The sequence below is a fragment of the Streptomyces sp. MUM 2J genome (genome assembly GCF_022414535.1).
Classification (GTDB): domain Bacteria; phylum Actinomycetota; class Actinomycetes; order Streptomycetales; family Streptomycetaceae; genus Streptomyces.
In genome coordinates, this window is the sequence record NZ_JADWYM010000042.1 from 1 (window position 1) to 56051 (window position 56051).

The 56051-nt window shown below is 73.5% G+C and carries 50 protein-coding genes and 2 pseudogenes; 27 read left to right on the forward strand and 25 right to left on the reverse strand.

What is annotated here, in order from left to right; translation table 11 throughout:
• The 4 genes from I3F54_RS26300 to I3F54_RS26315 form a co-directional block, all read right to left on the reverse strand.
• Positions 1-320, reverse strand: a 320-nt coding sequence (locus I3F54_RS26300) for a hypothetical protein (protein ID WP_240121397.1), incomplete at its 3' end; no start/stop codon positions are given.
• A gap of 291 nt (positions 321-611) precedes the next feature.
• A complete protein-coding gene (locus I3F54_RS26305; RefSeq protein ID WP_240121398.1) occupies positions 612-1721 on the reverse strand; it encodes a cell wall metabolism sensor histidine kinase WalK in 1110 nt (369 codons plus the stop codon).
• On the reverse strand, positions 1718-2458 hold the full coding sequence (locus I3F54_RS26310; RefSeq protein WP_240121399.1) for a response regulator transcription factor: 741 nt from the start codon (positions 2456-2458) through the stop codon (positions 1718-1720). Before I3F54_RS26310 ends, I3F54_RS26305 begins: the two co-directional genes overlap by 4 nt.
• 113 nt (positions 2459-2571) lie before the next feature.
• Positions 2572-3249: a spermidine synthase gene (locus I3F54_RS26315; RefSeq protein ID WP_240121400.1), complete on the reverse strand. Its 678-nt coding sequence runs from the start codon at positions 3247-3249 to the stop codon at positions 2572-2574.
• A gap of 230 nt (positions 3250-3479) precedes the next feature.
• Here I3F54_RS26315 and I3F54_RS26320 point away from each other — a divergent pair, with 230 nt between their 5' ends.
• Both I3F54_RS26320 and lon read left to right on the forward strand, forming a co-directional pair.
• On the forward strand, positions 3480-4436 hold the full coding sequence (locus tag I3F54_RS26320; RefSeq protein ID WP_240121401.1) for a rhomboid-like protein: 957 nt from the start codon (positions 3480-3482) through the stop codon (positions 4434-4436).
• A gap of 170 nt (positions 4437-4606) precedes the next feature.
• The gene (gene lon / locus I3F54_RS26325; RefSeq protein WP_240121402.1) at positions 4607-7021 is read left to right on the forward strand and encodes an endopeptidase La; all 2415 of its coding nucleotides are present in this window, start codon (positions 4607-4609) and stop codon (positions 7019-7021) included.
• A 355-nt stretch (positions 7022-7376) separates the two neighbouring features.
• Here the strand turns inward: lon and I3F54_RS26330 are convergent, their stop codons facing one another.
• On the reverse strand, positions 7377-9761 hold the full coding sequence (locus I3F54_RS26330) for a SpoIIE family protein phosphatase (RefSeq protein WP_240121403.1): 2385 nt from the start codon (positions 9759-9761) through the stop codon (positions 7377-7379).
• A 503-nt stretch (positions 9762-10264) separates the two neighbouring features.
• Between I3F54_RS26330 and I3F54_RS26335 the strand changes: the two genes are divergently transcribed.
• The gene (locus I3F54_RS26335; protein WP_240121404.1) at positions 10265-10759 is read left to right on the forward strand and encodes a MarR family transcriptional regulator; all 495 of its coding nucleotides are present in this window, start codon (positions 10265-10267) and stop codon (positions 10757-10759) included.
• A gap of 171 nt (positions 10760-10930) precedes the next feature.
• On the opposite strand, the gene I3F54_RS26340 is transcribed toward I3F54_RS26335, so the two are convergent.
• Positions 10931-11722 carry a protein phosphatase 2C domain-containing protein gene (locus I3F54_RS26340; protein ID WP_240121405.1) on the reverse strand — a complete coding sequence of 264 codons (792 nt, stop codon included), beginning with the start codon at positions 11720-11722 and terminating at the stop codon, positions 10931-10933.
• Positions 11723-12090: 368 nt separating this feature from the next.
• Here I3F54_RS26340 and I3F54_RS26345 point away from each other — a divergent pair, with 368 nt between their 5' ends.
• The 5 genes from I3F54_RS26345 to I3F54_RS26365 are packed head-to-tail and all read left to right on the forward strand — an operon-like array spanning position 12091 to position 17948.
• Positions 12091-15102 carry a nitrate- and nitrite sensing domain-containing protein gene (locus I3F54_RS26345; protein WP_240121406.1) on the forward strand — a complete coding sequence of 1004 codons (3012 nt, stop codon included), beginning with the start codon at positions 12091-12093 and terminating at the stop codon, positions 15100-15102.
• The gene (locus tag I3F54_RS26350; protein ID WP_240121407.1) at positions 15099-15608 is read left to right on the forward strand and encodes a roadblock/LC7 domain-containing protein; all 510 of its coding nucleotides are present in this window, start codon (positions 15099-15101) and stop codon (positions 15606-15608) included. Before I3F54_RS26345 ends, I3F54_RS26350 begins: the two co-directional genes overlap by 4 nt.
• Positions 15605-16054: a DUF742 domain-containing protein gene (locus I3F54_RS26355; RefSeq protein WP_240121408.1), complete on the forward strand. Its 450-nt coding sequence runs from the start codon at positions 15605-15607 to the stop codon at positions 16052-16054. Before I3F54_RS26350 ends, I3F54_RS26355 begins: the two co-directional genes overlap by 4 nt.
• Entirely contained in the window at positions 16035-16670 is a 636-nt protein-coding gene (locus tag I3F54_RS26360; RefSeq protein WP_240121409.1) for an ATP/GTP-binding protein, read from the forward strand. The genes I3F54_RS26355 and I3F54_RS26360 overlap by 20 nt, the downstream gene beginning before the upstream one ends.
• Before the next feature lie 21 nt (positions 16671-16691).
• Positions 16692-17948 carry a styrene monooxygenase/indole monooxygenase family protein gene (locus I3F54_RS26365; RefSeq protein WP_240121410.1) on the forward strand — a complete coding sequence of 419 codons (1257 nt, stop codon included), beginning with the start codon at positions 16692-16694 and terminating at the stop codon, positions 17946-17948.
• A 151-nt stretch (positions 17949-18099) separates the two neighbouring features.
• Here I3F54_RS26365 and I3F54_RS26370 read toward each other — a convergent pair whose 3' ends face one another.
• From I3F54_RS26370 to I3F54_RS26385, 4 genes are all read right to left on the reverse strand, one after another.
• Positions 18100-19218: a C40 family peptidase gene (locus I3F54_RS26370; RefSeq protein WP_240121411.1), complete on the reverse strand. Its 1119-nt coding sequence runs from the start codon at positions 19216-19218 to the stop codon at positions 18100-18102.
• Positions 19219-19320: 102 nt separating this feature from the next.
• Positions 19321-19635, reverse strand: a complete 315-nt coding sequence (locus tag I3F54_RS26375) for a hypothetical protein (protein WP_240121412.1) — start codon at positions 19633-19635, stop codon at positions 19321-19323.
• A gap of 285 nt (positions 19636-19920) precedes the next feature.
• The gene (locus I3F54_RS26380; protein ID WP_240121413.1) at positions 19921-20577 is read right to left on the reverse strand and encodes a TetR/AcrR family transcriptional regulator; all 657 of its coding nucleotides are present in this window, start codon (positions 20575-20577) and stop codon (positions 19921-19923) included.
• A gap of 377 nt (positions 20578-20954) precedes the next feature.
• On the reverse strand, positions 20955-21893 hold the full coding sequence (locus I3F54_RS26385) for a diiron oxygenase (RefSeq protein ID WP_240121414.1): 939 nt from the start codon (positions 21891-21893) through the stop codon (positions 20955-20957).
• A 303-nt stretch (positions 21894-22196) separates the two neighbouring features.
• Between I3F54_RS26385 and I3F54_RS26390 the strand changes: the two genes are divergently transcribed.
• The 3 genes from I3F54_RS26390 to I3F54_RS26400 are packed head-to-tail and all read left to right on the forward strand — an operon-like array spanning position 22197 to position 24454.
• The gene (locus tag I3F54_RS26390; protein ID WP_240121415.1) at positions 22197-23306 is read left to right on the forward strand and encodes a ferritin-like domain-containing protein; all 1110 of its coding nucleotides are present in this window, start codon (positions 22197-22199) and stop codon (positions 23304-23306) included.
• Positions 23307-23342: 36 nt separating this feature from the next.
• Positions 23343-24200, forward strand: a complete 858-nt coding sequence (locus tag I3F54_RS26395; protein ID WP_240121444.1) for a hypothetical protein — start codon at positions 23343-23345, stop codon at positions 24198-24200.
• The gene (locus tag I3F54_RS26400; protein ID WP_308373958.1) at positions 24197-24454 is read left to right on the forward strand and encodes a hypothetical protein; all 258 of its coding nucleotides are present in this window, start codon (positions 24197-24199) and stop codon (positions 24452-24454) included. Before I3F54_RS26395 ends, I3F54_RS26400 begins: the two co-directional genes overlap by 4 nt.
• A 66-nt stretch (positions 24455-24520) precedes the next feature.
• Here I3F54_RS26400 and I3F54_RS26405 read toward each other — a convergent pair whose 3' ends face one another.
• The 7 genes from I3F54_RS26405 to I3F54_RS26435 all read right to left on the reverse strand — a co-directional run bounded on the left by I3F54_RS26405 (position 24521) and on the right by I3F54_RS26435 (position 31607).
• Positions 24521-25003 carry a DUF3291 domain-containing protein gene (locus I3F54_RS26405; RefSeq protein WP_240121445.1) on the reverse strand — a complete coding sequence of 161 codons (483 nt, stop codon included), beginning with the start codon at positions 25001-25003 and terminating at the stop codon, positions 24521-24523.
• Between the two features lie 243 nt (positions 25004-25246).
• The gene (locus I3F54_RS26410) at positions 25247-26704 is read right to left on the reverse strand and encodes a penicillin-binding transpeptidase domain-containing protein (protein WP_240121416.1); all 1458 of its coding nucleotides are present in this window, start codon (positions 26702-26704) and stop codon (positions 25247-25249) included.
• Positions 26701-28068: an FtsW/RodA/SpoVE family cell cycle protein gene (locus I3F54_RS26415; RefSeq protein ID WP_240121417.1), complete on the reverse strand. Its 1368-nt coding sequence runs from the start codon at positions 28066-28068 to the stop codon at positions 26701-26703. Before I3F54_RS26415 ends, I3F54_RS26410 begins: the two co-directional genes overlap by 4 nt.
• 88 nt (positions 28069-28156) lie before the next feature.
• Positions 28157-28708, reverse strand: coding sequence for an SH3 domain-containing protein (locus I3F54_RS26420; protein ID WP_240121418.1), 552 nt, complete (start codon positions 28706-28708; stop codon positions 28157-28159).
• 283 nt (positions 28709-28991) lie between these two features.
• Positions 28992-30281 (reverse strand): HAMP domain-containing sensor histidine kinase, encoded by a 1290-nt coding sequence (locus I3F54_RS26425; protein WP_240121419.1) that lies wholly within the window; start codon positions 30279-30281, stop codon positions 28992-28994.
• Positions 30278-31012: a hypothetical protein gene (locus I3F54_RS26430; RefSeq protein ID WP_240121420.1), complete on the reverse strand. Its 735-nt coding sequence runs from the start codon at positions 31010-31012 to the stop codon at positions 30278-30280. The genes I3F54_RS26425 and I3F54_RS26430 overlap by 4 nt, the downstream gene beginning before the upstream one ends.
• Positions 31013-31100: 88 nt before the next feature.
• On the reverse strand, positions 31101-31607 hold the full coding sequence (locus I3F54_RS26435) for a protein phosphatase (protein WP_240121421.1): 507 nt from the start codon (positions 31605-31607) through the stop codon (positions 31101-31103).
• 170 nt (positions 31608-31777) lie between these two features.
• On the opposite strand from I3F54_RS26435, the gene I3F54_RS26440 reads away from it, so the two are divergent.
• Positions 31778-32581: a nuclease-related domain-containing protein gene (locus tag I3F54_RS26440; RefSeq protein WP_240121422.1), complete on the forward strand. Its 804-nt coding sequence runs from the start codon at positions 31778-31780 to the stop codon at positions 32579-32581.
• 78 nt (positions 32582-32659) lie between these two features.
• Here I3F54_RS26440 and ligD read toward each other — a convergent pair whose 3' ends face one another.
• Positions 32660-33541: a non-homologous end-joining DNA ligase gene (gene ligD / locus I3F54_RS26445; protein WP_240121423.1), complete on the reverse strand. Its 882-nt coding sequence runs from the start codon at positions 33539-33541 to the stop codon at positions 32660-32662.
• Positions 33542-33603: 62 nt separating this feature from the next.
• Between ligD and I3F54_RS26450 the strand changes: the two genes are divergently transcribed.
• Complete coding sequence (locus I3F54_RS26450; protein WP_240121424.1) at positions 33604-34677, forward strand: Ku protein; 1074 nt, start codon at positions 33604-33606, stop codon at positions 34675-34677.
• A gap of 269 nt (positions 34678-34946) precedes the next feature.
• Here the strand turns inward: I3F54_RS26450 and I3F54_RS26455 are convergent.
• Together I3F54_RS26455 and I3F54_RS26460 are read right to left on the reverse strand one after the other, a co-directional pair.
• Positions 34947-35759 (reverse strand): annotated as a pseudogene (locus I3F54_RS26455) (beta-ketoacyl synthase N-terminal-like domain-containing protein); the annotation flags it as partial.
• 330 nt (positions 35760-36089) lie between these two features.
• Entirely contained in the window at positions 36090-36716 is a 627-nt protein-coding gene (locus I3F54_RS26460) for a DUF5134 domain-containing protein (RefSeq protein ID WP_240121425.1), read from the reverse strand.
• Between the two features lie 324 nt (positions 36717-37040).
• Between I3F54_RS26460 and I3F54_RS26465 the strand changes: the two genes are divergently transcribed.
• From I3F54_RS26465 to I3F54_RS26495, 7 genes are all read left to right on the forward strand, one after another.
• Positions 37041-38348 (forward strand): ABC transporter substrate-binding protein, encoded by a 1308-nt coding sequence (locus tag I3F54_RS26465; RefSeq protein ID WP_240121426.1) that lies wholly within the window; start codon positions 37041-37043, stop codon positions 38346-38348.
• A 79-nt stretch (positions 38349-38427) separates the two neighbouring features.
• On the forward strand, positions 38428-39378 hold the full coding sequence (locus I3F54_RS26470) for a carbohydrate ABC transporter permease (protein WP_240121427.1): 951 nt from the start codon (positions 38428-38430) through the stop codon (positions 39376-39378).
• Entirely contained in the window at positions 39378-40211 is an 834-nt protein-coding gene (locus tag I3F54_RS26475; protein ID WP_240121428.1) for a carbohydrate ABC transporter permease, read from the forward strand. The genes I3F54_RS26470 and I3F54_RS26475 overlap by 1 nt, the downstream gene beginning before the upstream one ends.
• Positions 40212-40301: 90 nt before the next feature.
• A complete protein-coding gene (locus tag I3F54_RS26480) occupies positions 40302-41486 on the forward strand; it encodes an ABC transporter ATP-binding protein (RefSeq protein ID WP_240121429.1) in 1185 nt (394 codons plus the stop codon).
• Between the two features lie 322 nt (positions 41487-41808).
• The gene (locus I3F54_RS26485) at positions 41809-42627 is read left to right on the forward strand and encodes a hypothetical protein (protein ID WP_240121430.1); all 819 of its coding nucleotides are present in this window, start codon (positions 41809-41811) and stop codon (positions 42625-42627) included.
• A gap of 209 nt (positions 42628-42836) precedes the next feature.
• The gene (locus tag I3F54_RS26490) at positions 42837-43565 is read left to right on the forward strand and encodes a superoxide dismutase family protein (RefSeq protein ID WP_240121431.1); all 729 of its coding nucleotides are present in this window, start codon (positions 42837-42839) and stop codon (positions 43563-43565) included.
• Complete coding sequence (locus I3F54_RS26495; RefSeq protein WP_240121432.1) at positions 43544-44137, forward strand: copper resistance CopC family protein; 594 nt, start codon at positions 43544-43546, stop codon at positions 44135-44137. Before I3F54_RS26490 ends, I3F54_RS26495 begins: the two co-directional genes overlap by 22 nt.
• A 331-nt stretch (positions 44138-44468) precedes the next feature.
• Here the strand turns inward: I3F54_RS26495 and I3F54_RS26500 are convergent, their stop codons facing one another.
• From I3F54_RS26500 to I3F54_RS26510, 3 genes are all read right to left on the reverse strand, one after another.
• A complete protein-coding gene (locus I3F54_RS26500; RefSeq protein ID WP_240121433.1) occupies positions 44469-45770 on the reverse strand; it encodes an MFS transporter in 1302 nt (433 codons plus the stop codon).
• Between the two features lie 78 nt (positions 45771-45848).
• Entirely contained in the window at positions 45849-46799 is a 951-nt protein-coding gene (locus I3F54_RS26505; protein ID WP_240121434.1) for a M56 family metallopeptidase, read from the reverse strand.
• A 13-nt stretch (positions 46800-46812) separates the two neighbouring features.
• Positions 46813-47202 (reverse strand): BlaI/MecI/CopY family transcriptional regulator, encoded by a 390-nt coding sequence (locus I3F54_RS26510; RefSeq protein WP_240121435.1) that lies wholly within the window; start codon positions 47200-47202, stop codon positions 46813-46815.
• A 145-nt stretch (positions 47203-47347) separates the two neighbouring features.
• Between I3F54_RS26510 and I3F54_RS26515 the strand changes: the two genes are divergently transcribed.
• The 6 genes and pseudogenes from I3F54_RS26515 (at position 47348) to I3F54_RS26540 (ending at position 52734) form a co-directional block, all read left to right on the forward strand.
• Positions 47348-48010 (forward strand): DedA family protein, encoded by a 663-nt coding sequence (locus I3F54_RS26515; RefSeq protein ID WP_240121436.1) that lies wholly within the window; start codon positions 47348-47350, stop codon positions 48008-48010.
• A gap of 364 nt (positions 48011-48374) precedes the next feature.
• Positions 48375-49211, forward strand: a complete 837-nt coding sequence (locus I3F54_RS26520; protein ID WP_240121437.1) for an undecaprenyl-diphosphate phosphatase — start codon at positions 48375-48377, stop codon at positions 49209-49211.
• Positions 49212-49508: 297 nt separating this feature from the next.
• Positions 49509-50006 (forward strand): annotated as a pseudogene (locus tag I3F54_RS26525) (SWIM zinc finger domain-containing protein); the annotation flags it as partial.
• Positions 50007-50179: 173 nt separating this feature from the next.
• Positions 50180-50689, forward strand: coding sequence for an FAD-dependent monooxygenase (locus tag I3F54_RS26530; protein ID WP_240121438.1), 510 nt, complete (start codon positions 50180-50182; stop codon positions 50687-50689).
• The gene (locus I3F54_RS26535; protein ID WP_240121439.1) at positions 50686-50826 is read left to right on the forward strand and encodes a hypothetical protein; all 141 of its coding nucleotides are present in this window, start codon (positions 50686-50688) and stop codon (positions 50824-50826) included. The genes I3F54_RS26530 and I3F54_RS26535 overlap by 4 nt, the downstream gene beginning before the upstream one ends.
• Before the next feature lie 168 nt (positions 50827-50994).
• A complete protein-coding gene (locus I3F54_RS26540; RefSeq protein ID WP_240121440.1) occupies positions 50995-52734 on the forward strand; it encodes a methyltransferase in 1740 nt (579 codons plus the stop codon).
• A gap of 182 nt (positions 52735-52916) precedes the next feature.
• Here the strand turns inward: I3F54_RS26540 and I3F54_RS26545 are convergent, their stop codons facing one another.
• Together I3F54_RS26545 and I3F54_RS26550 are read right to left on the reverse strand one after the other, a co-directional pair.
• Positions 52917-53798, reverse strand: a complete 882-nt coding sequence (locus I3F54_RS26545) for a universal stress protein (protein WP_240121441.1) — start codon at positions 53796-53798, stop codon at positions 52917-52919.
• A 377-nt stretch (positions 53799-54175) separates the two neighbouring features.
• Entirely contained in the window at positions 54176-54376 is a 201-nt protein-coding gene (locus tag I3F54_RS26550; RefSeq protein ID WP_240121442.1) for a hypothetical protein, read from the reverse strand.
• 439 nt (positions 54377-54815) lie between these two features.
• Here I3F54_RS26550 and I3F54_RS26560 point away from each other — a divergent pair, with 439 nt between their 5' ends.
• A complete protein-coding gene (locus I3F54_RS26560; protein ID WP_240121443.1) occupies positions 54816-55886 on the forward strand; it encodes a hypothetical protein in 1071 nt (356 codons plus the stop codon).
• The last annotated feature ends 165 nt before the right edge of the window (positions 55887-56051 follow it).

Genomic DNA, 56051 nt, shown 5'->3' on the forward strand with positions numbered 1-56051 from the left:
GCGGGCTGCGGGGCCGCGGGGGCGGCCGGAGCGGCGGGCTGCGGGGCCTGCGGGGTCGTGGTGGCCCCTGCGGCCCCCGCGGCCGCAGTGCCCGCCGGAGCCGGGGTGGCAGCCGGAGCCGGGGTGGCAGCCGCCCCGGGCTTGTAATCGGCGAAGAAGTCCCACCAGGCACGGTCTACCGAGTTCGGGTCCTGGAGGTACTGCTGATAGATCTCGTCGACGAGCCACTCGTTCGCACCGAACGCGGCAGCGGGGTTCTTGCCCGCTGGGTCGGCGTCGGTCGTAGGGGCGCTCGAGTTACTGGGGGACTGTGGCGACACGGCGGCAACCGCCCTCTTCCGCTTCACAAGGTGATGGACAGCGGGAATAAAGGCTACGCCTCCCGGAGGGGGAAGGTCAGGTCGGGCCGGTTGATCGTCGCGTAAGTCACATCGGAGGGCGTGTTTCGACGGTGGAAATGGCGGGAAACAAGCGTGGTTCCGCTCTGATGGCGAGGGGCCGGGATACGGCGATGCAGACCCTGCGGGCAGCGCCTGCGGGCCTGTGCCTGATCACACGTGCCGACCGGCCCGGACGGCAGTGGATCTTGGGGCTCCGGTTCGGACTTTACGTCAACGTGACGCAGATGTCTCTCCCGGGAGTGTGACAAGAATCCGGCAACCCCGATCCGATTCGGCCACACGGATCCGGCCGCCGTGCAGATCGACCGCCCAGCGGGCGATCGCCAGCCCCAGTCCCGTGCCGCCGTCGCTGCCCGGACCGTGCGGGCGGGCGACCTCACCACGGTTGAACCGCTCGAACACCCGGTGCCACTGCGACTTCGGGATGCCGGGTCCCTCGTCCAGCACCTCCAGCTCCAGCGAGTCGGGGCCGGATCCGGACCTCGCCCGGACCGTGACCCGGCCGTGCGGCGGGCTGTGCTTGACGGCGTTGTCGACGAGGTTGGCCACGACCTGGTGGATCCGCTCGGGATCCGCGTGCGCGGACAGCTCCGGAGGGGTGACGTCCAGGTGCAGGTGGACGTCGGTGCGGGTGTGACGGCCGGACCCCGACGCCATCCCGGTGCGGGCCGAGGCGACCATCTGGGTCTCCTTGAGCACCCCCGACAGATACGGCCACACCTCGAAGCGCCGCTTCCGCAGCGGCACGACGCCGCTGTCGAGCCGCGACAGGTCCAGCAGGGTCTCCACCAGCCGGCCGAGCCGCTCCGTCTGCTTCAGCGCCGTGAGCATCGTCTCCGGGTCGGCCTCGGAGATCCCGTCGACGACGTTCTCCAGCACCGCGCGCAGCCCCGCGATCGGCGTGCGCAGCTCGTGCGAGACATTGGCCACCAGCTCCTTGCGCTGACGGTCCTGCGCCTCCAGCTCGTCGGCCATGGCATTGATCGTCTGCGCCAGGTCGCCCAGCTCGTCCCGGCGGTTCTCCCGCACCCGGCGCGTGTAGTCGCCGTGCGCGATCGACCGGGCCACGGCGTTCATCTCGTCCAGCGGGGACGTGAGCGAATGCGCCACGAACTGCGTGATCAACAGCGTCGCGATCATGGAGAAGACCATGATGAACCGCAGTTCGGTCTTGGTCTGCACGGCGATCATCGACAGCCCGGTGGTGATCAGCACCGAGACGACGACCAGGACGGCCAGCTTCGTCTTGATCGAGAACGGGCGCACACCGCCCCAGGGATCCCCGGTGCTCCTCCGCCCGGCCGGCTCCCCGACGCTCACGGGGCCGGGGTCTCCAGCGCGTAGCCGACGCCGTGCACGGTGCGGATCCGCTCGGCCCCGATCTTCCGGCGCAGCGCCTTGATGTGACTGTCGACGGTGCGGGTGCCGGAGGCGTCCGCCCAGTCCCACACCTCCGCGAGCAGCTGCTCGCGCGAGAGCACCGCGCGCGGGGTGTTCGCCAGGCACACCAGCAGGTCGAACTCGGTCGGGGTGAGGTGGACGTCCGCGGCCCGCACCCGCACCCGGCGCTGCGCGTGGTCGATCTCCAGCTCGCCCAGGCGCAGGATGCCCGAGCGCGGGGTGCTCGCGGCCAGCGTCGCCCGCTCCACGCGGCGCAGCAGCACGTGCACCCGCGCGGCCAGCTCCCGCATGGAGAACGGCTTGGTCATGTAGTCGTCCGCGCCGACCCCGAGCCCCACGAGCATGTCGGTCTCGTCGTCGCGCGCGGTGAGCATCAGCACCGGTACGGGCCGCTGTGCCTGGACCCGCCGGCAGACCTCCAGGCCGTCGAAGCCCGGCAGCATGACGTCCAGGATCAGCAGGTCCGGCTGCCAGGCCTCGGCGGTGTCGACGGCGGCCGGTCCGTCGCCCGCGGTCTGTACGACGAATCCCTCGGCGCGCAGGCGGGCCGCGATGGCGTCGACGATCGTCTGGTCGTCCTCGACGACGAGGACCCGGCGCTGCGCGCCCGGGGTCGCCGTCGGCGTGCCGCTGTGGGAGGTGTGTGTCTGCTCCATCGCCCGCCCCTGAAGTGTGCTTTCCGGAACCCGTGGGGTGATCCCTTGACTGCGATTGACGCTTGAATGATCGGCGTCAGGGCAGCAGCGTACGGGGAGTCACCGAGGCTTTGCTATCCAGGTCGGAGGCCGAGGTGCACGACGTCCGGAACGCCTCGGGCAACGGGGATCTCTTCCGTACGCACCTGTTGGAACCCGACATTCCTCAAGGTTTCGTCGAATGCGCGGGACGGTTGTGCCGACCACACCGCGAGCACCCCGCCGGGCCTCAACACCCGTGTGCAGCCTGCCAGTCCGGCCGGCGAGTAGAGTCCCGAGTTGCCCTCGGTCACGGTCCAGCCGGGGCCGTTGTCGATGTCCAGGCACAGCGCGTCGTACGTGTCGGACGTCCCGTGCACGTAGGTCAGGAGGTCGGCTTCCACGATCTCGGTGCGGGGGTCGGCGAGGGCGGTGCGGGTCACCTCGGCCAACGGGCCCGAGCGGTGCCAGTCGATGACCGCCGGTTCCCGTTCCACGACCGTGATGCGGTCCCAGCGGGAATTCGCGGCTGCACGCACGAGCGAGAACCCGACCCCCAGTCCGCCGATCAGGACCCGGGGGTCCGGGCGTCCCCCGAGGGCGTCCAGGGCCGCGTCGACGAGCCGCCGCTCGGAGTGGCCGTTGGAGGTGTCCATCAGGAAGCAGCCGTTGGCGATGATCTGCAGGAGTCCGCCGTGGCGGCGCAGTACCACCTCGCCGAAGGGGCCCTCGCGGCGGTCCAGGACTTCGGGGGTGCCGTACGTGATGGACATGCCGCCATCCTGGCATCCGGCTGACGGTTTGTAGCCGGAATTCCCCCGGGGGAGTGGCAGGACGGTCCCCCGGAGGAGTGGCCGGGCGGGAGCCGGATTGCCGCCGGGTGAACACGGGCCTGCCGCCCGGGCCTTGGGGGCGCCGGGAATCCGCGCTCACGTGGCGCCGATCACAGACAGCGGGCCGGGTGGGGCCGAAGGGTGGGGACGAACGGAAGGAGTGCCTCACCGTGGCACGCATCGCACCGGCCGACGCGCCGGTCCCCGGCGGGGACTCGGGCACCGCCCCGGACACGGACCCCGGGGCCCGCCCGCGCCCGGCCGCCGCCCCCGACCCGGGTACGTCCGGCAGAGCGCCCCTTCCCGACCCCGCGGGGCTGCTCGACGCGATCCCGGCCCAGCGCCGGCCCGTGCCGGCCCCGTCCGCTCCCTCGGCCGACGGGGCTGTCCCGGCCGCTGTCCCGGACGGCGTCCCGGCCGTCCCGGGGGAAGTGCCGGACCGCGCGTGGCCGCAGGCGCGGCGCAGGCACCTGCGGCGCCTGCTCCCCGGTCGCGCCGCGACCCCGTTCTCCCTCGGCTACGCCGCCGTGCTGGCCGTGACCTCACTCGTCGCCCGGTACGGCGACCCCGCCCTGGTACACGCTCTGCACCGGGCCTCCAGCACCGACGTGGCCCACCTGCTGCACGCGCCGGCGACGGTGCTGGCGGCGAGTGCGCTGTGGGTGGCCGACGGGATCCTGTCGCCGTACGCCGTCCTCTTCCTGCTCGTGCTCTCCACCCTGGAGCGCCGGATCGGCGCTCTGCGCACGGCGGGCGTCTTCCTGGCCGGCCACGTGCTGGCCACGCTCGCCACCGAGATACCGGTCGGCCTCGCGGTGCTCGCCGGGCATCTGCCGGGCAGTTCCCTGCACCGACTGGACTACGGCGTCAGCTTCGGCGTCGCGGCGACCGTCGGCGCCCTGGCGGGCCTGCTGGGACCATGGCTGAGCCGGTTGCTGCTCGCCCTGTTCGGCGGGGTGGCCGCGATGGGCCTGTGGACCCTCGCCGATCCCGTGACCGACTGGGGGCACCTGATCTCGCTGGTGATCGGCGTCGCCTGCCGGCCGCTCGTGCGGCGCTGGGCGAAGGCGCCGCTCACCGCCACGGCACCGGGCGGCGCGCCCGCGCCGGCCGGTCGCCGGCGGTAGCGCGCCACCCGCGCCACGGTCCTCCCGCGCCGCGGAGCGCGGGGGGCTGCCCGCGGTTGCCCGCGTCCCCCGGCGCAGTGATCGCTCAGGGCGAACGGGGATGCGGGAACATTCAAGGACCGCCATGCATTGAGTCGGCATAGCTCAACTTGAATGCCGAAGGGGAGATCATGGCTTCGACGTCCGCATCGCTCACCCTGCCTGTGCTGCCGCTCGACGACGAGGTCGTCCTGCCCGGCATGGTCGTGCCGCTGGACCTGAACGACTCCGAGGTGCGCGCGGCGGTGGAGGCCGCGCAGGCCGCCGCCGCGTCGCAGCCCGGGAAACCCCGGGTCCTGCTGGTGACCCGCATCGACGGGACGTACGCGGGCACCGGCGTGCTCGGCACCGTCGAGCAGGTCGGCCGGCTGGCCGACGGCGACCCGGGAGCGCTGATCCGCGGTCGCGGCCGGGTGCGGATCGGTGCCGGAACCACGGGCCCGGGCGCGGCGCTGTGGGTCGAGGGCACCCGTATCGACGAGACCGTGCCCGAGCCGCTGCCGGGACACGTCACCGAACTGGTCACGGAGTACAAGGCGCTCGCCACCAGCTGGCTGCGCAAGCGCGGCGCCTGGCAGGTCGTCGACCGCGTCCAGGCCATCGACGACGTCTCCGCGCTCGCCGACAACTCCGGCTACTCGCCGTTCCTGACCACGGAGCAGAAGGTGGCGCTGCTGGAGACGGCCGACCCGGTCGCCCGCCTGAAGCTCGCCACCCAGCAACTGCGCGACCACCTCGCCGAGCAGGACGTCGCCGAGACCATCGCCAAGGACGTCCAGGAGGGCGTCGACAAGCAGCAGCGCGAGTTCCTGCTGCGCCGCCAGCTGGAGGCCGTCCGCAAGGAGCTGCGTGAGCTCAACGGCGAGCAGGACGGCGAGGAGTCCGACGACTACCGCACCCGTGTCGAGGCCGCGGACCTGCCCGAGAAGGTCCGCGAGGCCGCCCTCAAGGAGGTCGACAAGCTGGAGCGCTCCTCCGACCAGTCGCCGGAGGGCTCCTGGATCCGCACCTGGCTCGACACCGTCCTCGACATGCCGTGGAACGAGCGCACCGAGGACGCCTACGACATCCAGGGTGCCAAGGCCGTCCTCGACGCCGAGCACGCGGGCCTGGACGACGTCAAGGAGCGCATCACCGAGTACCTGGCCGTCCGCAAGCGGCGAGGAGACCGCGGTCTCGGCGTCATCGGCGGCCGGCGCGGCGGTGCCGTACTCGCCCTGGTGGGTCCGCCCGGTGTCGGGAAGACCAGTCTGGGTGAAAGCGTCGCCCACGCCATGGGACGCAAGTTCGTCCGCGTCGCCCTCGGTGGCGTCCGGGACGAGGCCGAGATCCGCGGCCACCGCCGCACATACGTCGGCGCGCTGCCCGGCCGTGTCGTCCGGGCGGTCAAGGAAGCCGGGTCGATGAACCCGGTCGTGCTCCTCGACGAGATCGACAAGGTGGGCTCGGACTTCCGCGGCGACCCGGCCGCGGCCCTGCTCGAAGTGCTGGACCCGGCGCAGAACCACACCTTCCGCGACCACTACCTGGAGGTGGAACTCGACCTCAGCGACGTCGTCTTCCTCGCCACCGCCAACGTCCTGGAAGCCATCCCGGAGGCGCTCGCGGACCGCATGGACATCGTCCGCCTGGACGGCTACACCGAGGACGAGAAGGTCGTCATCGCCCGTGACCACCTGCTGCCGCGACAGCTGGAGCGGGCCGGTCTGGGCGAGGACGAGGTCGCGATCGACGAGGGCGCGCTGCGCCGGCTGGCCGGCGAGTACACGCGTGAGGCGGGCGTGCGCACCCTGGAACGCTCGATCGCGCGGCTGCTGCGCAAGGTCGCCGCCCAGCACGAACTAGGCGAACGGGAACTGCCGTTCACCGTCACCGACGCCGTCCTGCGCGACCTGATCGGCCGGCCGCACCACGTGCCCGAGTCCGCGCAGGACCCCGCCGAGCGCCGCACCTCGGTGCCGGGCGTGGCGACGGGCCTTGCGGTCACCGGCGCCGGCGGCGACGTGCTGTACGTCGAGGCGTCCCTCGCCGACCCGGAGACGGGCGCGGCCGGTCTGACCCTGACCGGGCAACTCGGTGACGTGATGAAGGAGTCGGCGCAGATCGCGCTGAGCTTCCTGCGCAGCCGCGGGGCGGAACTGGAACTGCCGGTGGCCGACCTGAAGGACCGGGGCGTGCACATCCACTTCCCGGCGGGCGCGGTCCCCAAGGACGGACCGAGCGCGGGCATCACCATGACGACGGCCCTCGCCTCGCTGCTGTCCGGCCGCCTGGTCCGCACGGACGTGGCGATGACCGGCGAGGTCTCGCTGACCGGCCGCGTGCTGCCCATCGGCGGCGTGAAGCAGAAGCTGCTCGCCGCGCATCGCGCCGGGGTCACCACGGTGATCATCCCCAAGCGCAACGAGCCCGACCTGGACGACGTCCCGGCCGAGGTGCTGGACAAGCTCGACGTCCACGCCGTCACCGACGTCCGCCAGGTCCTCGAACTGGCCCTCGCGCCCGCGGCGAGCGGCGCGCGGACGGAGGCTCCCGTGGCGGCGTGACGGACGCCGCGGGACGGGCCGGGGCCCGGGTTCCGTGCGGGAGCCCCGGGCCCCCGCCGTGTCGCGCGCACCGGCGCCGACCGGGCCCGGCGGAGCGGGTCCTGTGGTGACCGGGCAGGCGAGCCGCCCTTCCGAGCCGAGCGGGACGGAGATCGCCGGTCACCGCGTGGAACGCGAACCCGGGCGTGGTGGCACGGCCGTCGCCCGCCGTGCCCGGGACCTGCGTCCGGACCGGGTGGAAGGGGGGACGGCATCCGCCGGCCGCCCGGCGCACGCCGGGCGGCACGCCCCCCGGCGCCGTACCGCGGTGAACCCCCTGCTCCGCGGTCCTCCCCCGGGCGGGGCGGCGTCCGGGTCACGGCCCGGTGAGCGACTGCTCCGCCCACACCGTCTTGCCGACCCGGTCGTGCCGGGTGCCCCAGCGTTCCGCGAGCTGGGCGACGAGCAGCAGGCCCCGGCCCCCCTCGTCGAAGACGCGGGCGCGCCGCATGTGCGGGGTGGTGCCGCTGGCGTCGTGGACCTCGCTGACGAGGGTGCTGTCCTGGTGGATCAGCCGGAGCCGGACGGGCGGGCGGCCGTAGCGGACGGCGTTGGTGACCAGTTCGCTCACCAGCAGTTCGGTGACGAACGCGGCGTCGTCCAGCCCCCACACGGCCAGCTGGGCGGAGACCGCGCGGCGGGCGCGGGCGACGACCGACGGGTCGCTGTCCAGGTCCCAGGAGGCGACACGGTCCTCGTGCAGGGCACGGGTGCGGGCGACGAGCAGGGCGATGTCGTCGTCGGGCCGGTGACTGAGCAGCTCGGCCAGTACCCGGTCGCAGACCGAGTCCAGCGTGGCCGCGGGCCGGGCCAGCGCGGCGAACATCTTGTCCAGCGCCTCGTCGATGTCGTGGTCGCGGGCCTCCAGCAGTCCGTCGGTGTAGAGGGCGAGCAGGCTGCCCTCGGGAAGCTCGGCCTCGGCGGCCTCGAAGGGCAGCCCGCCGAGTCCCAGCGGGGGACCGGCGGGCACGTCGAGGAAGCGGACGGCGCCGTCCGGGGTGACCACGGCGGGCGGCGGGTGGCCGGCCCGGGCCAGGGTGCACCGGCGGACGACGGGGTCGTAGACGGCGTACAGGCAGGTGGTGCCGATGCCGCCCGCGGTCTCGGAGTCCGGGCCCGCGCCGCCCTCGTCGGCCGCCAGCCGCAGCACGAGGTCGTCGAGGTGGGTGAGGAGTTCGTCGGCGGGCAGGTCCACGTCGGCGAGGGTGCGGACGGCGGTGCGCAGCCGGCCCATGGTGGCGGAGGCGCGGATGCCGTGGCCGACGACGTCGCCCACGACGAGGGCGACCCGGGCGGCGGACAGCGGGATCACGTCGAACCAGTCGCCGCCCACCCCGGCCCGGGTGGCGGCGGGCAGATAGCGGGTGGCGACCTCCAGCGCCGCCTGCTCGGGCAGCGTGTGCGGCAGGAGGCTGTGCTGGAGGGCCATGGTGGTGGTGCGTGCCCAGGAGGTGCGGCGGGCCTTGTGCAGGGCGGCGGCCGTCCGCGCGGTGAGCTCCTCGGCGAGTCGCAGATCCTCCGGGCCGAACGGCTCGGGGCGGGTGTGGCGGCCGAACAGGGCCACCCCCAGCCTGCTGTCCCCGGCCACCAGCGGGACCACCATCAGCGAACGCGTCCCGTAGGCGCGCAGCCACGCGGCACCCGGATCCGTCTCCGTCCAGGCCGCGACCGCGGGGTCCGTGGTGTCGTAGAGGACCGCGCTGCCCGTGGCGAGGCTCTCGGCGGGCGGCGACCCGGCCTGGTAGGCGGTGGTCGTGCCGTCCCCCGCGCCGGGCGTGGGCACGGGGCGGCCGTCCGGTACGGCCCGGACGGCGGCGCGGTGCAGGACGACCGTGCTCCCCGCGGCCGGGCCGCCGGTGTCGTTCGGGGCCATGGGGGAGTCGAGCAGGTCCACGGTGACGAAGTCGGCGAGCCGGGGGACGGCGACATCGGCGAGTGCCTGCGCGGTGCGGGTGTAGTCCGCGCCCGAACCGTCCTGGGGGCCGGGTTCCGCGGAGGGGGCGGCCGTCTCCGGGGCGGGGTCCTGCGTCCACGGCCGGACGGCGGAGTCCTGGGAGCGCCGGGGCGCCGTCAGGCAGAGGGCGCGCACGCGCCCCGCGGCGTCCTTCAGGGGCGTCAGGACGGTCGGCCGGCCCAGCTCGGGGCCGAGGCGGGCCGCCGCTTCCCGGGGTTCGCCGGTCTCCACCGCGAGCTGCATCTGCCTGCCGATCTCGTCGCTCGCGGCACCGGGTGCGATGTGCGGCAGCGACAGTCCCCGCATCGCCGCCTCGGGCAGGGTGACCGCGCGTTCCATGCGGTGGTTGGCCCGGACCAGGCGCAGGCCGGTGTCGAACACCGCCAGGGGGAGCGGTGACTGCGCGAACGCCCAGTCGGCCAGGAGGACGTCGCCGGGCTGCTGCGGATCGGCCGGGGCGGCGCAGACCACCAGCCACTCGGCGGGGCCGCCGGCCGGTGTGCGGCGGTGTGCGAGCAGCCGCAGCTCCACGCTCCGGCCGTCCCGGTGCCGCAGTGCCACGGTGCCGTGCCAGCGCTGCTGCCCGGCCCGGGCCCGTCGGGGAGTCTCCGGGACGTCGGCGAGCAGTTCCGCGGCCGGCCGCCCGACAACCGTGGCGGCCTCGTGGCCGAGCAGCCGTCGGGCGCCCTCGCTCCAGCCCGTGAGCACACCCTCCTGGTCGATGGTGGCCGTGGCCGTGTACGTCACCTCACCAGCATCGGCCCGGGGGGCACGGAGCACCAGCGCAGACCGGCCCGCCGCGCGGGAGCCGGCCCGGGGAGCAGACCCCGCCGACCGCGGCCGGGAAGCCTTGTTCCGGTATGAATCAGGACATGCATCTTCATTTCTGCATCACGGGGGTCTCCCACGGGTCACCGCCCCTTCCCGCGGCACCGAGGCCGTCCCCGCGGCGTGGCACCAGCCGTCCCCACGTGAGCCGGAGACCCTGCGGTGCGTCGCGGCCGGACGCGCCGCGGGGTCTTCCGGCGCGGTGCGTCGAGGCCGGACGCGCCTCCCGGCAGACGGTGCAGGAAGGACGGCGCGGGCATGCCGTCCACGTTCCTGCGGAAGAAGCCGCGCAGGTGGACCCCGCGGGGGAAGGGGGCCTCGGAGCCGTCGTGGGTCCGACCCTGCGAAATACTGACGGAGCTGCGGCGACGACGGGGTCGAAGGAAACTTTCAGGATCGGGAATCCGGATCAGGGGACTGACGTGCACGAGGAGCAGAGCGGCGACGGAGACCGGGGCGGACACCCGGCACCGCCGAGTGGTGTGGACCAGGAGTTCCTGTCCCTGGAACGCGAGTTGACCGTGTTCCTGCGGAGGGCCCGGGCCAGTCAGGGCGAGATGGCCCGCGAGGTCCATCCCGACCTGGAGTCGGCCGCGTACGGCCTGCTCGTACGGCTCGACGAATGCGGCCGCCAGCGGGCCACCGAGCTGGCCGCCTACATCGGCGTCGGCAAGGCCACCATGTCGCGCCAGCTGCGGGCCCTGGAGGAGCTGGGCCTGGTGGCCCGCGAACCGGACCCGGCGGACGGCCGCGCCTGGCTGGTCCACCTCACGGACGAGGGCCGCAGCCGGGTCGGCCGGGTGCGTGACGCCCGCCGCGCGCGGTACGTCAGCCAGCTGGACCACTGGGACCGGCGGGAGGTGGCCGAACTGGCCCGGCTGCTGAACCAGTTGAACCGGGGCATGGAGCAGCGCTGACCCGGACGCCCGCCGAGCCGGACGGCGCCGCTCCGGAACCGGCGACCGGCCGCGACACCCGGGGCACGGTCCCGGTGCCGCCGCGGTGGGACCACGCGCCGCCGTACGGTGCCGGCGCGGTCCAGGCGGCCGCTAGGGGGTGGCGCCGCGGAGCGTCGGACGGCCGGGCCGTCACAGCTCCGCGTACACCACCGTCGCGTCGTCGTGGGTCTTGCCGCGCCCCAGCAGGGACCGCTCCCCGGCGTCGTCGGCCCGCTCCAGCGCGCGGACCCCGTCGACCAGGGCCCGCGCTCCTTCCTTGCGGAGCAGCGTGAAGCAGTCCGCCCACCCGCCCTCGGAGAACTTCTCCACCCACCGGCCCGCCCCGTCGGTCAGGGCGGCCAGGGCGCGGACCCGCGTGCGCGGCACCGAGCCGGCCACCGCCCGCGCGGCCACGGACGGATCGGCAGCGGCGGTGAAGAACCCGCCCTCCTTGTTGCGCAGGGTCGCGTCGATCAGCTCGTCCGTCGCCAGCGCCGAGCGCGGCAGGCGGGTGAGCCGGTCGTCCAGCACCGGGGTCACCGCGCCGTCGGGCGCCTCCAGCAGGAGAGCGGAGTCGGACAGGACCAGGTACTCCACGGTCTCCGGGGACCAGCGGGCGAGGACCACCGTGGCCTGCGGTGTGCGCGGGTGAGAAAGGTCACAGGTTTGCGCGTGCGCGGCAGAGGTACGAGCGATGGCCCGCGAAAGGGCCTGCGGGAGGGGGACGTCCGGGAGCGAAACGGTCAGTTCGGTCAGCGCCCCGCCCAGACGCGCCACGTACCAGGGGACCGAATGCAGACACCCCGTGCCACTCCGGGGCGGTGTCACGCCGTCCAGGACCACGAGGGATCCGCCCTGTCCCGAAGCGGGAACCCCGACACTGGCGAAGTCCTCGTTGGGGCGGCTGCGATCGCCGGGTTCCGAGACGAGTTCCGTGCGCATCCAGCCAGTCTGCACGAGGTCTCCACACACTTCGCGAACGGCCGGCGAACATCGCGGTTTCACGGCACCGGCGCCGGCCGGCCGCCCGGTTTGCGGCGGAATGCTCCGGTCCTCGAACGCGTGGCGGCGAATCCTGCCAAAGCAGATCGCCCACGTCCAACCGGCCCGCCGTGCCCGGACGCCGCGCGTCTCAGGGGAACTTGCCCACCAACTCCCCTCCGGGGTTCACTCCTTCGGGTGGCGGGTCAGGTGATGCGCGACTGCCGTCCACCGGCACTGGGAGGGTCGGGAGCCGTACCGGGTGCGCACAGAGGCTGACAGTGCGTCACCCGGGTCCATGGGTACACGAGTCAGGAATGCGAGCACCGGTGCAGAAGACGCGGCCTCGGCGCACAGGCAAGCAGTCGGCCTCCGAGGGGAGCGCGGAGCGCACACCCGTCGGCAGGGGACGTCCCACCCATGTGCGCAACCGGCTGATCGTCGCCGTCGCCGTGGTGGCCGCCGCCGTCGCCGGCGCCGGCACCCCCTCCGTCCTCGCCGCCTCGGCGCAGGTGAAGGACTCCCAGGACCTGGTGACGCTGGCCCAGCAGACCCAGGGCGCCCTGGTCCTGGCCCACGCCCTCGCCGACGAGCGCGACGACGTGACGTCGTACATCGCCGCCGGACGCCCCCAGTCCAAGGCCCCCGACGAGCAGCGCAGCGCCCGCGTCGACCGCCGGGCCCGTGAACTGCGCGCCGACGGCGGCCTGCCGGCCGCCCTGCGCAAGGACCTCGACGGCATCCCGGCCGTCCGGCGCGCGGCGCTCACCGGCAGCAGCGGGCCCCTCGAAGCGCACCGGTCCTACACGACCACCATCACCGAACTCCACGGCCTCGCCCAGCGCCTGGCCGAGCAGACGCCCTCCCGGGCCGGCTCCGGCGCCCACGCGCTCGCCGAGCTGGACTCCGCCGTGCAGCAGGCCGCCGCCGCGCGCGGACTCCTCGTCGCCGCCCTCGACGTGCCGACGACCACCCGGACCGTCGTCGACCCGATCACCGGTCTGCCGGAGACCGTCACCGGCTCCTCGGACGACGACACCAAGCGGCGCGGCGCGCTCACCGCCGCCGCACAGCAGGCCCGGCTGCGCTCCGACGCCGCCCTCGCCGGCTTCCGCGAGACCGCGACCGGGTCCGCCGTCGCTTCCTACGACGCCACCGTCACCGGTCCCGAGTCCGACACCGCCGAGAAGTACCTGGCCGACCTGACCGACCAGCCCACGCTGGACGAGGACGAGCTGGACACCAGCGCCAAGAAGACCGACGCCGCGCTCTCCGCCCGTGTCGACCTGATGCGCGGTGCCGAGGCCGCCCTCTACGACCGCCGGACCAAGGAACTGGAACGGCTGCGGGACGAGGACGTCACCGCGCTGGAGATCCGCATCGCCGTCCTCGGGGCGCTGATGCTGCTCGCCGTCGGCGTCGCCACCGGCATGGCCCGCAGCCTCACCCGCCCGCTCGCCGTGGTGCGCCGGGGCGCCGCCCGCCTCGCGCAGGCCGACGACCCGGCGGCCGAGGAGCCCGTGGCGTTCACCGGCCGCAACGACGAGTTCGCCCAGGTCGTCCGTTCCGTCAACGCCCTGCACGCGCACGCCGCCGCCCTCGCCGAGCGCGTCGGCACCCTGGAGGCCGACCGCAAGCACCTCGTCGGCGAACGGCAGAAGATGGCCGACGCCCGCGAGGAACTGCGCACCGAACTCGGTGATGCCACGGCCCAGTTGCAGCGGCTGCGCGGCAGCATCGGCTCCACCTTCGTCAATCTCGCGCTGCGGACCCTCGGTCTGGTCGAGCGCCAGCTCGCCGTGATCGAGGGCATGGAGGAGCGTGAGCAGGATCCCGAACGCCTCGCCACGCTCTTCAAGCTCGACCACTTCGCCACCGTCATGCGCCGGCACAGCGAGAACCTCCTCGTTCTGGCCGGCACCGAACACGTCCAGCAGCACGCCGGACCGGTGCCGCTGGTCGACGTGGTCCGGGCGGCGGTCAGCGAGATCGAGCGCTACGAGCGGGTCCGCATCGCGGCGCTGCCCCCGCACGCGCACCTGGCCGGGTTCGCCGCCGACGACCTCTCCCACCTGCTCGCCGAACTCATGGAGAACGCCACCGCGTTCTCCCCGCCCGACGTGCCCGTGGAGGTCACCGGCTGGCTGCTGGAGAGCGGCGAGGTCATGCTCTCCGTCCAGGACGAGGGCATCGGCATGGCCGACGACCGCCTGGCCCGCCTGAACGCCCGCCTCGCCGACTTCGACCCGGGCACGCCGTACGACCAGGAGGGCGAGGACGGTCTCGGTCTCGGCCTGTACGTCGTGGCCCGCCTCGCCCACCGGCTCGGCGTGCGGGTGCAGCTGCGCGAGCAGAAGCAGGGCGGGGTCGCCGCGGTCGTCGTCCTGCCGGGCACCCTGCTCGCGGGTGCCTCGCCCGCCGCGGTCCCGCCGAGCGCCCGCACCACGGAAGGCACGATGACCTTCCGGCTGCCCGGGGCCGACGCCGAGGCCAACTCCAACGCACTGCACGGCCGGGCGACCGACACCGACCCCGTCGTGGCACTGGCCGAGCGGGCGGTGCGGGAGCGGGGCCACGACGACGCCGGGGAGGCGGCCGGCATCGCGGCGGACCCGCAGCGGCCGGTGGAGACGGAGGCCGGGCCCCCGGCACCGGAGTCCGCCGCGCCGGAGCGCGGGGCGCCGCTGCCGGAGTCACCCGCCGAGACCACGCTGGCGCTGCTGATCCCGGCGCAGCAGTCCGGCCCGGCCGCAGCGGGTCCCGGGGCCGGATCCCGCCCCGGGACCGACACGGACCACGCCTCGCCGGACAGGACCGGTCCCGCCTCCACGATCGGAGGGCCGCCCACGACCGAGGGCCCCTCCACTGCCGGGGCATCGGCGGCGGGGGCGGGATCCGCACCCCACGACCGCCCCGGGACCCACGACCGGTCCCGGTCCTCGGCCGGCCGCGGGACCGAGCACGGTACCGAGCCCGACTCCAGGACCGAACCCGGTTCCGGTACCGGGGCCCCGCCCGCGGCCGGCTCCGTGACCGCCGCGGAGCACCAGCGCATCCCGGACGAGGAGGAGCAGCTCACCGCGAAGGGTCTCCCCAAGCGCACACCCAAGATCACCGAATCTGCCAGGGCCCCGCGCCAGCGCGCCGGGTCCGTGGACGCCGATGCCCTGCGCCGCAGGCTCGGAGGCTTCCGTCGGGGGGCGGAGGCGGGCTACCGCGACGCGGAGGCCGAGATCTCCGAGCAGACGGCCCAGAACCGGGCACCGAACGCACCAACCGCACCAGGAACCACACACGCCGAAGAAGACACGGGGGGCACAGTCGAGGAGGCAAGCAGTTGACCGCGCCCAGTACCTTCGGACTGAGCACTGAAGCCCGCAATCTGCACTGGCTGCTGACCAATCTCGTCGAGGAGGTGCCGGGCATCCTGTCGGTCGCGGTGGTCTCCTCCGACGGCCTGCTCCTGCTCTCCTCCGACCCCGGCAGGAACCAGGAGGCCCGGCAGGCCCCGGACGGACGCCCGGCCGGTCCGCGCGGCTCCTCCGCCGACCTCGCCACCGTCGTCTCCGGCCTCGGCAGCCTCACCGTCGGCGCCGCACGGCTGATGGACTTCGGCGCGGTCCGGCACACCATGGTCGCCATGGAGGAGGGCAGCCTGTTCGTCATGTCGATCAGCGACGGCTCGCTGCTGGGCGTGCACGGCTCCGCCGACTGCGACATGAGCGTCGTGGCGTACCACATGGCCCTGTTCGTCGGCCGGGCCGGCCACGTCCTGACCCCCGAACTCCGCCACGAACTGAGGCAGTCCCTGGAAGCCGAGCCGACGGCGCCGGGGGACGGCCGATGAGCGGCAGCGACGGTTCGCCGAACAGGCTTCCGGTCCGCGGCGCCGACCGCAAGCCCGCTCGCGTCCGGCCCTACTCGCTCACCGGCGGCCGGACCCGCTTCGGCCACGTGCTCCTCGTGGAGACCTTCGTGGCCGCGCTGGAACCCGCCGAGGAGCGCCGGGAGCTGACGGGGGGTGGGGTCCCGGCGCTGGCCGGTGCGCAGGGTACGCTCGCCACCCGCGTGATGCCGGAGATGCGGGCCATCGTCGAACTGTGCCGCCGGATGCGCACGGTGGCCGAGATCGCGGCGCTGCTGAGGATGCCGCTCGGCGTGGTCCGCGTGCTGCTGAGCGATCTCGCGGACCAGGGAAAGATTCGTGTGTACGGCACCGGAACCGGTCACGGTACGGGCCGGCCGGACCGCGCGCTGCTGGAAAGGGTGCTGAGTGGACTCCGCCGTCTCTGACGCCGTAGGCGTCCCCCCACTCGTCGAGCCCGACGACGACCTGAAGGCCTGGCAGACGGACCGCACCCGGGCGCCCGTCGCCACGAAGATAGTCGTGGCCGGAGGCTTCGGCGTCGGCAAGACCACGCTGGTCACCTCCGTCTCGGAGATCACGCCGCTGCAGACCGAGGCGCTGATGACCGAGGCGAGCGAGGAGACCGACGACCTCACCGCCACTCCGGGCAAGCTGACCACCACGGTGGCGATGGACTTCGGCCGCATCACGCTCGACGACGACCTGGTGCTCTACCTGTTCGGCACGCCGGGTCAGCAGCGGTTCTGGTTCATGTGGGACGACCTGGTGCGCGGCGCGATCGGTGCCGTCGTCCTGGCCGACACCCGCCGTCTGAAGGACTGCTTCCCGGCGCTGGACTACTTCGAGAGCTGCGGGATGCCGTACGTCGTCGCGGTCAACCACTTCGACGGCAGCGAGCTGTTCGAGCCCGAGGACGTGCGCGAGGCCCTCACGATCCCCCCGCACATACCTGTCATGATCATGGATGCGCGGCGCCGGGTCTCGGCCATCGAGTCGCTCCTCGCCCTCGTGGCCCACGCGCTTGAGGAAACCCCCGAGTAGTCCACCTAGGAGACGTTCCGCATGCGGAAGATACTCGTCGTAGGAGCCGGTCAGTCCGGTCTCCAGCTCGCCCTCGGCCTCCAGTCGCACGGTTACGAGGTCACGCTGATGTCGAACCGGACGGCGGACGAGATCCGCTCCGGCCGGGTCATGTCCACACAGTGCATGTTCGACACGGCGCTGCGGCACGAGCGCGATCTCCAGCTGAACTTCTGGGAGTCCCAGGCCCCGAAGATCGAGGGGCTCGGAGTCTCGGTGGCCGCCCCCGGCTCCTGGGCCGAGGGCCCGGCGGCCCGCGCGATCGACTGGGTGGGCAGGCTCGACGGATTCGCGCAGTCGGTCGACCAGCGCGTGAAGATGGCCGGCTGGCTGGAGACCTTCGCGCAGCGCGGCGGGCAACTCGTCATCCACGGCGCGGCCGTCTCCGACCTCGACTACTTCGCCCGCACCTACGACCTGGTGCTCGTCTCGGCCGGCAAGGGCGAGCTGGTGTCGATGTTCGAACGGGACGCGGAGCGGTCCCCCTACACCGAGCCGCAGCGCGCGCTGGCCGTCGCGTACGTGCACGGTCTGGGCCCGCGTCCCGAGCACCCCGAGTTCGACGCGGTCCGCTGCAACCTCGTCCCCGGAGTCGGCGAGCTGTTCGTCATGCCGACCCTGACCACCTCCGGCCGGGCCGACATCCTCTTCTGGGAGGGCATACCCGGCGGCCCCCTCGACGCCTTCCAGGGCGTCAAGGATCCCGCGCAGCACCTCTCCCTGACCCTGGAACTCATGGAGCGGTACACCCCCTGGGAGCACGCGCGGGCCACCGGGGCCGAACTGACCGACGCCGGCGGCGTGCTGAGCGGCCGGTACGCCCCCACCGTCCGCAAGCCCATCGGCAGGCTGCCCTCCGGCGGCCTCGTCCTCGGCGTCGCCGACGTGGTCGTCGCCAACGACCCGATCACGGGTCAGGGCGCCAACTCCGCCGCCAAGTGCGCCGCCTCCTATCTGGCATCGATCCTGGAACACGGGGAGAAGCCGTTCGACGAGGCGTGGATGCGGGAGACCTTCGACCGGTACTGGGCGACGGCCCAGCACGTCACGAAGTGGACCAACGCCATGCTGGCGCCGCCGCCGGAGCACGTGCTGAACCTGATCGGGGCGGCCGGCCAGATCCAGCCGGTGGCGGACCGGTTCGCCAACGGCTTCGACAACCCGGCCGACTTCGAGGAGTATTTCTACGACCCCGAGAAGGCCGGGGCCTACCTCGCCTCGGCGGCCCCCCGGGCCTAGGAGACTGCTGGAAAGATTGCTCGGGGTGCCCGAGTCGCCCCGGTTCGCTGATAAATGTCGATCAGGGCAATCTGGTGCAAGGTGGGCGCGTTTTCAAGATCTTCAGGACGCTCCCAGCGTCCTGGGCCTGTCGGCCCAGGGTCCCCGTGCCTCAAGGCTCCCCGGTGCCGGGGTCCGGGCGTGCCGCCGGCTGAGGGTCGCCCGCGGCCGGCCGTCCGGTGCCCTCCGCCCCCGCGGGATCCGCGTCCGGTCGTACGGCTCCCAGGATCGGGTACGACGCGATCGGGGAACGCCTGATCGTCTCGCCCGTGCGCGGCGCCTGGATCACCATGCCGTCGCCCGCGTAGATCGCCACGTGCGTGGCGTCCGCGAAGTACAGGACGAGGTCGCCGGGTCGCAGGCCGCTCAGTGGGATGCGGGGCAGCGTGGCCCACTGCTCCTGGCTGGTGCGGGGGACGGGGGTGCCCGCGGCGGCCCAGGCCTCGGACGTCAGGCCCGAGCAGTCGTACGAATCCGGGCCCTGTGCGCCCCACGCGTAGGGCTTGCCGAGCTGCCGTTCCGCATAGCGCAGGGCCCGGTCGCCCGCCGCGGACGGCTTGCCGTCGTCGCCGAGGGCACCGGAGGCGGTCAGCTCCCGCTGGGCGCGGTCGACGCCGGCCCGCTCCAGTTCGGCCAGCTCGGCGAGCCGGTCCGCGGGGAGGGAGGCGAGCAGCTTCTCGACGGCGGCCAGCCGCTCGCGGACGTCGTCGCGTGCCTCCTTCCGCTGCTCGGCGAGGGTGAGCCGGCCGTCCAGGGCCTTGCGGGCCGCCCGGGCCAGGTCGCGGCTCCGGCGCTCGGTGCCCTCCAGCCGGGCCACCGTCTCCGCCCGTTCCCGGGCCAGCCGGCCGATCACATGCCCCTGGTCCAGTGCGTGCTGGGGGTCGCGGGCGAGCAGCAGCCGCACGTACGGGGAGAAGGCGGTGCTGTTCTGGTACTGCTGCCGCGCCAGCCGGCCCGCGGCGCCCAGGCTGTCGTGCAGCGTGAGCCGGGCGCGGGCCAGGGCGGTGTCGAGCCGTTCGGTCTCCGCGCGGCTCTTCCTCAGCTCCTCCTCGGTGGCGTTGTAGGCCTCGGTGGCCTGCTCCGCCTCCCGGTACAGTCGCTGAAGGTCCGTCAGCAACTCGTCGACGGACCGCTCGCCGGGCTCGGGAGCGGCGACCGCGGGCGCGGGTGCGAGGGCGGTCTGGGCCGCCAGGGCCGCCGTGCAGGCCAGACGCACGAACCTGCCTGACACATCATCACCTCCGGTGCGGGCGAGGAGTGCGCTCCGCACCGTGAGCATGGGACGGGCCGCGCGGGTCCGCGCGCCGAGCGTGCGCGGTTCGGCGCAACGGCGTCACCCGTCGGCGGCATCCGGCTGGCCGCCCGGCGTGTTCTCCGGCCTTCCGCCCGGTTTCGACCAGGGCCACTTCGGACCCCCGCCGGTGTCGCCCTCCGGGTCGTAGGCGTACTTCCAGCCGCGGGGCAGGCCCAGCCGCCTGCTGTACCCGCGCGGCACGCGCCGGTAGACGAGGACGGTGGGGGGACCGCCGGTGGCGTCCGGGACCGGGATGCGGTAGGTCTTCGGCGGATGCCCGGTCGGCCCCAGCAGCACCGGCAGGACCCGGCCGTCCATGGGTCCGCCCTCGAAGGGGGTGTCTTCGCTCTTCACGCCACCAGTGTCGGACATCGGCCGCGACGGCGGCGCCCGCAGGTCCCCGCACGCCCCTGCTCCCGAACGTCTCCCGGCGCCGGTCCGTGTGCGGTGCCGGTTCGTGGCGGGAGCGAGCGCCGTGCGGTGTCCCCGACGCCCGGGGACTCCACCGCCCCGACGCCGTCCCGCGCGCCGGTCCGGCCGAGCCCGGTGTCCGGCTCCGCGTTCGGCGGTCCCCCGTGCCGCTGCCCGCACCGGGCGGCTCGGCGCGTCCGGCGTGCGTGCGCGGCGGCCCCGGCTCCGTCAGGACTCGCCGGCCGACAGTGCGGAGAGCAGCGACGCCGTCTGCGGGTCCCGTGTGGCGGTCACGCCGAGCACCGCCACGAACTGCTCCACCAGCCAGTCGCGCAGTTCCCCGGCCGGCGGCTGCTTCTCCTCGTCGAGCCAGATCAGCGACGCCGCTTCCACCGCCGTGATCCACATCCGGACGGTCATCCGCAGCCGCGGTCCCGGCTCCGTCACCCCCAGGTGGCGGAAGATGTGCTCCGCAGCGGCCCGGCGCACCCCGTCGACGATCGCGCCGGTCCGGGAGGTCTCCACCACACTGCCGCCCTGGAGCAGGGCGCTGAACCCGGCGTCGTGCTGGTCGACGAAGGTCAGGTAGCGGTCGAGGGCACGGGCCAGGCGGGGCAGCAGGGGACCGGTGCGCGGCTCGTCGAAGCACAGCTCCAGCTCCGCCGCGGCCGACCGGAGCGCCGCCTCGTACAGCTGCTGCTTGCCTCCGGGGAAGTACCGGTACACCAGGGGCCGCGACACTCCCGCCGCCTCCGCCACGTCGTCCAGCGACACCTCCTCGGGCGCCCGGTGCGCGAACAGCGACAGCGCGGCGTCGAGCAGCTGGCTGCGCCGCTCCTCGACGCTGAGACGGCGGTAGGCGGGGGTGGGAGCGGAGGGGGTCATGACCGGCAGCGTAACCGGTGCCTCTCGCCGGATTCCCCGCGTCGGTCAGGCAGAGTCCGCCCCGCCAGGACGCCCGGCAGCGCCTGGCGACGCCCCCGCCGAGGGTCCGGGCGGGCCCGGGTACGGGGACGCCGGGCCGGGCGGACGCACCGCACGCCGACCCGGGTGGGGCGGACGCCGCCGAGCGCAGGGCGGACGGCGGCCGAGCCGGCCGTGGGCCGTCCCGCAATCCCGGGCGGGCGCACGACGACAGCTGCGGCACCTCGCCGCGTTGTCGGGAGCACCCGCATACGCCCGGTACGAGGACGTCCCTCCGCCTTGCGATCCACCGCGTCCGACGCCGCGCGCTGATCCACCGGGGGAACGCGGGACCGCCCTCAGGCCAGGAGTCCCGACGCGCGCCACAGCCGGCGCCCCACGCCCCGCAGCACCCCGATGTCGTCCAGGAAGTCGGTCAGCCGCTTCGCGCCGTTCTGCATGACCTCGCGCCGATGCCCGCTGGCCCTGACCTGCGCCATGGCCTCCCGCTGATCCAGCCCCACGTTCGTGTAGACGTCGGGGTTGACGAAGGCGACCGAGAAGACGCGGGCGAACTCGCCGGACGTGATCCGGGTGAACTCCTGCGACCACTTGGGCGCGGTCACCATCTGCCGTCGCAGCTCCTCGCGGGCGTAGCGCACGTGCCGGGCCTCCTCCACGACGTGGATCCGCGTCACGCCGCGGATCAGCGGCTGCACCCGCTCGTCGGGGAAGGTCAGGCGCTGCATCCAGTCCAGTACCTCCTCGCCGAGCAGGGTTGCGGTGAAGGAGCCCGGGGTGGTGGAGACGGTCTTGAACAGGCGCCCGAGGTTCCGGTGCGCCCGGCTGACCGGGTACCAGGGTGTGCCGCCCCGGGAGATCACCCGCGCGAACATCTTCGAGTGGCGGCACTCGTCCTCGATCTCGGTCAGCGCGTAGCGCACGTGGGCGCTCGTGGCCGCCTTGTCGTAGACGTGCCGGACGAGCAGTTGCATGAGGATGAGCTCGAACCAGATGCCGAGGGAGGCGAGGGCCGCGGCCTCGTGCTGGGAGAGCATGATCCGCTGCTCCTCGCTCATCCGCTTCCACATCGGAGTGTCGTACAGCGACACCAGCTCCGGGGGCCAGAACCATTTGCCCTCCTCGAAGGGTGCGTCCCAGTCCAGCTCCTTGTCCGGGTCGAAGGAGTGCTTGGCGGAGGAGGCGAGCAGCCGCTCGGCCACCTGCTCCCGGTCCTTGAGCAGACCGAGAGCGTCGCGCAGCCCGTCCAGCGCGTCGGCTTCCGTCAGGGTCGTCATGGGGCCTCTCCTTCATGGATGCCCCGGCCTTCGGGCCGGGGAGAAACGAAGCTCGTGTGGAGCAGGGCGGGGGAAGCCGGTTCGCCGCCGGGGCGGACCGGCGTGCACCGTCCACCGGCCGGCACCCGTCACTCACGGCTGATCCACCTCGTCGTCGCACGGGGGCGTGGCGGGACCCGGCCCGCGGGGCATGGCGGCGGCACCCACCGGTCACGCTCTTATGAGACTGCCTGTCAGCAAGGCCGTCAATCCCTTGCGCGAGACTTGTTGACCCGACGTCTACCTCGTGTGAGCCTGCGACACATGCCGACCTACGACCTGTACGCCAACAATCCCGGTGATCCCCACTGGCAGGTGCCCGCCTCCGGCGCCGCCCGCTTCGGCTGGGAGTACGACGACGGCCGCGAGCGCCTTCTCGCCCTGTACCAGAAGGGCAAGGACAAGCAGTGGGACGGCGCCCGCCGTATCGACTGGGACCTGGAGGTCGACCCGTACGACCCTCTCGGCACCCCCGACGAGGCGATGTCCCTGTACGGCACCCGGTACTGGGCGAAGCTCACCGACAAGGACAAGGAGAACCTGCGCCGGCACTACGCCTCCTGGCAGTTCAGCCAGTTCCTGCACGGCGAGCAGGGGGCGATGATCTGCGCCGCGAGGATCGTGGAGTCCGTGCCCGACATGGACGCCAAGTTCTACTCGGCCACCCAGACCATGGACGAGGCCCGGCACGCCGAGATCTACGGCCGCTTCCTGCACGAGAAGATCGGCCTTCTCTACCCGATCAACGACAACCTCCAGGCGCTGCTCGGCGACACCCTGCGTGACAGTCGCTGGGACATGCCCTACCTCGGGATGCAGGTGCTGATCGAGGGTCTGGCCCTGGCCGCATTCGGCATGATCCGTGACACCACGGACAAGCCGCTGCCCCAGCAGATCCTGGCGTACGTCATGCAGGACGAGGCGCGGCACGTGGCCTTCGGGCGCATGGCCCTGCGCGACTACTACAAGCAGCTCACCGACGCCGAACTGCGCGAGCGCGAGGAGTTCGTCATCGAGGGCTGCTACCTCATGCGCGACCGCCTGCGCGGCACGGAGGTGCTGGAGAACTTCGGCGTCCCGAAGGCGGAGGCCGAGGCCTTCAGCGAGCAGTCCGAGTTCCTGGCGCTCTTCCGCAAGCTGCTCTTCTCCCGCATCGTGCCCTGCGTCAAGGACATCGGTCTGTGGGGGAAGCGTCTCCAGCAGGCCTACGTCGACATGGGCGTCTTCGAGATGGGCGACTCCAACCTGGACCTGCTGATGGCCCAGGACGAGGAGATCGCGGAGAAGCTGGACGCCGAGCGCTTCGCGGTGGAGGAGCGGGAGCGGGTGGCGGAGGTGCGGGAGGCGATCGAGGCGGGTACGGCGGAGTCCTGACGTCGCACACGCGTGCAGTACCGTTTCGCCGTGTCCATGCCTCCTCCGCCCCACAGCCCGAACGGCCCCGCCAACCCGTACGGGGCGCCGCCACCGGCCCCCTACGGTCCCCCATCGGCACCGCACCACGGCACGGCCCACCCGCAGCCGTACGGCCCTCAGCCGCCACCGGGCCCGTACGGCCCGCAGCCCGCACCGCACCACGGCGCGCCGTACCCGCCGCCGTACGGCTGGGGGCCGCCGCCGCCGAAGAAGCGGCGGGTCGGGCTGGTGCTGGGGATCGTGGGCGGCGCGGCCGGCGTGCTCGTGGCGATCGTGGTGGCGCTCGCCGTGGTCGGGGCGGCGGCGGACCGGGACTTTCCGGAGGCCAGGTACGTCCTGTCGGTGCCCGGGACACTGCTGAACGACCGCTACGAACTCGCCGAGGACCTCTCCGGTACGCAGGGCCAGAAGATCCTTGACGAGGCGGACGGCGCCTGGGACGCCAGGACCGACGGCGCCGCGGTCGGCCGCTACAGCCTGGGCGGGGACGAGACGACGGGCACCCTGGTGGTGTCGGGCATGTACGGCCGCTTCAAGCACACCGACGCCGCCCGCCGCAACATGATGGAGGGCGCGGCCCGGGGCGAGGGCGCCACCACGGCAGTGCCGCCCCGGGACTTCCGGCCGGCCGGCGCGGGCGGTCCCACCGTCAGCTGCGAGGTGATCACCCAGATGCAGGCGGGGACGAGGATGACCGTCCCGGTCTGCGGCTGGGCCGACGACAACACGGGTGCCACCGTCGCCGTGGTGTCCGTGGACACCGTGAACCGCGACCCGACCGAGATCGACCTGGCGCAGGCCGCGGACGACACCCTCCGGATCCGCACCGAGATGCGCCGGGCGATCGCATGACCTCCGCCGCCCCGCCGGCCGATCCGCGCGCCGCCCGCGGCAGCCTCGACGGTCCCGCATTCGGCGGTGCCTTGGGTGAGCGGTGGTTCCCGCTCCTCCGCGACCGGCGCCGGGCCTTCGCGGAGATCCGCGCCCGGCGCACTCCGCCGGAACCGGAGCGGAACCGGACCGACGACACGGCGACGGCGGGCACGACGGGCGTCCAGGTGGAGTGGCTCAGCCGCGGGGAGGCGCTGCCCGCGCCGGCCGGCTGAGGCGATGCCCCCGCTCCCGTCCCCGGTCCGGCGGGCGGGTGACGGGAGCGGGGACCCGGGGGAGGATCAGACCGAGCAGCCCCGGTCCTCCGGGAGGCCGCCGAGGACCGGCTCGGCGCCCTGCGGCGGAAAGGACGTGCGCAGCGTGAACGCGTACGGGGCCGGCCCGTTGGCGCGCAGGTGGAGGAGGCGGGACTCCGCCTCCCCGACCGTGGGGCGGTGGCCGGCCGGCACCCACCACAGGGCCGTCATCGCCTCCTGCACCCGCTCGAACCACTCGCGGCGGCGCGAGAGCATCTCCCGGTGCCGGCCCTGGTACATGTAGGCCGTCAGGGAGTCGGTGTCCCGCCACACCGACATGTTGACGATCAGCCAGGCGTCGCCGAGGAACGGGATGTCGGTCGCGTCGCCGTCGTCCGACTGGAGCCGCCAGACGAAGCCGTCGGCCGCCTCGGCGTCGGCGTTCACCGGGGCGAGGTTGTCCACGAAGTCCTTCAGCTCCGGCGAGTCCAGCGGGAACCGGAGGCGGGCGATGTTCACCTGGGCCAGCTCGAACTCTGCTGCGGGCCCCTGGGTTCCGGTTCCGGGGGATCCGGCCGTCGTGGGGGATCCGGCCGCCACGCGGGGGTCGGCGGTCCCGGACGTCGGGGCCCCGGCGGAGGCGGAAAGGGCGATCTCGGCGGCAACGGCGCTTTCTGCGGGAGCGCTGGTCCCGTGCGGGTCGGAGGGTGTGGCGGCTTCGGTCATGGCCGAACGGTAGGTCGGCCGCCCGGGCCGGCGGCACCCCCCGTCTCAGGATCCGAGCACCGCCCGCATCACCGCCCGCGCGATCGGCGCCGCGTCCCCGCCGCCGCTGATCTCGCCGCGGTCGGCTGCGGCGTCCTCCACCACCACCGCCACGGCGACCGACGGCTCGGCCTGCCGCGGTCCCTGCGCCCAGGAGATGAACCAGGCGTACGGCGTACCGGAGTTGCCGAGGCCGTGCTGGGCGGTACCGGTCTTGCCGCCCACGATCGCGCCGGGAATCGCCGCGTTGGTGCCCGTGCCCTCGCGCACCACGTCCCTCATCAGCTCCCGTAGCCGCAGCGCGGTCGCCGGATGCATCGCCTGCCGGACCGGCCGCGGGCCGGCCGTGGACACCGTGGTGCCGCCTGCCCGCACGGTCCGCTCCACCAGGTACGGCGCCCGGACCTGGCCGCGGTTGGCCACCGCCGCCGCGACCATCGCCATCTGCAGCGGCGTGGCCCGGGTGTTGTACTGGCCGATCGAGGACAGCGCGAGCTGCGCCTTGTCCAGGGTGGTGTCGAAGGTGCTGGGAGCGACCGCGAACGGGACGCGCACCCCGGGGTCGTTGAAGCCGAAGTTCCGCGCCGCGGCCACCATCGCCTCGGCGCCGACCCGGACGCCCAGCCGCGCGAACACCGTGTTGCACGACCACTCGAAGGCGTCGCGCAGCGGCGCGTCCTCGCAGCCGTCGCCCTCGTTGGTCAGGCGTGTCCGGGTACCGGGCAGGGTGTAGGGGTCGGGGGAGTCGGTCGGCGCGTCGACGTCCGTGACCACCCCGGCGTCCAGCGCCGCCGCCGCGGTCACGACCTTGAACGTGGAGCCCGGCGGATACGTCTGCCGGACGGCCCGGTTGAGCATCGGCTTGTCGGGATCGGAGTTGAGCCGGGCCCAGGCGCGTTCCGCGTCCGCCCCGTTGCCGGAGAGCAGCGCGGGGTCGTAGGACGGGGCCGACACCAGTGCCAGGATCCGTCCGGTCCCCGGCTCGATCGCCGCCACCGCGCCCTTGCGTCCGGCCAGCCCCTCGTACGCCGCCCGCTGCGCGGCCCGGTTCAGGGTGGTGACCACGTCCCCACCCGGCGCGCGCTGCCGGGTCAGGTCCTTCAGCAGCGCGAGCGGCGACAGCAGCGGGTCGGTGCCGGCGAGGACGCCGTCCTCGGTGTGCTCCAGCAGGGACGTGCCGTACACCTGCGAGGCGAAACCGGTGACCGGGGCGTACAACGGGCCGTCGGCGTAGGTGCGTTCGTAGCGCAGTTGCTCCCGGGTGTCCTTCGAGCCGGTGACCGGGCGGCCCGCGACGAGGATGTTCCCGCGGGGCTGGCCGTAGCGGGCGATGACGGGACGGCGGTTGGCCGGGTTGTCGTCGTAGGCGCGGGACTGGACGACCTGGACGCGGGCGGCGTTGACGAGCAGGGCCACGAGCAGCAGGGCGCAGAACACGGCGGCGTACCGGATGTAGCGCGTCACGGGGCCACCTGCCCGTCGTACTGGCGGCGGGCGCAGTGGCTGACCCGGATCAGCAGGGCGACGATGGCCCAGTTGGTGACCACGGACGATCCTCCCTGGGCGAGGAACGGCATCGCCATGCCGGTCAGCGGGATCAGGCCCGTCACCCCGCCCGCGATGACGAACACCTGGAGCGCGATGATCGAGGCGAGCCCGACGGCGAGCAGCCGGCCGAACGGCTCGCGCAGCGACAGCCCGGCCCGGTAGCCGCGCTCCACCAGCAGCGCGTAGAGCAGGAAGAGCGCCGACAGCCCGGCCAGGCCCAGCTCCTCGCCCGCCGTGGCCAGGATGAAGTCCGACTTGGCGGCGAACCCGATGAGCACGGAGTGCCCGAGGCCGAGACCGGTGCCGAGCACTCCGCCGGCCGCGAAGGCGAACAGCGACTGGGCCAGCTGGTTGGGTCCCTGCCCCGCCTCGATCGAGGCGAACGGATGCAGCCAGTCCTCCACGCGCGCGTGGACGTGCGGCTCCAGCCGGCCCACGGCGATCGCGCCGAGTGCGGCGAGCAGCAGGCCGACCGCGATCCACCCGGTCCGTCCCGTGGCCACGTACAGCAGCACCACGAACAGCCCGAAGAACAGCAGCGAGGTGCCCAGGTCCCGCTCCAGTACCAGCACCCCCACGCTCAGCAGCCACACCGTGAGGATGGGGCCGAGGACGCGGCCGGTGGGCAGTTGCATCCCCCAGACGCGGCGCCCCGCGTACGCCAGCGCGTTGCGGTTGGCGGCCAGGTACGCGGCGAAGAACACCGCCAGCAGCACCTTGGCGAACTCGCCCGGCTGGATGGAGAACCCGGCGATCCTGATCCAGATGCGGGCGCCGTTGACCGCCGGGAACAGGATCGGCAGCGTGAGCAGGGCGAGGGCGGCGGCGACGCAGACGTAGCTGTAGCGCTGGAGCACGCGGTGGTCCCGCAGCGCGGCGACGACCACCGTGAACAGGGCCACGCCGAGCGCGGACCACACCAGTTGGGCGGGCGCGGCACGGTCGTGCGGGGTCTCCAGGTCCAGCCGGTAGATCAGGACCAGTCCCAGTCCGTTGAGCAGCACCCCGATCGGCAGCAGCAGTGGATCGGCGTAGGGCGCACGCAGCCGTACCGCCAGATGCGCGAACAGCGCGAGCACGCCGAGCCCGGCACCGTAGCCGACGGCGCCGGGCGGCAGGGAGCCGGTGTGGGCGAGGCCGACGGCGCAGTAGCCGTACACCGACAGCAGGACGGCGAGGACGATGAGGGCGAGTTCGATGCCGCGGCGCCGGGGGAGGCTGACCGCGCGTGCGGGGGCGTCGGCCGCCGCGACGGCGGTTCCGGTTCCGGCCTTCGTCATGTCCGGAACTTACCCAAATGAGATGGCTTGCTCGCGGTGCGGGCCGCGCGCGCCGCATCCGCCGGGCCGGCCGGTCGCTCCCCGGTGGTCAGCACCAGCGGGGTGCGGGGCCGAGGTTGTCGATGTAGGCGGCCGAACCCCAGGCCCAGGTGCCGTCCGTGAGGAGGTACCACAGGGGGTTGCCGTGGACCTTCTGGCCGGGCGTCTTGCAGAAGATCGACACGACTTGGCCGCGGTGCGCGGTGCGGATCACCCGGCTGCCCCGGTTGGGCGCGCTGCGCAGCAGCAGCGTGTCGGCCGTGACGACGCCGCGGTACAGACGCTGGTCGTCGTGCCCGCCGTGGTGGTCGCCACCCCATTCGCCGCGCCCGTCCCCGCCGTCCTGCTGGGTCGCCCCGGAGTTGTTGCTCCCGGAGGTGTTGCCCCAGTGGTTGCCGTCCTGCTGGGCTGTCCCGGAGTTGTTGCTCCCGGAGGTGTTGCCCCAGTGGTTGCCGTCCTGCTGGGCCGCCCCGGAGCTGTTGCCCCCGGAGCCGTTGCCCCAGTCGTTGTCGGCGGCGGCGGGTGTGACGGCGGCGACGGTGGCGAGGGTGCCGGCGGCCCCGGCTATGGCGACGCGGGTGAGGGCGGAGCGCAAGGACATGACGCATACCTCCAGAAGAGGGCGAAGGAGTCGAATCCTGACTAACCGCCACATTAGAAGTGGCCATCCGCCCGCGCGCGCCACGATGGTCCATCGGAGCCGGGGCGCCGCCGGGCAGGGAACCGGCCGCCTGCTCCCCGGTCGGCCGAGGGCGTCGCCGCGGGCCGCACGACGGTGTACCGGTAGGGACCGGCGGGCGGCGCCCGGCGCGTACGGGCGCCGCCCGCCCGGGGCCGGGGGTTGGGGCCCCTCGGACGCGCGGGGGCCGGGCGAGGGGCGCCGGTCAGCGCGCCGGACCGGGCGGGGAAGCCGCCGGGGCGTCCCAGCCGGGCGGCACCGGCGGCAGCGTCACCGTCGCCACCGCCCCACCGTCCTCCGCGTTGGCGAACGTCAGCCGTGCCCCCAGTACCTCGGCCTGGCCCACGGCGATGGTCAGCCCCAGCCCGTGCCCCTTCGTACCGCCCTCCGTGCGGAACCGCTGCGGACCGTGCGCCACCAGGTAGTCCGGATACCCCTGCCCGTGGTCCCGCACGGTCACCACCTGCCCGTCCACGGTCAGTACCACCGGCCCGCGCCCGTGCCGGTGCGCGTTCGCGACGAGGTTGCCGAGCACCCGCTCCAGGCGCCGCCGGTCGGTCTCCACCCGCGCGTCCTGCACGACGCGCACCTCGGTCGGTGTCCCCGACGCCCGCACCACCCGCTCGGCCAGCGCCCCCAGTTCTTCGCCGTCCGCGTCCAGCCGCTCCCGTCCGGTGTCCAGCCGGGAGATCTCCAGCAGGTCCTCGGTCAGCGTGCGCAGCGCCGCCACCCGGTCGCGCACCAGCTCCGTCGGCCGGCCCGGCGGCAGCAGCTCGGCCGCCGCGTGCAGCCCGGTCAGCGGGGTACGCAGCTCGTGCGCCACATCGGCGGTGAACCGCTGCTCGGAGAGCAGCTTGCTCTGCAGCGACGACGCCATGGAGTCCAGGGCGGCGGCGACCGCGGCCACCTCGTCCTGCGGCCGGGTGGGGTCCTTGGTCCGCGGATCGCCCACCCGCGCGTCCAGGTCGCCGCCGCTGATCCGCCGCGCCACCGTGGCGGTGGCGTGCAGCCGCCGCGTCACCCGGGTCACCGCGAACGCGCCGACCAGAAGCGTCGCCCCGATCGCGAGCGCCGACGACCACAGGATCGCCCGGTCCAGCGCCTCGATGGTGTGCGCCTGCTGCGCGTAGTCGACCCGGACGGCCAGCGTTCGCGCGCCGTCCACCGGACCCGCCGCCCACATCGCGGGCCGCCCGCGGTCGGAGGCCACGACCGTGCCGCGCTCCCCGCCCGCGGCCAGCGCGTGCAGCGGCGCGGGCACCCCGGGCGGGTCGATCCCGGAGCCCGGGACCAGGGGGTCCCCGGCCTCGTACGCCTTCGTCGCGTCCGCCAGCCGCTTCAGCGCCAGTTCCCGGGCCTGGCCGACGGTCTGGTCGGTCACCTGCACGTGCACCAGGACCCCGAGGAGCGCGGCCAGCGCGCAGCACATCACGGTGATGAACAGGCCCGCCTTCACCGCCAGCGGCCCGGCCCACCGCGGCAGCGGGGGCCTCACCGCGCCCCCGCGGAGGGCGAGGCGGCCGGACGCCGCGGATGGGCCGGGGCGCGGCTGCCGCCGGTGTGCTGCATCTCGTCGTGCGTGAGCAGCATCGTCCGCTGGTCGGGGTCCCACGTCCACTGCAGCCGGTAGTCGTAGCCCGCGACGTCGGAGGGCGAGCGGATGATCAGGGACCGCCCGGCCAGCTCGACCCCGCTGACCGCGTCCTCCCAGCTCATGACCTGTACCAGCTGGTGCTTCTCGACGGTGTACACGCGCACCGCGGTCAGGGGTCCGGGCAGCTGACGGAACCCGAGCGTCAGCTCGTCGTGCCCGTCCCCGGTCAGGTCCCGGTAGTACGACTTCAGCACGGGGCACCGGGCACGGTCGCCGTCCGCCCCGCAGTCGTCCAGCCGCGCGACCGTCTCCCGGTACCGCGCCGTCGACCCGGAGTAGTCCTCTGGGTCCGCCTCGATCTCGGCGCGCACCACGGCCACCGGGTCGACCTTGCGGATGTCGTCCCCGGGCACCGCGACGCCCTCGACGGCCTCGTGCTTGACCTCGTCGATGTCGAAGGCCGGCGAGGACGCCGGGGTCAGCGACGGCCACAGCCGGACCGGACTGATCGCGGTCGGCGTGGCGCCGGCGCCACGCAGGCCGCCGGTGTCGCCGCAGGCCGCGGCGGTCGCCAGCAGGCCGCAGGCGGCCACGGCGGCGAGGGCGGCGCGCGAGCGTCGGCTGCGGGGCACGGGTCTCCTGGGTTCTCTGGGGTGCGAGGGCCCCGTACACCATATTCTCGGGATGCTCGGGTACGTCCGATTTGCTGCCCGGACGGTCCTACTCGGCGAGCTCCTCCAGCAGCCGGGCGGTGGACAGCCCGGCCCGCAGGTACTCGGTGAACAGCTCGTTGTGCAGGGCCCACGGCGAGCGACGGGACCGTATCAGCCGGATCGCCTCCCCCGGCGCGTGCCCCCGCCGGATCAGGGCGTGCGCGACGACCAGCCCCGAGCGGTTGTACCCGTGATAGCAGCGCACCAGTACCCGGCGTCCGGCGTCCAGTGCCTCGCACGCGGCCTCGGCGAGCCGCATCACGCCCGCCAGCTGCGTCCCGTCCAGCGGCGCGTCCGGGATCGCCCACACATGGTGCTCGACGCCCGGGTCCGGGCCGTGGCCGGGCAGCCGCAGCAGCGTCTGCACCAGGTCGAACTCGTCGTGCACGACGGCGACCTCCAGCTGCCCCGTCCGCCCCCGGAACTCGTGCCCGCCCATCCACAGGCCCGGCACGATCTCGTCCCACGGGCTCTGCGGAGCCGGCACCTCCGGCTCTCTCCTGCGGGTACGCAACGGCGCCTCCCCAACCGCCCTCCGCCGATCTCTGCGGCGCGTCCGCCCGTGGCCACGGGCGTCCCGCACCCGCCGCCACGGCTGCTCACCTGTCCCGGATCCCTCTCAAGGTAACCGCCTTCTTGCCGTGCAGCACCCCGCCTGTTCCCATGGTCGTGGGGTGATGGTGCATGAGCCGACTGCGCGTCATACCGACCCGGCGACACGGCCGCGACCGGTTGTACGTCTGCCGTACCGACGGCAGGAACATCGCCTGGTACGACCGTGAGGCCGCCCGGGTGAACCTGCTCAGCGAGGACCAGAGAGACGAGGTGATGGCGGCACTCGACCCCTTCATCACGGGCAGGGTCACGGTCGGCCCGCCACCCCTGCCGGGCCCGGCGGAGCTGGCGCTGCTGTCCCTCCACCCGGACGACGACCTGGCCCCCAACCGTCCCGGCGAGGCCCTGCTGATCGCCCTCGAACGCGACCCGGGCCCGGCCCACCGGCTGCGTCCCGACCCTCGCCGCCGCGCCCTGGAGGCCGAGCAGACCGTCGGGGGCGCCCTCGACGCGATGGACGGCGGGGGCTGGCACACCCTGCACTCGGTCCCCCTGCCCGGCGGCGACCGCATCCACCACCTGCTGATCGGGCCCGGCGGCCTGTTCGCCGTCCACACCCGCCACGCCCGCAAGCAGCGGGTCCGCGTCGACGACCCCCTGGTCGCGCTGGGCCGCCGCGACGCCGAGCCGCTGCTGCGCCGCGTGCGCGCCGACGCCGACCGCGCCCGCTGCGCTCTGACCGCCGAGGTACGCCCGGTCCTGGCGCTGGTCGGCCCGGCGGACATCGACTTCGTCGCGCCGCCGCGCGAGGTCCGCGTCCTGCCCGACACGGACCTGTCGGCCCTGGCCCGGCCGGCCGCCGTCCTGAAACCGGCCGACGTGGAGGCTCTGCACGCGATGGCCCGCGACCGGCACACCTGGTCCCGCGTCTGAGCGGGACCACGGCGCGGGCATGGGCGCCGTCGCGGCCGCGCCCGCCGGGCCTCCGTCCACCGTGCCCGCCGGGCGGGGTCAGGGCAGCCGGCCGGCCCGCTCCGGATCGAGCAGCGGTGCCATCAGGTCGCCGTGGTCCCGCAGGCGGGGGGCGAGGTCGGAGGCGGTGAACGCCAGCCGGTCGGGCGCCCCGCACCCGGCCACCTCCTCCCAGGTCACCGGCGCGGACACCCAGGGCCGGGTGCGGGCGCGCAGGGTGTAGGGGGCGGCCGTGGTCTTGCGGGCGGCGTTCTGGGACCAGTCGACGAAGACCTTCCCCGGCCGCAGGCTGCGCGTCATCCGGTGCAGGGCCAGGCGCGGCATGGCCCTCTCCGCCTCCACGGCGAGTTGCCGGGCGTAGTCCGACACCTGCCCGGACGACGAGCCGCGCACCCCGGCCAGCAGGTGCAGCCCTTTCGACCCGGACGTCTTGGCGTACGCCTCGATGCCGTCCGCCGCCAGCCGCTCCCGCAGCCACAGCGCGACCTCGCAGCACTCGACGACGGTCGCGGGCGCGCCCGGATCCAGATCGAGGACGAGCCGGTCGGCGACCCCCTGGGCCTGCACCACCCACTGGTGGGTGTGGAACTCGGTGACGAGGTTCGCCGCCCACATCAGACTCGGCAGATCCTGCACGCAGACCATCCGCCCCGCCCCGGCCACCCGCGCCACCTCGGCGGTGGTGACCCACTCGGGCGTACCCGGCGGCACGTTCTTGGTGAAGAACACCTGCCCGTCGGTCCCGTCCGGATAGCGCAGGAAGGACACCGGCCGATCCCGCAGATGGGGCAGCAGCACCCCGGCCGTCGTGGCGTAGTAGTGCAGCACCTCGCCCTTGGTGAAGCCGGTCGCCGGGTACAGCACCTTCTCCAGGTTGCTGAGCGCGATCCGGCGCCCCTCCACCTCTGTGATCGGCGTCATACGATGAGAATCCCATGTGAATCATCTGAAGCCCGGACAAAGTGACAGGAAGGGTGCTGCTCGTGCGATCCATATGGAACGGAGCCATATCGTTCGGCCTGGTCAGCATCCCGATCAAGCTGGTGAACGCGACCGAGAGCCACTCGATCTCCTTCCGCCAGATCCACACCGAGGACGGCGGGCGCATCCGCTACCGCAAGGTCTGCGAGCTGGAGGAACGCGAGGTCACCCAGGCGGAGATCGGCAAGGGCTACGAGGACGCGGACGGCACGATCGTCCCGATCACCGAAGAGGACCTGTCCCGCCTGCCGATCCCCACCGCGAAGACCATCGAGATCGTCGCCTTCGTCCCGGCCGACCGGATCGACCCGCTCCAGATGGACGCCGCCTACTACCTCGCCGCGAGCGGTACCCCCGCGGCGAAGCCGTACACCCTGCTGCGCGAGGCGCTGAAGCGCAGCAACAAGGTGGCGATCGCCAAGTTCGCGCTGCGCGGCCGGGAGCGTCTGGGCATGCTGCGCGTGGTCGGGGACGCGATCGCCATGCACGGGCTCCTGTGGCCGGACGAGGTGCGGTCCCCGGAGGGCGTCGCCCCGGACGCGGGCGTCACCGTCCGCGACAAGGAGCTGGACCTCGCGGACGCCCTCATGGACACCCTCGGCGAGGTCGACCTGGAGGACCTGCACGACGAGTACCGCGAGGCGGTGGAGGAGGTCATCGCGGCGAAGGTCTCCGGCGAGGCTCCCCCCGAGGCGCCCGAGCCGGCCAGGGGCGGCAAGGTGCTGGACCTGATGGCCGCGCTGGAGAGCAGCGTCCGCGCGGCGAGGGAGTCCCGCGGTGAGGAGGGCGGCGGCGAGGAGGCCGGCGTCACACCCATGCCGCAGGACCGGGAGGTGCCCGGGGCGAAGGCCGGAAGGAAGAAGTCCGCGGCCTCGTCGAAGAGGTCCGCGGCGAAGACGGCCGGGGCGGGCGGGACCGCCGGGACGGCGAAGAAGGCGGCTTCGGGGAAGACGGCGGCCAGGAGCACGGCGGCGAAGGACGCGGCGGCCGGAGGCACGGCGAAGAGGACGGCGACGGCGAAGAAGGCCGCGAAGCAGACCGCGAAGAAGTCGGCCTCCCGCAGACGAACGGCGTGAGCCCGGCGAACGGGACGGCCGGGGTGAGCGGTCCGCCGAGCGGGCCGGGGGGCGGTGCCGCCGGGGCGTGTGGCGCGCGGCCCGGGGCGGGCTGCTGCGGCTCCGCGCACGCGGCCGGGGCGGCGACCGGCACCCCCACGCGACCGCCGCGCCACCGCGGCCCCACGCACGCGGCCGGGGCCGCGGCACCCGGTTCCCGGCGACGGTGGGCGCCGCCGCCTCCCGCCGGCCATGACTGCGCCGCCGGACTCCGTGCCGCCCGCGCCGAACCCGGCATCCCCCCAGGCCTCCCGTGCGGCCAGCACGGCGAACTGCGCGGCCCGGTTCATACGGCGCGTGGCGGCGCGGTCCAGCAGTGACACGGGGTCCACGGGCACGGTTCCGGCCACCCGGACGGGCAGCTCCTCGAACTCGGGACCGTCCAACTCCCTGATGCCGTGCCGCCCTTCGACCAGGCCCTGCCACAACTCGCCGACGCCCAGGGGCGTGACGGCCCCGAGCCCGGTGACGACGACGCGCCGGGGCCGCGGGACCGGGGCCCGCGGCCCGTCGGGCCGCGGCGGATGCCGTACGACGTTCCCCTCCTCCTCGGCGCTCGCCGCCCAGGCCCATACCTCGTCGTCGGAGGCGACGCAGTCGCCGACGCCGTCCAGGTCCCGGTGCCAGACGCCCCACCGCCGTACGTACGTCACCTCCTCGGCCGCGGGGTCGACGACGCGCAGGACGCACAACCGGTCGCCGTCCCGGAGGCCCACGGCGGTCAACTCGTCGCTCCTCAGCGGGGGGACGCTCCTCGGGTCGATCCGCCGGCTGCCGACGGTGACCCGCTGCCCCCTGCTCAGCACGCGCTCCCGGTCGCTCCCGCCGAGCGCCGGCCGGAAGGTGAGCCGGATCGTCTCCGGCGACTCGGGGACGGTGTGCAGGACGACGTACCAGCGTCGGGCCGTGGCGTCGTCGGGTGAGAGGGCGAGCAGGTCGCCGGGAACGACCTCGGCGGCGCTGACGGTGTACGGCGCGATCGGCACTTCCGAGGCACGGAACGACGAGGAACGGGACGAAGGCGCACGGAACGAAGAAGACATACCCGTGCAGACTCCCTGTAGGCCGAATTGGGTGCAGAGCGGACTGAAAAGAGTGAAAAAGCCATGGTTGAAGGGCGAACCTGCCGTTTTGTGGCGTTATGCGGGAGAGGTGCACAAGTGCTGCGCCGTCAGCGCGCTTGTGTGCGCGCTGACTTGTCGGCCCCCGTGGCCCGCTGTGCAACCGGTCGTGCCCGCACTGTCCGCGGTCCCCGGTGGGTAACTGTCCGCGCCGCCCGGTATGTGGCGGCCCTCACGGACGGAGGTCCGGACCGAACCCCGCTGTGCCCGCCGCCCGCCTGCTCTGCCCTGGCGCGGTGACGACTCGGATGGTCACATCGCCAGCACCATGGCGAGCATGCCCATGGCCAGCGACAGGCGGCACGCCAGACCTACCGCCGGCCCCTGCCACGCGCGGGGTGACGTGTCGTCCGCTCCGCCCCTCCCCGGCCCCGGGGTCGTGCAGGCGGCGGCCGGGGCCGGCACGAGCCGTGCGCCGACCCGCAGCACGTAGAGGGTGTAGTAGGCCAGCAGCGCCAGATCGACCAGAGGCAGGCCCATCGAGGCGTGCCCCCCGTGCCGCATGCCGTCCATGCCATCCATGCCCGCCATGCCCCCGCCGCCGATCGGGGGCGCCATCAGGGCCGCCATGTAGGTCATGGCCGCCGCGTCCACGGTGTGGTGCAGGCGGTGCGCCTCACCGCGGGCGAACAGCGAGGCCCGCACGGCGAGGCCGGCGAACAGCACGCCCAGCGCCAACGGCCCCCACACGCCCGTTCTGGGTGCGAGGCCGGGCGCCGCCATCAGGGCCATCCCCATCCCCATCGCCGCCTCGGCGCGCGCCGTGCGCCGGGCGTACCGGTCGGCCGCCGCCCGCGCACCCGACCTCACCGCGCACAGCACCCCCGTGGCCGTACCGAGAGCTGTCAACAGCCATCCCACCAACGGCGGCTCACCCATGAGATCACCCCGCCCATCCACCTTCCTCCGCACGGCGGGGCGTACCCGGGCGCGTGAGGGCAGACCCCGCGCACGGGAGGCGCGAAACCGTGCTGCGTGCTCCCGCCGTGCCCACCCGCCCCCTGCCGCACCGGCGTGGACAGGCCTGCGGAGCAGGGGGCCACCGGGGAGGACCGGTGCGAATACCGCCCTCGGTTGGGCGATATGGGCGATGTCGCGGCTCTACGTACACCATGTGACGTTCTGGGGCCTTAGCGTGGTCGCGGAAGAGAAACGCGCCGGGCCGAGTCCCGTGCCGCCATCCCGGAATCGAGGTGTCGCCGCGTGCGTGGGTGCGGAATCCAGCGGGCTCCGGGCAAGAAGGTGCGTACCGCGCAGCAGCGGTGGCTGAGGGCGCTTGCCGTACTTCCGCTGCTGGCGTCCCCGCTCGCCGCCTGCGGCGGTGGTGGGGGCTCCGGCCCGGTCAGCATCAACTGGTACAACTTCCCCGACGACTCCGGAGCTCTCCAGAAGGCGGCGGACCGGTGCGGCCAGCAGTCCGGCGGACGCTACCGGATCGTCTACCACAAGCTTCCGCGTGCCGCCGACGGCCAGCGCCAGCAGCTCGTCCGCCGGCTCGCCGCCGAGGACGACTCCATGGACGTCCTCGGCCTCGACGTCACCTGGCCGGCCGAGTTCGCCGAGGCACGCTGGATCCGCGAGTGGACCGGCCGCGCCAAACAGCTGGCCAGCGAGGGCACCCTGCGCGTCCCCCTCCAGACGGCGACCTGGAAGGACAAGCTCTACGCCGTCCCGTACAACACCAACACCCAGCTGCTGTGGTACCGCAAGGACCTGGTGCCCACACCGCCCAGGACCTGGGCCGAGATGCTGGACATGGCGCGCCGTCTCGCCCAGCAGGGCAAACCCCACTACGTGGAGATCCAGGGCGCCCAGTACGAGGGGCTCACCGTCTGGTTCAACACGATGGTCAGCAGCGCGGGCGGATCCATCCTCAACCCGAGCGCCACCGAGGCCTCCCTCGGCCCGCCCGCGGTGCGGGCCGCCGGGGTGATGCGCGACATGGCGAACTCCCCGGCCGCCGACCCCTCCCTGTCCAACCAGATGGAGGACCAGAACCGCCTGGCCATGGAGTCGGGGGTGGCGGCGTTCGAGCTCAACTACCCGTTCGTGTATCCGTCGATGAAGGCGAACAACCCGGAGCTGTTCAAGAACTTCGCCTGGGCCCCCTACCCCCGCGTCGACGCCGACCGGCCGTCACGGCCCACCATCGGCGGCATCGACCTGGCGGTGAGCGCCTACTCGCGCCACCCCGACCTGTCCTTCGAAGCGGCCCTGTGCCTGCGCGACCGGCAGAACCAGCTCACCGCCGCGCTGGAGGGCGGTCTGCCACCGACCCTGCGGGCCCTGTACGACGACCCGTCGTTCGTCGAGCAGTACCCGTTCGCCCAAGAGGTGCTCGACGCTCTCCAGTCGGCGAGTGTCCGCCCGATCACCCCGGCCTACCAGAACGTGTCGATCGTGATCTCCCACGCGCTCTCCCCGCCCTCCGCGATCAAACCGGAGAGCACGGTCGCCAGCATCAGCAGCCAGATCGACGATGCCCTGCAATCCAAGGGTGTGATCCCGTGAACCGCCACCACCGCCACCGCCCCCAACCCACCGCCGGCCGGCACCCGCGTGCGCGCTCCCCGCACCGGGGTGGTCCGAGATGAGCGCGCAAGCCCGGCCCGCCGCGGGTCCGCCGTCCGCCGAACAGCAGCCGGGGCAGGACCGCAAGGCCCTGTCGGAGGGCGCCCGGCAGGAGCGGCGGCTCGGCTGGCTGCTCTGCGCCCCCGCCGTGATCGTCATGATCGCCGTGACCGCCTACCCCATCGGGTACGCCGTCTACCTGTCCCTCCAACGCTACGACCTGCGCTTCCCGGGGCAGGCGGAGTTCATCGGGCTGAGCAACTACGGTGTCGTGCTGTCCTCCTCGTACTGGTGGGACGCCTTCTGGGTGACGGTGTTCATCACGGTCGTGTCCGTCGCCGTCGAGTTGGTCCTCGGCATGGGGCTCGCCCTGGTCATGCACCGCACGATCTTCTGGCGCGGCACCGTCCGCACCTCGGTGCTCATCCCGTACGGAATCGTCACCGTGGTCGCCGCCTACTCCTGGCAGTACGCCTGGACGCCCCAACTCGGCTACCTCGCCGGGATGTTGCCCAGCGGCAGCGCCCCGCTGACCGAGCAGTGGCCGGCCCTGTGGCTCATCGTCCTCGCCGAGGTGTGGAAGACCACGCCGTTCATGGCACTGCTGCTCCTCGCGGGCCTCGCCCTGGTGCCCGAGGAGACCCTGCGGGCGGCCATGGTGGACGGCGCCTCCCCCTGGCAGCGCTTCACCAAGGTGATGCTGCCCCTGATGAAACCGGCGATCCTGGTGGCACTGCTCTTCCGTACGCTCGACGCGTTCCGGATCTTCGACAACATCTACATCCTCACCTCGGGCGCGCACGGCACCGGCTCCGTGTCGATCCTCGGCTACGACAACCTGTTCACCGCGCTGAACCTGGGCATCGGGTCGACGATCTCGGTGCTGATCTTCATCTGCGTCGCGATCATCGCGTTCGCCTTCGTCAAACTCTTCGGTGCGGCGGCACCCGGTGCGGAGGTGAAGCGCTGATGGCCGCCGTAGGAAGGTCGCACTCCGTCCGCTGGGGCATCCTGAACGTGGCGGTGGTGCTGTACGCCCTGTTCCCGGTGTGGTGGATCATCGCCCTGTCCTTCAAGGACCCCAGCACCCTCACCGACGGCGACTACATCCCCCGGCAGTGGACCTGGGAGAACTACCGGGGCATCTTCCAGACCAGCGAGTTCACCCGCGCGCTGATCAACTCGATCGGCATCGCCCTGATCTCCACCACGATCGCCGTCGTGCTGGGCACCATGGCCGCCTACGCGGTGGCCAGGCTCAGGTTCCCCGGCAAGGGGCTCCTCATCGGCATGTCCCTGCTGATCGCGATGTTCCCGCCGATCTCCCTGGTCTCGCCGTTGTTCAACATCGAGCGGATCCTGGGGATCTTCGACACGTGGATCGGCCTGATCATCCCGTACATGACCTTCTCGCTGCCGCTGGCCATCTACACCCTGTCGGCGTTCTTCCGGGAGATCCCCTGGGACCTGGAGAAGGCCGCCAAGGTCGACGGGGCCACCCCGGCGCAGGCCTTCCGGCTGGTCATCGCCCCACTGGCGGCGCCGGGCGTGTTCACCACGGCCATCCTGGTGTTCATCTTCTGCTGGAACGACTTCCTCTTCGCGATCTCGCTGACCTCCACCAACCGCGCGCGGACCGTGCCGGCCGCGATCGCGTTCTTCACCGGCAGTTCGCAGTTCGAGCAGCCCACGGGATCGATCGCCGCCGCCGCCGTGGTGATCACCGTCCCGATCATCATCTTCGTCCTGTTCTTCCAGCGGCGGATCGTCGCCGGACTGACCTCCGGGGCGGTCAAGGGGTGACCGGCACCCGGGCGGCGGGCCCGCCACGGACCCGCCGCCCCGACGGCACACCCCGGACCCGGAAGCTGTGAAGGCAAGGAGGCACCACCGATGGCCGAGATCGTCCTCTCGGGAGTCACCAAGCGTTTTCCCGACGGATCCCTCGCCGTGCAGGGCGTGGACCTCGACATCGCCGACGGCGAGTTCGTGATCCTGGTCGGTCCGTCCGGATGCGGCAAGTCCACCACCCTGAACATGATCGCCGGCCTGGAGGACATCACCGAGGGAACCCTGCGCATCGGCGACCGGGTCGTGAACGACCTTTCGCCCAAGGACCGCGACATCGCGATGGTGTTCCAGAGCTACGCCCTGTACCCGCACCTGAGCGTCCGCGAGAACATGGGCTTCCCGCTGCGCCTGGCCAAGGTGGACAAGGCGACCATCGACGAGAAGGTCGATGAGGCCGCGCGGGTCCTGGACCTGACCGAGTTCCTCGACCGCCGACCGGCCGCCCTGTCCGGCGGCCAGCGGCAGCGCGTGGCCATGGGGCGGGCGATCGTCCGCGACCCGAAGGCGTTCCTGATGGACGAGCCGCTGTCCAACCTGGACGCCAAGCTCCGCGTCCAGATGCGCACTCAGATCGCCCGGCTGCAACGGCGCCTGGGCACCACCACCGTGTACGTCACCCACGACCAGACCGAGGCGATGACCCTCGGCGACCGCGTCGTCGTCATGCGGCTGGGAGTGGTCCAGCAGGTCGGCACGCCCGCGCAGCTCTACGACCTCCCGCGCAACCTCTTCGTCGCCGGCTTCATCGGCTCCCCGGCGATGAACTTCCTCAACGCCACCGTCGAGGGGAGCATCCTGCACTCCGCCCTCGGGGACCTGCCCCTGGACGACCGGACGAGGCAGGCGCTGGAGCGGCAGAACGCACCCCGCGACGTCATCGTCGGTCTGCGGCCCGAGGCCTTCGAGGACGCGGCCCTGGCGCACGACGCCCACGGGCCGGTCATCACCGCCACCGTCGACGTACTGGAGTCCCTGGGCTCCGACGTGTACGTCTACTTCACGCAGGAGGGCGGGCCCGCGCAGAGCGCCGAACTGGACGAACTCGCCACCGACTCGGGCCTGAAGGACACCGGTGCCGGCGGCGTCCAGCAGGTCGTGGCCCGTCTGGACGCCGCCACGCGCGCCCGGGAGGGCCAGCCGCTCGACATGCGGGTCGACATGAGCAAGGCCCATGTGTTCGACCCGGGGACCGGCACCAACCTCTCCCACCCGGAGAACGCCGGCTGACGAACCGGTGCGGGCCTGCCCTCCCGGCCCGCCCTGCTCAGGGGCCGCGACGGGCACGGCGACGGTGCCGGCGGTCCGGCGCATGCTCTCGCGGCGGAGGTGTCGGCCGCGGTACGTTGAGGCACGCCTGCCCGAGCGGAGCACCGCAGCCGACCGGGAGCGCGGTCGGAGGGGGGCGGGGAGGGCGCCGAGGACGTTCGGTCCGGGGGAGCGACGCGAAGGACGGGCCCGGGCGGGCAGACTCCTGGCAGCCGGCGGTGAACGCGGGGGACCCGCCGTCCGTAAGGGACGGGAAGCCCCACGGCCAGCGAGGAGTTGTCCCATGTCGTGCCGGACGCGCCACTGCGGCGGCCGAGCGGACCGGGGAAGCCGGACGACCGGCGTCACCGGGCACGCCGCAGGCGCCGTGCGCCCGGTACGGGCCGCGCTCTTCGCCGCCCTGTGCGTGGTGACGACCGCGTTGGGACACACCCTGATGTCGGGCGAATTGCTGCCCTGGTGGGCGGCCGGTCTCGCGTTCGCCGCCGTCGTGCCGGGCGGGTGGTGGCTGACCGGCCGCGAGCGGGCGGCGCTGACGGTCGTCGGGTCCACCGTCGCCGTTCAGGCGCTGCTGCACGTGCTGTTCGCCGCCGCCTCCCGGCCGGTGCCCGCTGCGGACGGCGCGGCCGCCACGGGCGGGGCCTGCTGCTCGGGCGTGCCGGAGATGATGTCGCTGTCCCACACGGGCATGACGATGCATCACGGCATGCCGTCGGGCGGCTCCGGACCCGTGCCGGGCCTCTCGGTCCCGGGCTTCGTGTCCGCGGTGACGCACGGGGGCTCCGCCGGGATGCTGCTGGCCCATGCGCTGGCCGCGGCCCTGTGCGGACTGTGGCTGTGGCGGGGGGAGGCGGCGGTCCACCGGATCGCCCGGGCCCTGGCGACCGTCCTCGTCGCCCCGTTGCGGCGGATCCTCCGGGCGTCCTCCGCCGCACGCGGCGGCACCGGCGCCCGGTCGTGCCGGGCCGTCCGCCACGGCGCGGAGCACTGGCGGCCCACCGAGTCCGTACTCAGACACGTCGTCGTGCGCAGGGGACCACCACGGCACCGGCTCCCAACCGGTTGTCTGTCTCCCCGTCTCCCGCGCGCCGCGCGGTCCTGATCCCGGACCGAAGGCGGCGGCCCGCGAGCGGGCGGGGACAGGCGCAAGGCCGACGGGCGCATACGCGCGTCGGCCCGTTCTCCTCACCTCCGGGCCCGTACCCCGCGTGACCTTCCGGCGCCTCGGCGACCGCCGAGCGGTGCCTCGCGGCGGGGTGCCGCGACGCTGTCCGCGGGTCCGGTCCCGCCATCGATCAGGAGTCTCCTTTCATGGACCAGTACACGGCCGGCCGCGCGTCCGAGCAGGACGGCGTGCCGACGACGCAGCGGACGACACAGCCGGTGGTGCCGCCGGCGATACGGCCGGTGACGCGGCGGGCGACGTCCGAGCGGCACCCGCGTGCCCGCCGCGCGCGGAACCGTCTCGTGGCCGGCGGCACCGCCGCGGCGGCCACGGCGCTGCTGCTGTCCGGCTGCGGCGGCGGTTCCTCCGCCGACACGTCGGACAAGGCCGCCGCGGCCTCGGCAGCCCCGTCCAAGGGCATGGACGGGATGTCCGACATGGCGATGGGCGATCCCCAGGCCACGCCCGCCGACAGGATCCCCGGTGCCGATGTGGTGAAGGGCAGCTTCACCCTGCTCGACACGCGTCCGCCCGGCATGGACGACGTCAAGGGCACGGCCTGGCTGGCCCAGGGGCCGAAGGGCACCACGGTGACGGTGTCCCTGACCGGCCTGAAGCCCGGCCACCACTACATGGCCCACCTGCATGCCCGGCACTGCAACGCCGACAACGGCGGCCCGCACTTCCAGTTCACCAAGGGCGGCCCGACGGCGCCGCCCAACGAGGTCCACCTGGTGTTCGACGCGGACGCGTCCGGGAAGGCCATGACCACGGTCGGCAACGACAAGAAGACCGGCGAGGGCGCGGTCGCCGTCGTCGTCCACCCCATGGAAGCGATGGACAACCGGATCGCATGCGCGGACTTCGGCTTCTGAGGGCGTCGGCCGTCCTGCCGGCCTGCCTGGGCGTGCTGCTGCTGGCCGGCGCCACCCCGGCATCCGCCCACACCGCACTGAAGGACGCCACACCGGCACCCGGCTCCACGGTCGGCACCGGCACCGGCGTCGTCGCGCTGACCTTCGTCAAGCTCAAGCCCGGCACCACACCGGAGATCAGCGTCACCGGACCCGACGGCACCGCGGTGCCGGTCGGCCGGCCCACGGTGACCGACGGCGCCGTCACCTGCGCCACGGTCAGCCCACTGAAGGCGGGCGTCACCACGCTGACCTACACGGTCACCGCCTCCGACGGCGACACCCAGACCAGCGCCTTCCAGTTCCAGGTCGCCGACGGGGCCGGGGCCGTGCGGGCTCCGGACGCCTGCCGGGGGCTGAACCTCGCGGCACCGGGCGCGGACCAGGACGCGGACGGCACGTTCCCGGGCCTGGACCGCACCACGGCGCTGGTCGCCCTCGCGGCGACCGTCGCCGCTGTCGGCGGGGGAGCCCTGGTCGTGCGCAGGAGACGCCGCCCGCGGTCGAGGGGAAGGAGACGAGCCGTCGGGTGACCGCGGCACCGCGCTCGCGGGCGCGGGCCCGCGAGCGCGGTGCCGGGACGCGAGCGGGGCGAGCGTCACAGGGGCACCGTTCCCACGCCGGGCCCGCGCCCGTCCTCCGCGGGCTCCCGGCCGGTCCCGCAACCGCCCCGCGCCGCTTCCGTGCCGGTCCCGTGCCGCTTCCGTGCCGGTCCCGTGCCGCTTCCGTGCCGGTCCCGTGCCGCTTCTGCGCGGGCCGGTGCCTGCGACGCTTGGCGGCGGAACACCCGACGTCCACGGCGGTGGGGCCCGGGGGTCACCGGTCCGATCCGGTGCACCGGCCGTGGAGTGCGGGGCACGTGCGTCAGACGCCGGAGGCGTGCGTGCGCCACAGCACCACGAGTGCCGAGGCCTGGACGCAGGCCACGACGGTGACGAGCGTGGGAACCGACACCTCGTACAGGACACCGGTCAGCGCCCCGCCCGCGAGCGCGGCGCCGCCCATGACCCCGGCGAAGACGCCGTACGCGGTGGCCCGGCGGCCGGGCGCCACCAGGTCCGCGACGGTGGCGCGCAGGGTGGACTCCTGCACGCCGACCGCCGCGCCCCACACCAGTGCACCCAGCACGGCGACCGCCGGACTGCCGGCGAACGCCAGTACCGGCACGACCGCGGACAGTAGCGGCAGCACGACGAGGACACGAGGGCCGTGGCGGTCGTAGAGCCAGCCGGTGGCCAGTGCGGAGACGGCGTCGGCGACCATCGCGGCGGCGTACAGCACGGGCACCGCGGCGGTGGGCAGCAGACAGCGCGTGACCAGGTGGAAGGAGAGCACACCGAAGGTGGAGAAGCCCACCAGGGTGAGGGCGGTGAAGGCCGCGTACACCCAGAACGCGCGCGGCAGCCGCGGGCGCTCCGTCCCGCCCGGCGGATCCGTGCCCCGGGTGGTGGGCCGACGGGACGCCCTCTCGTAGGCCGCGGCGTCCGGGACCCGGGCGCGCAGCCACACCAGCAACGCGAGCGCGGCCACTCCGGGCAGGGCCAGCACGCCGAACGCCGGGGCGTAGTCGCCGCCGGTCACGGCGAGGACACCGGCCACGGTGAGCGGGCCGATCAGCGCGCCGACCTGGTCCATCGCCTCGTGCACGGCGAAGCCCCGGCCGCGCCCGGTGGCGGCGGTGGCATGGGAGAGCAGCGTGTCCTTGGCGGGGGAGCGGACCGCCTTGCCGATCCGTTCGGCCACCACCAGCGCACACGCGGCCCACAGCGCGCCGGTCAGTCCGAGCAGCGGGACGCTGGCGGCGGTCAGGGCGTACCCGGCGATCGTCCACCCCCAGAAGCGTCCGGTGCGGTCGGCCAGCGGTCCCGACACCAGCCGCAGTCCCAGCGCGGCGGCCTCCCCGGCACCCGTGACCACGCCCACCACGGCCGCGGAGGCGCCCAGGTGGGCGAGGAACGGGCCGGTGACGGACCGGGCGCCTTCGTAGACGAAGTCCATCAGCAGGCTGACCGTGCCGAAGACCACGACGAAACGCCACGCCGTCAGACGCGGCGCCGGCGGCGGTGCGGCCGGGCCCCGGTCCGGGGCGGGCTGCGCGCCGTCGGGTCCGCCGGGTCCGCCGGGTCCGCCGGGTCCGCCGGGTCCGCCGGGTCCGCTGGGTCTCATGCCCTCCCCCTCGTCACTGGCAGACCGCACGGCCGGGTTCCGCACGGTTCGGCTGGCGTTCCGCAGCGCGCACGCCCGCTATGACACGCCCACCGTTTCCAGCAGGAGGTGCAGGTCGCGGGCGGCCTCCGCGGTGGCGAGGGTGGCCGCGGCGAGGACGGCCGCGGTGACGGCGGCCAGGATCCGGTGACGGTCCAGGGGCGGCGCCAGCAGGGCGGCGACGCGGCGGGGGACCGGGCCCGCCGAGGCGAGGGGGCCGCGGCGGCCGGGGAATCCGAGGATGCCGAGGACGGCGCCCGCCGGGCGGAGCGGGGCCGGCCGGCTGTGCTGGGCGAGGGCGGCCTTGCCCACGGTGCGGGCGACGCGGCCGCGGTCACCGGTCCGGGCGGCGGCGTCCTCGTCGGCCCAGCGCTCGATGGTGTACGTGACGGCGGCGGCCAGCGGACGCAGCAGCGGATTGGCGGAGGCGCCGAGCTGGGCGAGGGCGACGAAGACGAAGTGGTGCCCGGTGAGGTGGGCGCGCTCGTGGGCGAGCAGGATGGCGCGCTCGGTCCGGTCGAGCCGGTCGAGCATGCCGGTGGAGACGACGATCCGGCCCGGCAGACCCGGTACGGCGAACGCGTCCGGGACCTCGTCGTCGACGACGACCAGGCCGTCGCGAGCGGGCATGCAGGCCGCGTCCACCGCGGCGGCGGCCAGGGTGCGGGCACGGCGCCAGAGCATGCGGGCGGCCGTGACGAGGGCGCCGCCGAGGAGGAGCCCGGCGATCAGGGCGACGGAGAGTTCCGTGGGGGCGTCCCGCTGGGCGGTGTGCGCCGACCAGTGGCCGAGCCCGGCGAGCTGCGGGACGCGGAGCAGGCCGGTGGCGGCCAGCAGTCCCAGGGAGACGGTGCTCGCCGCGCCCAGGACGAGCGCGGAGGCCGTGAGCAGCCAGGTGGCCAGGCGGGGCTCACACCGCTCCGACAGCGGGCGGGCACCGAGCGGGGCCAGCAGGCACAGCAGCAGCGGGACGTACACGGCGACATGCATGCGGGCGCCTCCCTTACCGGCCGGGCTTGTGCTCGGGGTCGAGGAGGTGGCGCAGCAGGTCGGCGTCGGTGTCCGACAGGGTGTCGGCGAAGCGGGCCAGCACGGCCTCCCGGTCGGGCCGCTCCTCCAGCACGGTCCGCATGCGGCGGGCGGCGAACCCGGCGTCGTCGGTCACCGGGGCGTAGGCGAAGGCCCTGCCCCGCGGGGTGCGGGTGAGCAGGTCCTTGGCGTGCATCCGGGTCAGGATCGTCACCACGGTGCTGTAGGCGGGCCCGCCGCCGAGCCGTTCGGTGACCTCGCCCGGGGTCAGCGCGCCGTCCGCCTGGTGCAGCAGCGTGAGGATCTCCGCCTCGCGGGCGCCGTTGGGCCGCTTGGGGCCCCGGCCCTGGGTGTCGCCGCGCATGGGTTTGTCGTTCTCCCGCTCGTCTTCTACATTCGTGTAGAACTTCTACGGCGGTGTAAAAGTCGCCGTCTCCAGAGTGTGCCATGCGTGTGAGTCCGGGGGCAGTCCGCACCCGGTGGCCGCGCCGGGCCGGAAAGGACCCAGGGTGTTCCAGGCCCTCAATCCGCTGGACGCCACCTCGTTGCTGACGGCGTTCGGCACCGCGGGCGTGTTCCTGGTGCTGTTCGCCGAGACCGGTCTGCTGATCGGCTTCTTCCTGCCCGGCGACTCGCTGCTGTTCACCGCCGGGCTGCTGTGCACCACGCACGGCGGAAGCGGCGGCGTGCACCTGGCGCTGCCGGCCGTGCTGGTGGCCGCCGCGGCCGGGGCCCTGCTCGGTGCCCAGGTGGGGCACCTCCTCGGCCGCCGCGCCGGCCGGACACTGCTGGCCCGCACCCGCAACCGGCATCTGGCGGACGGCGTGTCGCGGGCCGAGGACCTCCTCGCCCGGTACGGCCACGGAAAGGCCATCGTGCTGGCCCGCTTCGTCCCGGTGGTGCGCACCGTCCTCAACCCCCTGGCCGGCATCGTGGGCGTGCCCACCCGCGCCTTCGCCCTCTGGCAGGCCATCGGCGGACTGCTCTGGACGGCCGGACTGGTCCTCGGCGGCTACGCCCTCGGATCGAGCATCCCGAACGTCGACCGCTACCTGCTCCCGCTGGTCGGCCTGATCGTCGCCGTCTCCCTGGTGCCGCTGCTCCTGGAGGCACTGCGGGCCCGCCGCCGTGCCCGCGCGGCGCAGGCCCCGACCCGCGAGCACGCCGGGTGAGCCCCGAGCCCCCGCCCCGCACCACCCGCGGATCCACCGCCGGCCACCACGCCACCTCCCACGTTCCGGCCCCGCCCCGGCCTCCGATGTGGGTGCCGGTGCCGATGCCGGGGTCGGCGTGGGGCCGAGCAGTCCGCGCCGGGGCGGCCCGAGGCGCAGGCGCCGGGGCGGCCCGTGCCGCCGGTGCCGCCCGCGCGGCCGCTGCTGTCCGCGTCGGGGCGATCCGCGCCACCGGCGCCGTCCGTGCCGACGCGGTCCGCGCCGTCCCGGCCGTTCGCGCCGTCGGCGCACCCTCCGGCCGAAGGCCGGCGACCGTAGGGGCCTGGCTCCGCCTGCCCCCGACATGCCTCAGATTGGGACCCCGATGAGTGCCATCAGCCTTGGTCAGTCCGTCGTCCTCGGAGTCGTCGAAGGATTGACCGAGTTCCTGCCCGTCTCGTCCACCGGCCACCTCAAGATCGCCGAAGGGCTCATGGGGATCCCGGTCGACGACGACTCGGTCGTCGGATTCTCCGCCGTCATCCAGGTCGGCGCCATCGCCGCCCTGCTCGTCTACTTCTTCCAGGACATCCGCCGCTTCGTCACCGCTTGGGGCCGCGGACTGCGGAACAAGGAGGAGCGTTACCACCACGACTACAAGTTCGCCTGGTGGGTCATCTACGCCACCGTCCCGATCGTGATCGTGGGCCTGGCCGCCAAACCGCTCATCGAGGGCCCGCTCGCCTCGCTGTGGGTGGTGGCGGGCTCGCTGATCGTCGGATCCGGCGTGATGTGGGTCGCCGACCAGATGGGCCGCCACAAGCGCGGCGAGGACGACACCTCCCTGAAGGACGCGATGCTGGTCGGCACCTCGCAGATCCTCGCGCTGCTCTTCCCCGGCTTCTCCCGCTCCGGCGCCACCATGTCCACCGCCCTGATGCTCGACCTGGACCGCGTCGCCGCCACCCGCCTGTCCTTCTTCCTCGGCATCCCGGCGCTGACCGGCGCGGGACTGTACGAGCTGAAGGACGCCCTGGGCGCGGGCGTGGGCGTCGTCCCGCTGGCCGTCGGCACCGCCGTCTCCTTCGTGGTCGCCTACGCCACCATCGCCTGGCTGCTCAAGTTCGTCGCCACCCACTCCTTCAACGCCTTCGTGGTCTACCGGATCCTCGTCGGCACAGCGCTGCTCGGCCTGCTGGCCACCGGCGTGCTCACGGCCTGACCCACACCGCCCGGCACCCCCGCGGACGCGCACGGCCGCCCGGCCGGCACGGCGTGTCTGCCGGGCGGCGGTACTCCGGGACCGGGGCCGACCGTTTCGTTGTCCGCCCCGGGGTGCCGGGTGCCTCTCCACCCTCCGGCCCCTCCGTCCTCGCCCCGGCCGTGTCTCCCGTGCCGAGCCGCCCCGCCCCGGGCCCGGTTGACGGCCGAACCCGCCGTAGGACACCGCTCGGCCATCCGCGCCCTCTGCGCCGGCGGGTGGCAACCGCACCACCACAGCAGGGCAGGAAACGGACCCGTGCGCGGCATCACCGAGGCGAACCTCAGGAAGCGGGCCGGTGCCCGTTCCTTCGAACGGGGCCGCGGCTGCCTGGACGCGGTGTCCGGGGTCGAGATCGGTGACGGCTGGGTCCGCGCGAGCGTTCACGGCACCGAGCGGTACGAGGTGGAGCCGGCCCTGGAGGAACCCGGCGGGCCGACCGGCACCTGCGACTGCCCGTACGGCGTGGAGGGCAACTTCTGCAAGCACCTGGTCGCCCTCGGCCTGACGGTGCTCGCCCGGCGGGCGGGCCTGCCACGGCAGCGGAAGGCGGCCCGGGACCGCGCTCAGCACCTCGACGGATGGCTTTCCGCCCTGTCCAAGGCCGAGTTGCTCGCTCTGCTGCGGCAACAGATCTACGAGGACCGGCAGTTGCGGCACCGCCTGGAACTGAAGGCCGCGAGCGCCCGCGGGGACCTCGCCGCGGTCCGGGCCCGCATCCGCCAACTGCTCGGCATCGGCCCCTTCGCCCGTCACACCGAGTCGCCGACCGCCTCGCTGCCGTCGGCGGCCCTGGCCGAGTCAGCGCAGTGCAGGGCCAGCGTCGGCGTGCCGGGACCGATCCATCTCATCAGGTTGCGCATGGCAAACAGAGCGTTCGGGTGATCTTCGGCGTTCCGTGTTCTTTTCAGCGCCTATGATCCACTGTCGTGACAGACAGTCAGGGAGCCTGTGATGGCCAGCACTTGGCCGACGTGGTGGTCCTCGGCACCGGTCCGGCCGGGCTGGTGCCGGGAGACCTCCGGCTCCGCTCCGGGATCGACCGCGCCCTCTGCGTCCTCCTGGAACGCGCCAGTGGTGAGCACCTCCGGGCCCCGGCCGGCTTCCTCGCCGCCCACCCCGTGCGCATCCTGGAACGCAACGGCCCGGACGAGGGGCCGAGCCGGCGCGGGCAGGAGCACGGCGTCTGCGACTTCCGCACCGAGGACGGCCGCTTCCGCCCGGACTACCGGCGGCTGGGCCGCGGCGAGCCGCACACCGTCCATCCCGGGTACCAGCCGGGCGGTCGCCTGCGGGGCCGATGTCCCACCGCCGTAGGACGGATCCGCTTCCGTGCGGAGGCGGTCGCCGTGCACGACGCGGACCACCCGGCGCCCTGCGTGACGGATCGGGCCGCCTGTCCCGCGTCTGGCGCGCGCAGGAGTCCTCGCACAGGATGATCCGTCTCCTGTACGGCGGGTCCGGACCCGAGGACACCTCGCCCTCCCCGGAGCGCCTGTGCCGCTCCCGCATCGCGGCACCGTGCGGCTCACGCACCCACCAGGGTTGGTTCACCGAGCACTACGTCGGCATCTGACCAGGCCCTTCCGCCCCTCGACCCTTTCCTCGCCTCTCCCTGCCCCACTGCCGCTCGCTAGCCCTCCCCGTCTCCCGTATCCCGGGCCCGGACCCAGCCGCATGCTCCTGTCCGCGGCACGGGCCGTCGGGCCGGGGCACGGGCCTCCTTCCTCGACACGGACACCCCATGCATCCCCAGGACTCCTTCACCATGCCCACGCACACGACGAAGGCGCACGTCGCCGACGACGCGGCGCGGCTCAGCGCGACGGCCGGACTCGTCCGCGAACAGGACGCCTCGGTCCTGTTCGCGCACGTGCTGCCCGGCCTCGACGGCCCCGAACTGCGCGCCCTGACGGACCGGTGCCGCTTCGCCCACGCCGCGGTACTCGTCTTCCCGCCCGACGCGCACACGCTGCGGACCGAGATGGCGGCCTGCGGGCTGACCACCGACGGGGCGGCGCAGCCCAGTGTCGTCGTCCGCGACCGCCTCGCCGCGCGCCATCGCCGCGACCCCGCGGACCTTGACGTAAGGATTCTCCGGCCCGCCGTCCGCGGCCCCGACGGAGACCACCGGGCGGTCGAGGTGTTCGCGCTGACCGTGCCACCGGGGTCCGGGCTGTCCGCGATCGCCTCCCACGAACGCAGGCTCGACCACGAGGCACACCTGGCCTTCGACGTGCCGCGGCCCGACCCGCTGGTGCTGCGCGGGCTCCTGGCGAGCTTCGCGCGGCACGGCGCGACCGCCGACGGCGGCGGTTACAACCCGCACGAGGACGGGACCGTCTTCTACTTCACCGCACCCCCGGGCACGAAGACGGCGTACCGGCGCGTGGAGCTGTACGCGAGCGGGGAGCACCACGAGGTGCTGACCGAGCACCTCGCCGAGACGTCCGCACGCCGGCAGGCCCGACCGCAGCCCGCGGAAACGCTCCTGCGACTCCTGACCGGTGCCTGGACCACCCAGGCACTGGCGGCGTGCGCACAGCTGCGGCTGCCGGAGGCCATCGCACGGCACCCCGGCGCCGGCACCGCCGCGCTGGCTAGGGTCGTCGGCGCACAACCGCGGACCCTGGCCACCCTGCTGCGCTACCTCGCGATGCTGGGCGTGGTGTCCGAAGCCCCGGACGGCTTCCACCTCACCGGCGTCGGTGAACTCCTCGACGCGCGGGCCCCGGGCTCGATGCGGCCGCTGGCGCTGATGTACGGCGGCCCGTTCTACCAGTCCTTCGCCCACCTGACCCACACCGTACGCACGGGGGAACCCGGCTTCGATCACCTCCACGGCGAGAACCACTTCGACCACTTCGCCCGCGACCCCGAACTCGCCGCCCTCTTCGACCAGTCCATGGCGTCCAGCGCCCTGATCTTCGATTCCCTCCCCGCGCATCCGGTGCTCACCGCCGCAGCCGGCGCCGCCGGCCGGCCCCGCACCGTCGTGGACATCGCCGGGGGAACCGGAGAACTCCTCGGCCGCGTGCTGACCGCCCACCCCACCCTGCGCGGCGTCCTCCTCGAACGCCCCCAGGTCCTCGCCGCCGCCCGCACCCGCCTCACCGCCACCGACGCCGGCGACCGCTGCGACTACCGCGCGGGCGACTTCGCGGACGTACCCCCGGGCGGCGACGTCTACCTCCTCTCCCGCGTCCTGCACGACTGGGACGACGACCGCTGCCGGACCATCCTGCGCCACTGCGCCGACGCCATGCCGGAGCACGCCGATCTCCTCGTCGTCGAACGCCTCCTGCCACCCGACGACACCCCGTCCCTGGCCACCGCGTGGGACCTCCACATGATGTGCAACACCGGGGGCCGAGAGCGCACCGCGGACCACTACGCGCGGCTCCTGAACGACGCCGGACTCGACCTCGTCGCCCACACCCCCCTCCCCCTCGGCGCCCACACCCTGCACGCCCGCAGGACCTGACACGCCGGTGCGCCGCTCGGCCGCGGCGCCGGTGCGGTCCACCGGCCACACGGTCCCGGGCCCTCATCACGGGGGGCGACGGCCCGAGGGCGGGCGCGTCCTCCGCTCACGGGCGGCACCCGTGTGTGCCCGGGAGCCGCGTGTGCGGGCGACCGGCCACGGTCCCCCGCACGGCGCGCGGGCTACCCGTCGGTGTGGGGGACGGTCAGGACCGGGCAGCGGGCGTGGTGCAGGACGCCCTGGCTGACGGAGCCCAGCAGCATGCCGGTGAAGCCGCCGTGCCCGCGTGTGCCCACCACCAGACCGAGCGCGTGCTCGGACGCCGTGGCCAGGACCTGCACCGGGTGGCCCGTCACGACCTCGTGGTGCAGTGCCACCTCCGGACGGGTGGCGGTACGCCCGGCGACGGTCTCCGACAGCAGCCGGCGGCACTCCTGGAGCGCCGCGTCCTCGTCCAGGGCTCCGAGCCGCGGTGGGTGCCGCACGTACAGGGCCCGCAGGACCGCGCCGCGCAGGGCGGCCTCCTCGAAGGCGAAGTCGACGGCGGCCGCGGACTGGGGGCTGCCGTCGACTCCGACCACGAAATACGGGGGCTGCTGTGCGATGTGCTCCGACTCGGGGACGGCCACCACGGGGCAGGGCGCGTGAGCGATCAGCGGCAGGGTGACGGCGGCGGAGGTGAAGAGCTCCTGGACAGGACCCAGATGCCAGGAACCGAGCACGATCATGGTGGCGTGCTGCGCCTGCTCGCTCAGCACCCACGCCGGATGCCCCTCGGCCAGCAGCCCGGACACCGGAAGCTGCGGATGCCGGGACTCGACGAAGGCCACCGCCTCCTTCAGCACCCTGTCCCCCGTGGCGTGCAGTGCCTCGTTCCACTCCTCCCAGGACGGTCGGCCGCCGGTCGGCCGGTATCCGGGGGTCGGCACGTTCTGCGCGAGGGCCAGAACCAAGGGCAGGCGGCGTCGGTCCGCCTCGTCGGCGGCCCAGGCGAGCGCCGCGCGCCTGCCGGGATCGGGGTCGACACCGACCACGATCGGGTTTCGTCCAGGTACGTGGGGCATAGCCGACTCCTTCGGTTCCTTCGGCCAGCACGCCGGGCCCGCGGCAGGTCACGGGAACCGTCATGATGGTTCTGCGCCGTGTCGTGCCTCCTTTCGAGGCCGCGAAGGGGCCGTGGCGCCGACGCGGTCCCGGAGGCCGAAAGGCCGGTATCGGAGATCAGTACCTCCATCGCCTCGGTTCCGGGGCCGCTCCTCGTCACGCTGAGGCGTCCGCCCCGTGCAGGGTGGACCCCTGGGCCACCGCACGGTTCCGCCGCCTTGGCAGAGGCGGTGTGCGGACGGAGAGCCGGGCCGGCGACTTCGGGAACCGACCGGCCGTGGGGCAGCAGCACGGACCGGCCGGCCGCCCCCGGCAGCCATGTCCCGCCGGTCACCGCCTACAGCCAGTAAACAACGACGGCCCACTGCCCGCAGCGAAGACGGCTTCGCCGGCCCGGCGCCGGGCCTGTCCGCTGCGAGGGCGGGAGATGCAGCAGGTGCGGTGAAAGGCGGCGCAGGTAGTACAGGGAGCGCAGCGCGAAGCCGCCCTGCGCACCCGGCGCACCGGCCCCCAGCGAGGCCGAGCGCCGCACCGCCATCGGCGTCACCGGCCGCTACCGCCCCGGGACCGCGAAACACCTCGCCGTCCCTCTCACCGCCCTCGACACCTACCTGCACGACCGCTACGCCACCGGCCTGCTCAAGAAACCCTCGGCCGCCTGAACGGCCCCCTGCGCGACCGGCCCGTCGAAGGCGCCGACGAGGACGCCCGCCGCGAACAGGTCCTGGCCTCCGCCCGCTCCAGCCGCCTCACCGACCAGAGCTGGTTGGCGGCCCGGTTGTTGCAGCCGGAGGGGTGTGCGCGGGCTCTGTTCGAGAACCGCATTCCGCTACTGGCCGACGAGCAGTTGGAGACCCAGGTGACGGAAAGTCACGGGGAACTCTCCCGTCCCGGGGGGAGATTGACTCAGTGAGGAGGTACGGATGGAAGACCGTCATGGCTAGTAGGACTAGCTGATCTACGGATATGATCACCGCGTGTGTGCGGCTGACCTCACCCAGGGCGCGGCGACCTCCGTGCCGGACGTCGACTTCGAAGCGCGAGTGCTCGTGTGTCCGGCCTATGGAAGCAAGGAGTCGCGTAGACATTGGCACGACACGCTTGAGCAGGAAGTGCCCTTTGGCGAGAAGTCCTTGACGAGGCATCTGTCGTCTGGACAGCTTGAGCAGCTCAGTCGCATACATCCCAGTGGTATGGCCCGCTTCTGGGGTGCCACATCGACTCATGACAAGGCCATGTCCGGCGTGCGTACAGGCGACGTGGCTCTGTTCACCGGGGCGAAAAAGGTGCTGGCTGTAGGAGAAGTCGGCGTCATCTTCGTCAACCGCGAGGTTGCGGATACTCTCTGGCCGCCATCGCCCGGAGGCAAGAGCTGGCATACCGTGTACAGCCTGCGGGACCTCGTCCCAGCCGAGGTGCCGTACGAAGAACTCGCTGAACTGATCGGATATTCCAAGAACTACGGATTTCCCGGCCAGTTGGTGCTCCAGGGTAGCAAGGCACGAGCTGTCATCGAGGGTTTGCGCATAACCACCAGGACGGTGTTGGAACAACTGGGCATCGAGAAGTCGCCTGCCAGCAGTCTGCTCCCGGTTCAGCGGACTCAACTGGAACAACAGCACACGCCCGTCGTCCGCTTCGAGCGTGCGGCGACGACGACCCTCTACAGGCGTGAGGAACAGCCGTTGGTCACGGAGTTCTGCGCCACGCTCACCGTGGCTGCTGAGCGCTTCCGCTCTCCAGCCGGCCTTTGTGACATCTATGTACAGGGGCCTGACGGCGTGGAGCTGATCGAAGCGAAGAGCCGTGCCGGGCACGCGTACGTGCGTGAAGCTCTCTCCCAGCTGTTGGACTATGCCCCGCACAGTCCGCGTCCTGTGGATCGGCTTGCCGTGCTGCTCCCCGAATCGCCCGGTGAGCGGGAGCTTCAGCTGCTGCACCGGTATGGCGTCGACTGCATTCACCGGGTATCTCCCGGTGGTTTCCGCAGAGTTCCGGCTCCCGACGACAGGCGGCACCTGATGAGAAGACTGTGGACGGAGAACTGAGCCCGGAACCAGCGCGCGCCAATCGGTCTGTGGACGAGGGAACTGTGGGACTCCTGTTCGCGGGCGAGGGCGAAGGGTGACCGGCCGAAGCGAGGCTCGCGCGGGTGGCAGGTCCACGTACTCGGGCCGGTTCATCAGCTCCAGCACCGCCTGCCGCTCGGTGTC

Excerpts from the sequence above, each read along its gene's own strand:
- I3F54_RS26340 (WP_240121405.1), bottom strand. The coding sequence starts at position 11,722 with ATGCGCACGGAACTCGTCTCGGAACCCGGCGATCGCAGCCGCCCCAAC.
- I3F54_RS26490 (WP_240121431.1), top strand. The coding sequence starts at position 42,837 with ATGGACCAGTACACGGCCGGCCGCGCGTCCGAGCAGGACGGCGTGCCG.
- I3F54_RS26395 (WP_240121444.1), top strand. The coding sequence starts at position 23,343 with ATGCCTCCTCCGCCCCACAGCCCGAACGGCCCCGCCAACCCGTACGGG.
- ligD (WP_240121423.1), bottom strand. The coding sequence starts at position 33,541 with ATGACGCCGATCACAGAGGTGGAGGGGCGCCGGATCGCGCTCAGCAAC.
- I3F54_RS26365 (WP_240121410.1), top strand. The coding sequence starts at position 16,692 with ATGCGGAAGATACTCGTCGTAGGAGCCGGTCAGTCCGGTCTCCAGCTC.
- I3F54_RS26415 (WP_240121417.1), bottom strand. The coding sequence starts at position 28,068 with ATGACGAAGGCCGGAACCGGAACCGCCGTCGCGGCGGCCGACGCCCCC.
- I3F54_RS26475 (WP_240121428.1), top strand. The coding sequence starts at position 39,378 with ATGGCCGCCGTAGGAAGGTCGCACTCCGTCCGCTGGGGCATCCTGAAC.
- I3F54_RS26485 (WP_240121430.1), top strand. The coding sequence starts at position 41,809 with ATGTCGTGCCGGACGCGCCACTGCGGCGGCCGAGCGGACCGGGGAAGC.
- I3F54_RS26505 (WP_240121434.1), bottom strand. The coding sequence starts at position 46,799 with ATGCATGTCGCCGTGTACGTCCCGCTGCTGCTGTGCCTGCTGGCCCCG.
- I3F54_RS26535 (WP_240121439.1), top strand. The coding sequence starts at position 50,686 with ATGATCCGTCTCCTGTACGGCGGGTCCGGACCCGAGGACACCTCGCCC.
- I3F54_RS26545 (WP_240121441.1), bottom strand. The coding sequence starts at position 53,798 with ATGCCCCACGTACCTGGACGAAACCCGATCGTGGTCGGTGTCGACCCC.
- I3F54_RS26510 (WP_240121435.1), bottom strand. The coding sequence starts at position 47,202 with ATGCGCGGCGACACCCAGGGCCGGGGCCCCAAGCGGCCCAACGGCGCC.
- I3F54_RS26500 (WP_240121433.1), bottom strand. The coding sequence starts at position 45,770 with ATGAGACCCAGCGGACCCGGCGGACCCGGCGGACCCGGCGGACCCGGC.
- I3F54_RS26495 (WP_240121432.1), top strand. The coding sequence starts at position 43,544 with ATGCGCGGACTTCGGCTTCTGAGGGCGTCGGCCGTCCTGCCGGCCTGC.
- I3F54_RS26460 (WP_240121425.1), bottom strand. The coding sequence starts at position 36,716 with ATGGGTGAGCCGCCGTTGGTGGGATGGCTGTTGACAGCTCTCGGTACG.
- I3F54_RS26315 (WP_240121400.1), bottom strand. The coding sequence starts at position 3,249 with ATGTCCATCACGTACGGCACCCCCGAAGTCCTGGACCGCCGCGAGGGC.
- I3F54_RS26355 (WP_240121408.1), top strand. The coding sequence starts at position 15,605 with ATGAGCGGCAGCGACGGTTCGCCGAACAGGCTTCCGGTCCGCGGCGCC.
- I3F54_RS26540 (WP_240121440.1), top strand. The coding sequence starts at position 50,995 with ATGCATCCCCAGGACTCCTTCACCATGCCCACGCACACGACGAAGGCG.
- I3F54_RS26550 (WP_240121442.1), bottom strand. The coding sequence starts at position 54,376 with ATGGCGGTGCGGCGCTCGGCCTCGCTGGGGGCCGGTGCGCCGGGTGCG.
- I3F54_RS26310 (WP_240121399.1), bottom strand. The coding sequence starts at position 2,458 with ATGGAGCAGACACACACCTCCCACAGCGGCACGCCGACGGCGACCCCG.
- I3F54_RS26480 (WP_240121429.1), top strand. The coding sequence starts at position 40,302 with ATGGCCGAGATCGTCCTCTCGGGAGTCACCAAGCGTTTTCCCGACGGA.
- I3F54_RS26390 (WP_240121415.1), top strand. The coding sequence starts at position 22,197 with ATGCCGACCTACGACCTGTACGCCAACAATCCCGGTGATCCCCACTGG.
- I3F54_RS26440 (WP_240121422.1), top strand. The coding sequence starts at position 31,778 with ATGAGCCGACTGCGCGTCATACCGACCCGGCGACACGGCCGCGACCGG.
- I3F54_RS26520 (WP_240121437.1), top strand. The coding sequence starts at position 48,375 with ATGAGTGCCATCAGCCTTGGTCAGTCCGTCGTCCTCGGAGTCGTCGAA.
- I3F54_RS26385 (WP_240121414.1), bottom strand. The coding sequence starts at position 21,893 with ATGACGACCCTGACGGAAGCCGACGCGCTGGACGGGCTGCGCGACGCT.
- I3F54_RS26420 (WP_240121418.1), bottom strand. The coding sequence starts at position 28,708 with ATGTCCTTGCGCTCCGCCCTCACCCGCGTCGCCATAGCCGGGGCCGCC.
- I3F54_RS26380 (WP_240121413.1), bottom strand. The coding sequence starts at position 20,577 with ATGACCCCCTCCGCTCCCACCCCCGCCTACCGCCGTCTCAGCGTCGAG.
- I3F54_RS26470 (WP_240121427.1), top strand. The coding sequence starts at position 38,428 with ATGAGCGCGCAAGCCCGGCCCGCCGCGGGTCCGCCGTCCGCCGAACAG.
- lon (WP_240121402.1), top strand. The coding sequence starts at position 4,607 with ATGGCTTCGACGTCCGCATCGCTCACCCTGCCTGTGCTGCCGCTCGAC.
- I3F54_RS26400 (WP_308373958.1), top strand. The coding sequence starts at position 24,197 with ATGACCTCCGCCGCCCCGCCGGCCGATCCGCGCGCCGCCCGCGGCAGC.